The organism is Pseudomonas lini, assembly GCF_001042905.1.
Classification (GTDB): Bacteria; Pseudomonadota; Gammaproteobacteria; order Pseudomonadales; family Pseudomonadaceae; genus Aquipseudomonas; species Aquipseudomonas lini.
This window is the reverse complement of the sequence record NZ_JYLB01000001.1, coordinates 629,473-685,702: the sequence shown is the minus strand read 5'-3', so window position 1 is coordinate 685,702 and position 56,230 is coordinate 629,473. Positions and strand designations below refer to the sequence as shown.

Annotated in this window: 57 protein-coding genes, 2 tRNA genes and 3 pseudogenes (2 of these 62 running past the window's edge); 32 read left to right on the top strand and 30 right to left on the bottom strand. The window is 58.2% G+C overall.

Annotated features, from left to right (window positions below; all coding sequences use genetic code 11):
* The 3 genes from TU81_RS03040 to TU81_RS03030 all read left to right on the top strand — a co-directional run.
* Positions 1-914: the 3' portion of a sugar kinase gene (locus TU81_RS03040; protein WP_048393301.1), read on the top strand. 76 nt of this gene lie to the left of the window's left edge; only the last 914 of its 990 coding nucleotides appear in the window; its start codon lies beyond the left edge, outside the window; the stop codon is at positions 912-914.
* Between the two features lie 101 nt (positions 915-1,015).
* Complete coding sequence (locus tag TU81_RS03035; protein ID WP_048393299.1) at positions 1,016-2,302, top strand: MFS transporter; 1,287 nt, start codon at positions 1,016-1,018, stop codon at positions 2,300-2,302.
* A 21-nt stretch (positions 2,303-2,323) separates the two neighbouring features.
* Positions 2,324-3,301 (top strand): 2-hydroxyacid dehydrogenase, encoded by a 978-nt coding sequence (locus TU81_RS03030; RefSeq protein ID WP_048393650.1) that lies wholly within the window; start codon positions 2,324-2,326, stop codon positions 3,299-3,301.
* A gap of 90 nt (positions 3,302-3,391) precedes the next feature.
* Here the strand turns inward: TU81_RS03030 and TU81_RS03025 are convergent, their stop codons facing one another.
* From TU81_RS03025 to TU81_RS03010, 4 genes are all read right to left on the bottom strand, one after another.
* On the bottom strand, positions 3,392-4,579 hold the full coding sequence (locus TU81_RS03025; protein WP_048393297.1) for a pyridoxal phosphate-dependent aminotransferase: 1,188 nt from the start codon (positions 4,577-4,579) through the stop codon (positions 3,392-3,394).
* A 40-nt stretch (positions 4,580-4,619) separates the two neighbouring features.
* Positions 4,620-6,245 carry a methyl-accepting chemotaxis protein gene (locus tag TU81_RS03020; protein WP_038983209.1) on the bottom strand — a complete coding sequence of 542 codons (1,626 nt, stop codon included), beginning with the start codon at positions 6,243-6,245 and terminating at the stop codon, positions 4,620-4,622.
* A gap of 346 nt (positions 6,246-6,591) precedes the next feature.
* The gene (locus TU81_RS03015; RefSeq protein WP_048393295.1) at positions 6,592-7,734 is read right to left on the bottom strand and encodes a glycerate kinase; all 1,143 of its coding nucleotides are present in this window, start codon (positions 7,732-7,734) and stop codon (positions 6,592-6,594) included.
* 316 nt (positions 7,735-8,050) lie between these two features.
* A complete protein-coding gene (locus tag TU81_RS03010) occupies positions 8,051-9,163 on the bottom strand; it encodes a sugar diacid recognition domain-containing protein (protein ID WP_048393293.1) in 1,113 nt (370 codons plus the stop codon).
* A gap of 169 nt (positions 9,164-9,332) precedes the next feature.
* Here TU81_RS03010 and TU81_RS03005 point away from each other — a divergent pair, with 169 nt between their 5' ends.
* Positions 9,333-10,643 carry an MFS transporter gene (locus TU81_RS03005; protein WP_048393291.1) on the top strand — a complete coding sequence of 437 codons (1,311 nt, stop codon included), beginning with the start codon at positions 9,333-9,335 and terminating at the stop codon, positions 10,641-10,643.
* A 48-nt stretch (positions 10,644-10,691) separates the two neighbouring features.
* Here the strand turns inward: TU81_RS03005 and TU81_RS03000 are convergent, their stop codons facing one another.
* A complete protein-coding gene (locus TU81_RS03000; protein ID WP_048393290.1) occupies positions 10,692-11,045 on the bottom strand; it encodes a DUF6124 family protein in 354 nt (117 codons plus the stop codon).
* Between the two features lie 531 nt (positions 11,046-11,576).
* On the opposite strand from TU81_RS03000, the gene TU81_RS02995 reads away from it, so the two are divergent.
* From TU81_RS02995 to rarD, 4 genes are all read left to right on the top strand, one after another.
* The gene (locus TU81_RS02995; RefSeq protein ID WP_048393288.1) at positions 11,577-13,745 is read left to right on the top strand and encodes a hypothetical protein; all 2,169 of its coding nucleotides are present in this window, start codon (positions 11,577-11,579) and stop codon (positions 13,743-13,745) included.
* Positions 13,746-13,755: 10 nt separating this feature from the next.
* The gene (locus tag TU81_RS02990) at positions 13,756-14,820 is read left to right on the top strand and encodes an NAD(P)/FAD-dependent oxidoreductase (RefSeq protein WP_231983788.1); all 1,065 of its coding nucleotides are present in this window, start codon (positions 13,756-13,758) and stop codon (positions 14,818-14,820) included.
* A gap of 33 nt (positions 14,821-14,853) precedes the next feature.
* Positions 14,854-15,867, top strand: a complete 1,014-nt coding sequence (locus TU81_RS02985; protein ID WP_048393284.1) for an aldo/keto reductase — start codon at positions 14,854-14,856, stop codon at positions 15,865-15,867.
* A 206-nt stretch (positions 15,868-16,073) separates the two neighbouring features.
* A complete protein-coding gene (rarD, locus tag TU81_RS02980; RefSeq protein ID WP_048393281.1) occupies positions 16,074-16,955 on the top strand; it encodes an EamA family transporter RarD in 882 nt (293 codons plus the stop codon).
* 157 nt (positions 16,956-17,112) lie between these two features.
* Here rarD and hppD read toward each other — a convergent pair whose 3' ends face one another.
* Entirely contained in the window at positions 17,113-18,189 is a 1,077-nt protein-coding gene (gene hppD / locus TU81_RS02975; RefSeq protein ID WP_048393280.1) for a 4-hydroxyphenylpyruvate dioxygenase, read from the bottom strand.
* Positions 18,190-18,435: 246 nt separating this feature from the next.
* A complete protein-coding gene (locus tag TU81_RS02970; protein WP_038983200.1) occupies positions 18,436-19,383 on the bottom strand; it encodes a DMT family transporter in 948 nt (315 codons plus the stop codon).
* A 78-nt stretch (positions 19,384-19,461) separates the two neighbouring features.
* Here TU81_RS02970 and TU81_RS02965 point away from each other — a divergent pair, with 78 nt between their 5' ends.
* The 3 genes from TU81_RS02965 (at position 19,462) to TU81_RS02955 (ending at position 22,572) form a co-directional block, all read left to right on the top strand.
* Positions 19,462-20,343 carry a LysR family transcriptional regulator gene (locus tag TU81_RS02965; protein WP_038983199.1) on the top strand — a complete coding sequence of 294 codons (882 nt, stop codon included), beginning with the start codon at positions 19,462-19,464 and terminating at the stop codon, positions 20,341-20,343.
* A 94-nt stretch (positions 20,344-20,437) separates the two neighbouring features.
* Positions 20,438-21,973 carry an EAL domain-containing protein gene (locus TU81_RS02960; protein WP_048393277.1) on the top strand — a complete coding sequence of 512 codons (1,536 nt, stop codon included), beginning with the start codon at positions 20,438-20,440 and terminating at the stop codon, positions 21,971-21,973.
* 233 nt (positions 21,974-22,206) lie between these two features.
* Positions 22,207-22,572, top strand: a complete 366-nt coding sequence (locus TU81_RS02955) for a histone-like nucleoid-structuring protein, MvaT/MvaU family (protein ID WP_008075430.1) — start codon at positions 22,207-22,209, stop codon at positions 22,570-22,572.
* Positions 22,573-22,747: 175 nt separating this feature from the next.
* On the opposite strand, the gene TU81_RS02950 is transcribed toward TU81_RS02955, so the two are convergent.
* Positions 22,748-23,251 (bottom strand): DUF4946 domain-containing protein, encoded by a 504-nt coding sequence (locus TU81_RS02950; protein WP_390176076.1) that lies wholly within the window; start codon positions 23,249-23,251, stop codon positions 22,748-22,750.
* A 165-nt stretch (positions 23,252-23,416) separates the two neighbouring features.
* Here TU81_RS02950 and gloA point away from each other — a divergent pair, with 165 nt between their 5' ends.
* Positions 23,417-23,938, top strand: a complete 522-nt coding sequence (gene gloA / locus TU81_RS02945) for a lactoylglutathione lyase (RefSeq protein WP_048393274.1) — start codon at positions 23,417-23,419, stop codon at positions 23,936-23,938.
* Between the two features lie 176 nt (positions 23,939-24,114).
* Here gloA and ahpF read toward each other — a convergent pair whose 3' ends face one another.
* From ahpF to TU81_RS02930, 3 genes are all read right to left on the bottom strand, one after another.
* Positions 24,115-25,677, bottom strand: a complete 1,563-nt coding sequence (ahpF, locus tag TU81_RS02940; RefSeq protein WP_048393272.1) for an alkyl hydroperoxide reductase subunit F — start codon at positions 25,675-25,677, stop codon at positions 24,115-24,117.
* A 129-nt stretch (positions 25,678-25,806) separates the two neighbouring features.
* The gene (gene ahpC / locus TU81_RS02935) at positions 25,807-26,370 is read right to left on the bottom strand and encodes an alkyl hydroperoxide reductase subunit C (RefSeq protein WP_038983195.1); all 564 of its coding nucleotides are present in this window, start codon (positions 26,368-26,370) and stop codon (positions 25,807-25,809) included.
* Between the two features lie 138 nt (positions 26,371-26,508).
* Positions 26,509-27,447 (bottom strand): site-specific integrase, encoded by a 939-nt coding sequence (locus TU81_RS02930; protein ID WP_038983194.1) that lies wholly within the window; start codon positions 27,445-27,447, stop codon positions 26,509-26,511.
* A gap of 177 nt (positions 27,448-27,624) precedes the next feature.
* Here TU81_RS02930 and TU81_RS02925 point away from each other — a divergent pair, with 177 nt between their 5' ends.
* Entirely contained in the window at positions 27,625-28,644 is a 1,020-nt protein-coding gene (locus TU81_RS02925; RefSeq protein ID WP_038983193.1) for a DNA-binding protein, read from the top strand.
* On the opposite strand, the gene gorA is transcribed toward TU81_RS02925, so the two are convergent.
* From gorA to galU, 3 genes are all read right to left on the bottom strand, one after another.
* Positions 28,641-29,999 (bottom strand): glutathione-disulfide reductase, encoded by a 1,359-nt coding sequence (gene gorA, locus TU81_RS02920; protein WP_048393270.1) that lies wholly within the window; start codon positions 29,997-29,999, stop codon positions 28,641-28,643. The genes TU81_RS02925 and gorA overlap by 4 nt on opposite strands.
* Positions 30,000-30,105: 106 nt before the next feature.
* Complete coding sequence (locus TU81_RS02915) at positions 30,106-31,635, bottom strand: MFS transporter (RefSeq protein ID WP_048393268.1); 1,530 nt, start codon at positions 31,633-31,635, stop codon at positions 30,106-30,108.
* A 367-nt stretch (positions 31,636-32,002) separates the two neighbouring features.
* On the bottom strand, positions 32,003-32,842 hold the full coding sequence (gene galU / locus TU81_RS02910) for a UTP--glucose-1-phosphate uridylyltransferase GalU (RefSeq protein ID WP_010460715.1): 840 nt from the start codon (positions 32,840-32,842) through the stop codon (positions 32,003-32,005).
* Between the two features lie 233 nt (positions 32,843-33,075).
* Here galU and TU81_RS02905 point away from each other — a divergent pair, with 233 nt between their 5' ends.
* On the top strand, positions 33,076-33,288 hold the full coding sequence (locus TU81_RS02905) for a hypothetical protein (protein ID WP_038983191.1): 213 nt from the start codon (positions 33,076-33,078) through the stop codon (positions 33,286-33,288).
* A 125-nt stretch (positions 33,289-33,413) separates the two neighbouring features.
* The gene (locus TU81_RS02900) at positions 33,414-33,695 is read left to right on the top strand and encodes a hypothetical protein (RefSeq protein ID WP_038983723.1); all 282 of its coding nucleotides are present in this window, start codon (positions 33,414-33,416) and stop codon (positions 33,693-33,695) included.
* Positions 33,696-33,872: 177 nt separating this feature from the next.
* Here the strand turns inward: TU81_RS02900 and TU81_RS02895 are convergent, their stop codons facing one another.
* Together TU81_RS02895 and TU81_RS02890 are read right to left on the bottom strand one after the other, a co-directional pair.
* A complete protein-coding gene (locus tag TU81_RS02895; protein ID WP_007935641.1) occupies positions 33,873-34,103 on the bottom strand; it encodes a hypothetical protein in 231 nt (76 codons plus the stop codon).
* Between the two features lie 72 nt (positions 34,104-34,175).
* A complete protein-coding gene (locus tag TU81_RS02890) occupies positions 34,176-34,532 on the bottom strand; it encodes a hypothetical protein (RefSeq protein ID WP_048393263.1) in 357 nt (118 codons plus the stop codon).
* Positions 34,533-34,744: 212 nt separating this feature from the next.
* Here TU81_RS02890 and TU81_RS02885 point away from each other — a divergent pair, with 212 nt between their 5' ends.
* The 5 genes from TU81_RS02885 to ada all read left to right on the top strand — a co-directional run bounded on the left by TU81_RS02885 (position 34,745) and on the right by ada (position 37,915).
* Positions 34,745-35,047 carry a DUF1883 domain-containing protein gene (locus TU81_RS02885; protein WP_038983189.1) on the top strand — a complete coding sequence of 101 codons (303 nt, stop codon included), beginning with the start codon at positions 34,745-34,747 and terminating at the stop codon, positions 35,045-35,047.
* Positions 35,048-35,075: 28 nt separating this feature from the next.
* Positions 35,076-35,246, top strand: coding sequence for a hypothetical protein (locus TU81_RS30405; RefSeq protein ID WP_162232616.1), 171 nt, complete (start codon positions 35,076-35,078; stop codon positions 35,244-35,246).
* 127 nt (positions 35,247-35,373) lie between these two features.
* Complete coding sequence (locus TU81_RS02880; protein WP_048393261.1) at positions 35,374-36,084, top strand: 2OG-Fe(II) oxygenase; 711 nt, start codon at positions 35,374-35,376, stop codon at positions 36,082-36,084.
* Complete coding sequence (alkB, locus tag TU81_RS02875) at positions 36,074-36,754, top strand: DNA oxidative demethylase AlkB (RefSeq protein WP_048393259.1); 681 nt, start codon at positions 36,074-36,076, stop codon at positions 36,752-36,754. The genes TU81_RS02880 and alkB overlap by 11 nt, the downstream gene beginning before the upstream one ends.
* Before the next feature lie 87 nt (positions 36,755-36,841).
* Complete coding sequence (gene ada, locus TU81_RS02870) at positions 36,842-37,915, top strand: bifunctional DNA-binding transcriptional regulator/O6-methylguanine-DNA methyltransferase Ada (RefSeq protein WP_048393648.1); 1,074 nt, start codon at positions 36,842-36,844, stop codon at positions 37,913-37,915.
* Here ada and TU81_RS02865 read toward each other — a convergent pair.
* Both TU81_RS02865 and acuI read right to left on the bottom strand, forming a co-directional pair.
* Positions 37,879-38,367, bottom strand: coding sequence for a GyrI-like domain-containing protein (locus tag TU81_RS02865; protein WP_048393257.1), 489 nt, complete (start codon positions 38,365-38,367; stop codon positions 37,879-37,881). The two genes, ada and TU81_RS02865, sit on opposite strands and share 37 nt — an antisense overlap.
* Before the next feature lie 53 nt (positions 38,368-38,420).
* On the bottom strand, positions 38,421-39,404 hold the full coding sequence (gene acuI, locus TU81_RS02860; protein WP_048393255.1) for an acrylyl-CoA reductase (NADPH): 984 nt from the start codon (positions 39,402-39,404) through the stop codon (positions 38,421-38,423).
* A 160-nt stretch (positions 39,405-39,564) separates the two neighbouring features.
* Between acuI and TU81_RS02855 the strand changes: the two genes are divergently transcribed.
* The 6 genes from TU81_RS02855 (at position 39,565) to TU81_RS02830 (ending at position 44,813) form a co-directional block, all read left to right on the top strand.
* Positions 39,565-40,626, top strand: coding sequence for an NAD(P)H-dependent flavin oxidoreductase (locus TU81_RS02855; RefSeq protein WP_048393254.1), 1,062 nt, complete (start codon positions 39,565-39,567; stop codon positions 40,624-40,626).
* Between the two features lie 223 nt (positions 40,627-40,849).
* A complete protein-coding gene (modA, locus tag TU81_RS02850; RefSeq protein WP_038983183.1) occupies positions 40,850-41,608 on the top strand; it encodes a molybdate ABC transporter substrate-binding protein in 759 nt (252 codons plus the stop codon).
* Complete coding sequence (modB, locus tag TU81_RS02845; RefSeq protein ID WP_048393252.1) at positions 41,609-42,289, top strand: molybdate ABC transporter permease subunit; 681 nt, start codon at positions 41,609-41,611, stop codon at positions 42,287-42,289.
* A 3-nt stretch (positions 42,290-42,292) separates the two neighbouring features.
* Positions 42,293-43,372: a molybdenum ABC transporter ATP-binding protein gene (gene modC, locus TU81_RS02840; RefSeq protein ID WP_048393250.1), complete on the top strand. Its 1,080-nt coding sequence runs from the start codon at positions 42,293-42,295 to the stop codon at positions 43,370-43,372.
* A 76-nt stretch (positions 43,373-43,448) separates the two neighbouring features.
* Entirely contained in the window at positions 43,449-44,486 is a 1,038-nt protein-coding gene (locus TU81_RS02835) for a DNA topoisomerase IB (RefSeq protein ID WP_048393248.1), read from the top strand.
* Between the two features lie 69 nt (positions 44,487-44,555).
* Positions 44,556-44,813 (top strand): hypothetical protein, encoded by a 258-nt coding sequence (locus tag TU81_RS02830; protein WP_038983179.1) that lies wholly within the window; start codon positions 44,556-44,558, stop codon positions 44,811-44,813.
* A gap of 63 nt (positions 44,814-44,876) precedes the next feature.
* Here the strand turns inward: TU81_RS02830 and TU81_RS02825 are convergent, their stop codons facing one another.
* Positions 44,877-45,338 (bottom strand): MarR family winged helix-turn-helix transcriptional regulator, encoded by a 462-nt coding sequence (locus TU81_RS02825; protein WP_231669742.1) that lies wholly within the window; start codon positions 45,336-45,338, stop codon positions 44,877-44,879.
* Positions 45,339-45,346: 8 nt separating this feature from the next.
* Positions 45,347-45,862, bottom strand: a complete 516-nt coding sequence (locus TU81_RS02820; RefSeq protein WP_048393246.1) for an AAA family ATPase — start codon at positions 45,860-45,862, stop codon at positions 45,347-45,349.
* A gap of 282 nt (positions 45,863-46,144) precedes the next feature.
* Here TU81_RS02820 and TU81_RS02815 point away from each other — a divergent pair, with 282 nt between their 5' ends.
* The 3 genes from TU81_RS02815 to TU81_RS02805 all read left to right on the top strand — a co-directional run bounded on the left by TU81_RS02815 (position 46,145) and on the right by TU81_RS02805 (position 47,434).
* Positions 46,145-46,375 (top strand): hypothetical protein, encoded by a 231-nt coding sequence (locus TU81_RS02815; RefSeq protein WP_008012835.1) that lies wholly within the window; start codon positions 46,145-46,147, stop codon positions 46,373-46,375.
* Positions 46,376-46,677: 302 nt separating this feature from the next.
* On the top strand, positions 46,678-46,962 hold the full coding sequence (locus TU81_RS02810) for a hypothetical protein (RefSeq protein WP_048393242.1): 285 nt from the start codon (positions 46,678-46,680) through the stop codon (positions 46,960-46,962).
* A 46-nt stretch (positions 46,963-47,008) separates the two neighbouring features.
* A complete protein-coding gene (locus TU81_RS02805) occupies positions 47,009-47,434 on the top strand; it encodes a hypothetical protein (RefSeq protein WP_048393241.1) in 426 nt (141 codons plus the stop codon).
* Between the two features lie 201 nt (positions 47,435-47,635).
* Here the strand turns inward: TU81_RS02805 and TU81_RS02800 are convergent, their stop codons facing one another.
* A complete protein-coding gene (locus TU81_RS02800; RefSeq protein ID WP_048393239.1) occupies positions 47,636-47,875 on the bottom strand; it encodes a hypothetical protein in 240 nt (79 codons plus the stop codon).
* A gap of 103 nt (positions 47,876-47,978) precedes the next feature.
* On the opposite strand from TU81_RS02800, the pseudogene TU81_RS30635 reads away from it, so the two are divergent.
* Positions 47,979-48,083 (top strand): annotated as a pseudogene (locus tag TU81_RS30635) (site-specific DNA-methyltransferase); the annotation flags it as partial.
* Between the two features lie 46 nt (positions 48,084-48,129).
* Here TU81_RS30635 and TU81_RS02795 read toward each other — a convergent pair.
* The 4 genes from TU81_RS02795 to TU81_RS02780 all read right to left on the bottom strand — a co-directional run bounded on the left by TU81_RS02795 (position 48,130) and on the right by TU81_RS02780 (position 50,347).
* Positions 48,130-48,390 (bottom strand): hypothetical protein, encoded by a 261-nt coding sequence (locus TU81_RS02795; protein ID WP_038983173.1) that lies wholly within the window; start codon positions 48,388-48,390, stop codon positions 48,130-48,132.
* A 410-nt stretch (positions 48,391-48,800) separates the two neighbouring features.
* Positions 48,801-48,887, bottom strand: a tRNA-Leu gene (locus tag TU81_RS02790).
* Positions 48,888-49,081: 194 nt separating this feature from the next.
* Positions 49,082-49,155 (bottom strand) — tRNA-Cys (locus TU81_RS02785).
* Positions 49,156-49,441: 286 nt separating this feature from the next.
* Positions 49,442-50,347 (bottom strand): helix-turn-helix domain-containing protein, encoded by a 906-nt coding sequence (locus TU81_RS02780; protein ID WP_038983168.1) that lies wholly within the window; start codon positions 50,345-50,347, stop codon positions 49,442-49,444.
* 393 nt (positions 50,348-50,740) lie between these two features.
* Between TU81_RS02780 and TU81_RS02775 the strand changes: the two are divergent.
* A pseudogene (locus TU81_RS02775) lies at positions 50,741-50,896 on the top strand (sugar ABC transporter substrate-binding protein); the annotation flags it as partial.
* A gap of 189 nt (positions 50,897-51,085) precedes the next feature.
* Positions 51,086-51,859 (top strand): L-iditol 2-dehydrogenase, encoded by a 774-nt coding sequence (locus TU81_RS02770; protein ID WP_048393236.1) that lies wholly within the window; start codon positions 51,086-51,088, stop codon positions 51,857-51,859.
* A 30-nt stretch (positions 51,860-51,889) separates the two neighbouring features.
* On the opposite strand, the gene TU81_RS31070 is transcribed toward TU81_RS02770, so the two are convergent.
* The 5 genes and pseudogenes from TU81_RS31070 to nirB all read right to left on the bottom strand — a co-directional run.
* Positions 51,890-52,615, bottom strand: a complete 726-nt coding sequence (locus TU81_RS31070) for a methyl-accepting chemotaxis protein (protein WP_390176077.1) — start codon at positions 52,613-52,615, stop codon at positions 51,890-51,892.
* Between the two features lie 132 nt (positions 52,616-52,747).
* Positions 52,748-53,503: pseudogene (locus TU81_RS31065) on the bottom strand (MCP four helix bundle domain-containing protein); the annotation flags it as partial.
* Positions 53,504-53,671: 168 nt separating this feature from the next.
* On the bottom strand, positions 53,672-54,112 hold the full coding sequence (locus TU81_RS02760; protein ID WP_038983164.1) for a CBS domain-containing protein: 441 nt from the start codon (positions 54,110-54,112) through the stop codon (positions 53,672-53,674).
* Positions 54,113-54,143: 31 nt separating this feature from the next.
* Positions 54,144-54,530, bottom strand: a complete 387-nt coding sequence (gene nirD / locus TU81_RS02755) for a nitrite reductase small subunit NirD (protein ID WP_048393232.1) — start codon at positions 54,528-54,530, stop codon at positions 54,144-54,146.
* Positions 54,530-56,230, bottom strand: the 3' portion of a protein-coding gene (gene nirB, locus TU81_RS02750) for a nitrite reductase large subunit NirB (protein ID WP_048393230.1). The gene runs 861 nt beyond the window's last position; 1,701 of the gene's 2,562 nt are visible here — the last part of the coding sequence; its start codon lies off the right edge, out of view — the gene reads right to left on this strand; it ends in the stop codon at positions 54,530-54,532. Before nirB ends, nirD begins: the two co-directional genes overlap by 1 nt.

Here is a 56,230-nt window from a genome sequence, read left to right as displayed (position 1 = left end):
ACGTCGGCCAGTTCCACAAGCGCATTGCCGGGGCCGACAGCAATGTCGCCATTGGCTTGTCGCGGTTGGGTTTTAACGTCGCCTGGCTGAGCCGGGTTGGCGCGGACTCGCTCGGCAGGTTCGTCATCGATACGCTGGAAAAACAAGGCCTGGATTGCAGTCATGTCGAGGTCGACCCGGCGCACCCCACCGGTTTTCAACTCAAGTCTCGCGCCGATGATGGTAGCGATCCGGTTGTCGAGTATTTCCGCCGTGGCTCGGCGGCCAGTCATTTGTCGGTGCAGTCCATTGCGCCGCAACTGCTCAATGCCCGGCACTTGCACGCCACCGGCATTCCCCCGGCCTTGTCGGCATCGGCCCGGGAAATGTCCTTCGAGCTGATGACTCGCATGCGTAATGCCGGGCGCAGCGTGTCGTTCGACCCGAACCTGCGCCCGAGTCTATGGGCCAGCGAGCAACAGATGATCACCGAGATCAACCGCCTCGCCGCCCTCGCCCATTGGGTGCTGCCGGGTTTGAGCGAAGGGCGTTTGCTGACCGGTTTTGAAGACCCCGCTGACATTGCGGCGTTTTACCTCGACCAGGGTGCTGACATTGTGGCGATCAAGCTCGGGCCGCACGGCGCGTATTACCGAACCCGGCGGGATGAAGGTTTCGTTGCTGGCGTGCCGGTGGAGACGGTGGTCGATACGGTAGGTGCCGGTGACGGGTTTGCCGTCGGCCTGATCAGCGCCCTGCTGGAAAACCACAGCGTTGCCCACGCCGTGCAGCGTGCCAACTGGATCGGAAGCCGCGCGGTGCAGAGCCGTGGGGATATGGAGGGGTTGCCCAGCCGAGTCGAAATGTTCGCCGAATTTGAGGACGCCGTTCGCGGGCAAGCCTCGCTCCTACAGGGATCCGCGCAAATCCTGTAGGAGCGAGGCTTGCCCGCGAAGAGGCAATAACAATCACCGCAAAAAACTGATTTAAAACCGATACCTGCTGCGACAAAAACAACAAGCTCAGGAGCATCACTATGAAAACCGCAATACTGGCCACCCGCCGCTGGTGGTACATCATGCCGATCGTTTTCATCACCTACAGCCTGGCGTATCTGGACCGCGCCAACTATGGATTTGCCGCCGCCTCTGGAATGGCTGCGGACCTGATGATCACCCCCGGGCTGTCGTCCCTGCTCGGCGCGCTGTTCTTCCTCGGTTACTTCTTCTTCCAGATCCCTGGCGCGATCTACGCCCAGAAGCACAGCGTGAAGAAACTGATTTTCGTCAGCCTGATCCTCTGGGGTGGCCTGGCGACCTTGACCGGGATCGTCTCCAACGCCTACTGGCTGATCGTGATTCGCTTCATGCTCGGGGTGGTCGAAGCCGCGGTGATGCCGGCGATGCTGGTGTACCTGTGCCACTGGTTCACTCGCGCCGAACGCTCGCGCGCCAACACCTTCCTGATCCTCGGCAACCCGGTGACCATGCTCTGGATGTCTGTGGTCTCGGGCTACCTGATCCAGCATTTCAGCTGGCGCTGGATGTTCATCATCGAAGGACTGCCGGCGGTGCTGTGGGCGTTTATCTGGTGGCGGCTGGCCGATGATCGTCCGGCTCAGGCCAAGTGGCTGAGCGACCAGGAAAAGCAGGACCTGGAAAGTGCCCTGGCCGCTGAACAGGTCGGCATCAAAGCGGTGAAAAACTACGCCGAAGCCTTCCGCTCGCCGAAAGTGATCATCCTTGCGTTGCAGTTTTTCTGCTGGAGCATTGGCGTCTACGGTTTCGTGTTGTGGCTGCCATCGATCCTCAAGGCCGGCGCGCAGATGGACATGATCGAAGCCGGTTGGCTGTCGTCGTTGCCGTACCTCGCCGCAGTGATCGGCATGCTGCTGGTGTCCTGGGGCTCGGACAAACTGCAGAAGCGCAAACGCTTCGTCTGGCCACCGCTGCTGATCGCCTCGATTGCGTTCTATGGCTCCTACGCTTTGGGCGCGGAACATTTCTGGTGGTCCTACACGCTGCTGGTAATTGCCGGCGCCTGCATGTACGCCCCCTACGGGCCGTTTTTCGCCATCGTCCCGGAAATCCTCCCGGCCAACGTCGCCGGTGGCGCCATGGCGTTGATCAACAGCATGGGCGCACTCGGTTCGTTTGGTGGTTCTTATCTGGTGGGTTACCTGAATAGCTCCACCGGATCGCCCGGTGCGTCTTATCTGCTGATGAGCGGCGCCCTGCTGCTGTCGGTGGTGCTGACAATTTTCCTCAAACCCGGCACCAGTGACCGGGTCGCTGTGCCCCGGTCAGTGGCGGCTCATTCTTGATTGGATGTAGAGATGATGACGATGAAAAAGCAGGTTGTGCTGTACAAGAAACTCTCGCCGCTGCTGATGGCTCGTTTGCATGAGCAGACCGAGGTGACGCTGATCGACAACCTCGACGCCGAGGGTCTGGCAAAACTGCGCCAGGCCCTGCCCTGCGCCCACGGGTTGCTCGGCGCCAGTCTGAAACTGGACGCCGGATTATTGGATCTGGCGCCGAATCTGGAAGCCATTGCCAGCGTGTCCGTCGGCGTCGACAACTACGACATCGACTACCTGACCGAACGGCGAATCCTGCTCAGCAACACCCCTGACGTATTGACCGAAACCACCGCCGACACAGGTTTCGCGCTGATCCTGGCCACCGCCCGGCGCGTGGTGGAACTGGCCAACATGGTTCGCGCCGGCCAGTGGAACCGCAACATTGGCCCGGCGCATTTCGGCAGCGATGTGCATGGCAAGACGCTGGGCATCATCGGCATGGGGCGCATTGGTGAGGCGCTGGCGCAGCGCGGGCATTTCGGTTTTGGGATGCCGGTTCTGTATCACAGCCATTCGCCGAAACCGGCGGTGGAACAGCGATTCAACGCGCAATACCGCAGCCTGAGCGAGTTGTTGCAGCAGGCCGATTTCGTTTGCCTGACGTTGCCGCTGACTGCTGAAACCGAAGGGTTGATCGGCGCTGAACAATTCGCCCTGATGCGTCCGGAGACGATCTTCATCAACATTTCCCGGGGCAAGGTGGTAGATGAGCCAGCGCTGATCGAGGCGTTGCAGCAGAAGCGGATTCGCGCGGCGGGGCTGGATGTGTTCGAGCGGGAGCCGCTGGGGCAGGACTCGCCGTTGTTGCAGTTGAACAACGTGGTGGCGACGCCGCACATTGGGTCGGCGACGCATGAGACGCGGGAGGCGATGGCCCGGTGTGCGGTGGATAATCTGTTGGCGGCGTTGGCTGGGGAGCGGCCGGCGAATCTGGTGAATGTTGGGGCCTGGAAAGGCTGAAGATCAAAAGATCGCAGCCTTCGGCAGCTCCTACAGGGTTTCTCATTCCAGGGTAGGAGCTGCCGAAGGCTGCGATCTTTTCGCGTTTCTTCAGGCCCGCCGCACCTGCAACAAATCCGCCGCACACGACGCAATCCGCTGGCACGCATCCGCCAGCCTCACCTGATCCACCACCAGGCCAATGCGAATATGCCCCGCCGCGCTAGGCCCGAAGGCTTCACCGGCCAGCACCGACACGCCATACACTTCAAGCAGCCGCTCGGCAAAATCTTGAGCACCGAGCCCGGTCTGGCGCACATCGACCATCACGAACATTCCGCCATCGGGTTTGATCGGCCGGATGCCCGGGCAACTGCTCAACCTCGCGCACACCAGATCGCGACGCTGGCGATATTCCTCGCGCATCAGCGCCACTTCCGGCAAGTCCTTATCGAGCGCTACTTGCGCGGCGTTCTGGACGAAATCCGGAAGGCCGAACAGCATGCACAACGACAGATGCATCACGTGGTCGGCCAGCGCTTTGGGGCCGATCATCCAGCCTACTCGCCAGCCGGTCATGGCATGGGATTTGGACAAACTGTTGAGGGTCGCGGTGCGCTCGGCCATGCCCGGCAGACTGGCCGGGCTGATGTGCTCGCCCTCATACAACAGATCGCTGTAGACCTCGTCGCTGATCAGCCAGAGGTCATGCCGCACGCACAGCGCCGCCAGCGCCTTCCAGCTTTTTAACGACAGACTGGCACCGGAGGGATTGTTCGGGCTGTTGAGCAAAATGACGCGGGTTTTCGGGGTGATCAGCGCCGCAACATCTGCCGGTTCGACCCGAAAGCCGTTCTCCGGACACACCGCCACCGGCACCACGCTGGCGCCACAGGCGCCGAACACACCTTCATAGGTCACGTACATCGGTTCGGCGACGATCACTTCGTCGCCAGGATCGAGCAGGCATTGGGCAACCGAATACACCGCGCACTGCGCACCGGGCAGCACGATCACATGGTCGGCATCCACCTCCTGACCGCTGCGCCGCTGATGACGGCTGGCGATGCTGCTGCGCAGTGTGCGGGTACCGCGTACATCCGAGTAATGGGTGTCGCCAGCCAACAGGCTGTCGATGGCGGCGTGGACGATGGGCAGCGGCGTGTCGAAATCCGGATCGCCGATCGACAGCAACAGCACGTCGACGCCCTGCTCACGCAATTCCAGCGCTCGATCGTGAATCTTCCAGGCTGCCGCTCCGTCACCGGCGATTCGTTGGGTCAAGGCTGAATAGCGCATGTACTTCTCCTAACGCGCGAGTTCCAGTTTCAACCCTATCTCAAATCACGAAACGCGCCACCATCGCGTTCAAATCAACCGCCAATCGCGACAATTCGTGGGTGGCGGCACTGGTCTGGTTGGCACCGGCGGCGGACTGAGTGGCCAGGTCGCGAATGTTCACCAGATTGCGGTCGACTTCACGGGACACCTGAGCCTGTTCTTCCGAGGCGCTGGCGATCACCAGGTTACGTTCGTTGATCAATTGAATCGATTGAGTGATCTGCTCCAGTGCGACACCCGCAGCGCGGGCCATTTCCAGGGTGCTTTGGGTGCGCTGATTGCTTTGCTGCATCGACGAGACCGCTTCGCCGGTGCCGTTCTGGATGCCGGCGACCATTTTCTCGATTTCCTGGGTCGATTGCGCGGTGCGATGAGCCAGCGCCCGAACCTCATCCGCCACCACCGCAAAGCCACGTCCGGCTTCACCGGCACGGGCGGCTTCGATCGCGGCGTTGAGGGCCAGCAGGTTGGTCTGTTCGGCAATGGCACGGATCACGTCCAGCACTTTACCGATGTCGCGGCCCTGAGCCGCCAGGCCTTCGATCATCAACGCCGTGTTTTGCACGTCGTGGGTCATGGTCTGGATCGCGTCGACGGTTTCCACCACTCGGTCACGACCTTCACGAGCGGCCTGAGTCGACTGGTTCGACGCTTCGGAGGTCGACACCGCGTTGCGCGCCACTTCTTCCACGGCGGCAGTCATTTCGTTGACGGCCGTGGCCGCCTGTTCGATTTCGTTGTTTTGCTGTTGCAGGCCACGGGACGCTTCTTGGGTCACGGTGCTGAGCTCTTCGGCGGCGGCGCCCAGTTGCGTCGCGGAGCCAGCGATCTGTTCGATGGTTTTGCGCAGGTTGGCCTGCATGGCGGACAAGGCACCGAGCAAACGCGCCGGTTCGTCGTTGCCGTCGACTTCGATGACCTTGCTCAGGTTGCCGCCGGCAATGGTTTCGGCCGCGAGCACCGCACGGTTCAGCGGCGTGAGGATGCTGCGGGTCAACAGCCAGGCCAGCAGCACGGTCAGCATCGAAGCCATCACCGCCACCGTCACGATGCCGATAAAGGCTTCGCTGTAGTGCTCGCCCGCCTTGGCCGACGCGGTTTTGGCATCGACGGCGTTGAGCGCTACCAGTTTGTTCAGTTGCTCGCCCATCTGATCGGTGCCTTCCTTGATCCGAGTATTGATCAGGGTGCGCATCTCATCGAGTTTGTTCTGTCGCGACAGCTCCAGCATCTGGCTCTGGGCCTGCATGTAGTTGTCGAGGGTTGTCGCAAAGGTTTTGTACAGCGCGGCTTCTTCAGGGCTGGCCGGCAAGGCGGCATAGCTTGTTTGGGCAGTGCGCACCTTGTCGACGAGCACACCGATGCGGGTTTGGGCTTCCTGCAACGCCGCCGGATCACGGTTGACCAGTACGCGGAATGAGAGAATCCGCAGACGCAGGACATTTTCCGTCATGTTTCCCAGAAACCCGATGCTGGGCAACTGCGTTGCTTCCATGTCAACAGAGGCCTGGCGGATGACCGTCATGCGGTTCACGGCAAACACACCCAGCACGATCACCAGCAAGGCAATGAAGGCGAAACCCAGGAAAGCTCGAGGCGCGATTTTCAGATTACGCAATGACATAGGATGATCTCGGTAATTGAGGCGGCGAGCATCCTTGCGGTGATCACTGTTCGGGCGGGCGATGGCGCGCGCACCTTGCAGTTTGGCGCCACTGTTGTAGTTGGTTTGTGTGCGCCTATACGTTGTATCGGCCGGGGTTGAGGTTTTTTGCAGGGGGTTGGAGAAATATTTTCAAGGGAGGCAGGAGTGTTTCAGCGGTGAAACACTCGTTAGCTAAAGCGCAGAACCTGTGGGAGCGGGCTTGCTCGCGAAGGCGGCGGCACAGTCAACAATGATGTTGCCTGACACACCGCTTTCGCGAGCAAGCCCGCTCCCACATGGATTGCGTTTAACTGACTGGCATTGGTCAGGCCTTGCGGGCCGCCACCCGCCACACCCGCGCAATATCACGGGCGCGCTCACGCAACAATCGCGGCGCCTCGGCACAAGCCTGCTCCAATGTCATCGGTCCGCTGGCCAAGGCAAAGGCCGCATCGATGCCATGCTCGTACAGCGCCTGATACCCCTCGCCCAAGGTACCGGCGATGACGATGACCGGCACGCCGTGCTGCCGTGCAATGCGCGCCACGCCAAACGGGGTTTTGCCGCGCAACGTCTGGGCATCGAAACGACCTTCACCCGTAATCACCAGGTCGGCGCCTTTGACCGCCTCGGCCAAACCCACCAGTTCAGCGACCACTTCCACCCCGGCCTGGAACTGAGCACCGAGAAACGCCTTGGCGGCAAACCCCAATCCACCCGCCGCGCCGCTGCCCGGTTCGTCGCGCACGTCTTTGTCCAAGGCTTGCGCGCAGAGTTCGGCAAAGTGCCCGAGGGCTTGGTCCAGTTGCTCGACTTGTTCGGGCGACGCGCCTTTCTGCGGGCCGAAAATCGCTGAGGCCCCCTGAGGGCCGCACAGCGGGTTATTAACGTCGGCGGCGATGTCGAAGCGCACCTTGGCCAGGCGCGGATCGATCCCACTCAGATCGAGACGGGTCAATTGCGCCAGGGCCAGACCGCCCGGCACCAGAGTTTGACCCTGAGCGTCCAGCAGTTTCACGCCCAAAGCCTGCATTGCTCCGGCGCCGCCGTCGTTGGTGGCGCTGCCGCCAATCGCCAGGATCACCCGTTGCGCGCCGGCATCCAGCGCGGCGCGGATCAATTCACCGGTGCCGTAAGTGCTGCTGGTGCAGGCATCGCGCAGGTTCGGCGGAACCAGTTGCAGGCCACTGGCCTCGGCCATTTCGATGATTGCGGTGTGATTCTGTGGCAACCAGCCCCAGGCGGCATCGACCGTGGCGCCCAGCGGTCCGCGAACATGGGTACGACGCAGTTCGCCGTCGCACGCGGCCAGAATCGACTCGACCGTGCCTTCCCCACCGTCAGCCATCGGGCACTTGAGCAAGTGTGCGTCCGGCCAGACTTCCGCCAACCCCAACGCGATGGCGTCGGCCACACCTTGGGCACTCAGGCTGTCCTTGAACGAATCGGGGGCGATGACGATTTTCATGCGAATTCTCCAGTTCCAATGCGTCCATGCTGCCAGCCGCCATGCACAATAACGCCGGTCCGCTGCACAAGCGGGCATGTGGATTATTGTTCATTTTCACAAAATCCACTGCGCGCGCACCTATCGATTCCCCCGCACGACCCCGCGATCGGCTGACACATACGATCCCCGTAGGAGCTGCCGAAGGCTGCGATCTTTTGATCTTGATTTTCAGCGAGCCCGAGAAGAGCAAGATCAAAAGATCGCAGCCTTCGGCAGCTCCTACGGGGATTCGTGCGTATCCGTCGGTTTGGCGCAGGAGTTGGGTTCGTGTGTATCAATCGGTTTGGGGAAGGAGCTGGACCCCGAGGTAAAGCGCGAGCATTCCGTCCAGCTTTAGCGGGTCGACGCCGCTGAGTTCGGCGATCCGCTCCATGCGATAACGCAAACTGTTGCGATGGATACCCAAGGCATCGGCGCAGGCTTGGCTCTGGCCGTCGTGTTCGCACCAACTGCGCAGCGTCGCCAGCAATTGGCCGTTGCCATCCTTGGCGATGACTTTGCGTAGCGGGCGCAGCAGTTCATCCAGCGCATCGTCATTGCGGTGCCGCCAGAGCATCACCGGCAATCGATAACGGTTCAGCGTCAGCAAGCGCGAGTGCGGCAACACATCACGCCCGTAGGCCAGCAAATCACCGACCCGACGATAGCAACGGCGCAAGCCCGACAATCCATCGGCCTGCCCGCCCACGGCAATGCGCAAAATATTCCAGCCGAGGCCATCGAGCTTCTCCAGCAGTCGCTCGTTCTCGATCGCGGGTGTTGCCGGTCGGCACCACAGCAACGATGACTTGGCCGAGCTCACGCACCAACTGTCCGGATAACGCGACATCAACCAGGCGCTGAGCGCTTCGACGGTCTGGCCCGGGCCGTGTTCCATGCCCAACTCGAACAGATACGGCACTCGCGTCAATTGCGGTTTGAGCCCCAGTTGCTGCGCTTCGTCCAGTAACCGCGGCGAATCCCCCGCCTCGCTGAGCAACAGCGCCAACAGATCATCGCAACGCTGGCGCCGCCATTGCTGCTCGGCCTGCTGATTGCGCTGGCCCACCAGCATCTCGGCGGTCATTCGCACCAGTTCGGCGTAAGTGCGCAATTGTTCAGGCTCGCCGGTGATGCCCAGCACACCAATCAAACGCTGATCGAGCAACAGCGGCAGGTTGATCCCCGGTTGCACGCCTTTGAGATGAATCGCAGTCTGCGCGTCGATCTCGACCACGCGCCCGTTGGCCAACACCAGTTGCGCGCCTTCGTGACGGGTGTTGATGCGCTCCGGTTCGCCGCTGCCGAGAATCAATCCCTGACTGTCCATGACATTGACGTTGTACGGCAGGATGGCCATCGCCCGGTCGACGATGTCCTGGGCCAGGTCGTGATCGAGTTCGAACATTGCGCGGTTCCTTGAAAACGTGATGGAACGGGTTGTTCACCCGCACAGGCCTTGGTCGTAAACCCTGTGCTCAGGCACAAAGACAACCACCCAAGGGGTGGCCGAGACTCACTGGGCGATCAACGTTACCCTTGCGTCGCAAAAAATCATAATAAAGAGAGAGCCCGCCATGTCACAGAGCGCCGCAGCTACCCTGGCCACCGTTGACGACAAAAAAGCCGTCTACAAACGCATTACCCTGCGTTTGATCCCCTTCATCTTCATCTGCTACCTGTTCAATTACCTCGACCGGGTGAATGTCGGGTTTGCCAAACTGCAGATGCTCGACGCACTGAAATTCAGCGAAACCGTGTACGGCCTCGGCGCCGGGATTTTCTTCATCGGCTACGTACTCTGCGGCGTACCGAGCAACCTGGCCCTGACCAAATTCGGCCCGCGACGCTGGATCGCGCTGATGATGATCACCTGGGGCACGTTGTCGACTTGCCTGCTGTTCGTCACCACACCGACCGAGTTCTACACCCTGCGCCTGTTTACCGGTGCCGCCGAAGCCGGGTTCTTTCCGGGTGTGGTGCTCTACCTTTCACAGTGGTTCCCGACGTTCCGTCGTGGCCGCATCATGGCGTTGTTCATGTCGGCGATCCCGGTGTCCGGCCTGCTCGGCAGCCCGTTTTCCGGCTGGATTCTCACTCACTTTGCCGCAGGCCAGGGCGGTCTCGCCGGCTGGCAGTGGATGTTCCTGCTGCAAGGTATTCCGACCGTTATCCTCGGCGCCCTCGCCTACTTCCTGCTCAGCGACAGCTACGCCAACGCCAAGTGGATGACCCCTTACGAGCGCTCGGTGCTTGAGGCCGATCATGCTGAAGACCTGGCCAGCAAACCGAAAACCGCTACTGATTCGCTGCTGGCGGTGTTCAAGAACCCGGCGATCTGGGCTTTCGGCCTGATTTATTTCTGCATCCAGAGCGGTGTTTACGCGATCAACTTCTGGTTGCCGTCGATCATCAAGAATCTGGGTTTCAGCGATAACCTGGTGATTGGTTGGCTCAGTGCGATTCCGTACCTGCTGGCGGCGGTGTTCATGTTGATGGTCGGCCGCTCGGCGGACCTGCGCAAAGAACGCCGCTGGCACTTGGTGGTGCCGATGTTGATGGGCGCGGTGGGTCTGCTGATTGCGGTGAACTTCGCCGCCAACCCGGCCATCGCCATCCTCGGCCTGACCATCGCCACCATGGGCGCCCTCACCGGCCTGCCGATGTTCTGGCCGGTGCCGACCGCAATGCTTAGCGCGGGTGCGGCTGCCGGTGGGTTGGCGTTGATTAACTCCATGGGGCAGATGGCGGGTTTTCTTAGTCCGTATCTGGTGGGTTGGGTCAAGGACAGCACCGGGTCGACCGATGCGGCGCTTTACCTGCTGGCAGGTGTGATTGTTTGTGGGAGTTTGCTGGCGTTGCGCATGACGCGGACGTTGCGGGTTTAAAAGGGCTAGATGATCGTTCCCACGCAGAGCGTGGGAACGATCACAGCGCTAGCCCTGCGGATCGAGGTTATCCAGCACTCGATTGACCGCTAGCTCTCCGTTCATCACGACCTGTTGAATCCCGAGCATCGTGCTGCAATAGGGTTCGCCCACCAATGCGGCGAAATCACTGAGCATCATGCTCGCCGATTTCATGGATTCGCAGGCGTGGGCCAGCAGGCTTTCCGAATCGACACCCGGTGCGACGATAAACATTTTGCTGGGTTTGCGGGCAGGTTCTTTGGGGGGCTTGAGGTAATGATCGAGGGCGCGGTCTGCGGCGTCGTGGAGTTTTTTTGAATCGAGGGATTCGTAGGGGGATGTCGGATCTGATTCCGGTGGATTGGGTGTTGGTTTGAACATAGATGAAACTCCTTACGCCATAAAAGAAGGAGCCATCACCCTCGCTACCAAACGAAGGGTGGCGGCCATGCGCAGGTTGGTAGACCGGGACGTAAGGAAACCGGCGCGCCCGAAAGCGCCCTGTGCATGACCACCATAAAGCAGAGTCGAATAAACGCTGCGAATCATGATGCTTATGCACCTTACGTCACCCGGGGCTACCAAACCCCATCGCTGTTTTTCAGCGACAGGGAAAACGATACAGCCCGGGCTCAAGGCGCACTAGCCGGCGGATTCTGGCGTAGTCGTAGGCAACGGCGCAAGGATGTGTAGCCTGAGTGAGTATCTGGAGGTGTCGATTAAACATCTCCGTTTAATCCTTAAAAAACGCTGCTTCGGCACCTTGCTCAATCACGCAGTATTACTCTTGCGCGTTCAACTTACTGAACTAAGCTGATCCATTACATCGCAAAGCTGTATCGGACCGGCTCGTTTACCTGCCTTCAAGCCCCGAGTTTGTGTAATCAAAATGCACGACAACAGGGGCCCACCATGAGTTTGCTCGAAGCCGTCGAAGGTGTCTGTGCACGCTTGGCGACCGATGAGGGTTGGCACGCACTTCTATTACGACATGCACTCGATATCAAGGCCCGTCCGTTAGAAGCCGAGTTGAAAAGAACATTGACGGTGGACCGAACCGCTAAAGGCTTCGAAGATTTCTCTTTAAGCGGGCAACGTGGCATTGAAGCCAGAAACCCGTCTCGCAGTCTTTTATTCCATGCACTCGCCTCACCCAATGTCATCACCGACCCGAATGGCAAGGCGTTAGAGCTGTACCCGACCGCGGCCGAAATAGAAACGGTTTTAGATTATGTTTACGGCGTAGAACCGCCGTCTCTGACGGGTCTTCAACAACAGGCCGGGGAAGGAACAGCGCTGGCCATTGTTGTTTTTGCCGCTGAATACCGAACGAAACCAGATACGGTTCATCGAAAACATGCCGACCTGTGTTTCTCGCGTACAGGTATTGCTCGCACAGGTACCGCACCCGCCGTTTACGACCCGATGCGACGTGGTTTCCTGCCGTGGATGAAAAACGATCCGCAAGCGATCTGCGTAACGCCGGCGCGCTATTACCCTTACATCGCGATGCAGAAAAAAGGCGATGAACATTCGTTCGGGCCGCAGTCGTTTCAAACCAACGATGACACACAGGATTTCTGGGTTCCCCTGCACAAACTGTTTGACGGCCCTGAATGCATTGCCGGCCTGGAGTTGGCAGTGGACATGGCGTTCTATCAAATCAATGAAAAACTCCGCCGATTTCACCTTAGGTTTCCCGACTCCGGCTGGCAGGAACCAGACATTTCAAAACCACCGTTTGTCATCACCGATGATCTTGTTGAGTGGGCGAACGAACAGGCATACGGAAAAGGCCTGTTGACCCCCGTGCCCAAGACGAGGCTGGTGGAAAAAGCCACGTATGAAGGTAAGGACGTGTTCTTTTCCATTCCGCAAAACCCCAATTTTCGTGGATACATCATTAATCGACGCTATAAGCGGCGTGACGATGGATCGATCCATGATTTGAATTCAGAGCCTGACGTCGTGCAGATCGTTAAAGACGGCGGCTATCAAGCCTTGCACTTTATCGACTTCACCGCCGAAGGTTGGGTTCGTGCCGCTTGCCCGCAACTGGAGACTGCCGGGATAAGCAATGCCGTGGCTTACTCACTGGTTGCCGCTCCTGATTTTTACCCTGAATACACTCAGCGCCAACTGCTGGAGTGGAGCAACCTTCAGGAATTTCCCCAGCCTTTTTTTGGCCAAAGCCTGAGAGTGCTTTCAAACACGCGAGCGGCTGGTAATCCCGACTTGCGGGGTGGACACTTCCAGCTCGAAGATAAAGGAATCACCGCCATTATCTCGCACCCTCTGAATGAAGCGGAGTCAGCCAGCGCTGATGCCGCGCCTGCACAACGGCAGACTTGGCTAGCGGACGCCGCGGCGGGAAGCTTGAGTCCGGGCTGGGAAATCAGTGGCCCCGGAGGTGGCGGGCCGCGCCCCCAGTCCTTATGCGCTTACGAACTAGGCAGCCCCTTCACTGAAGATGTCCGGATTTGCGCTTCGATAGGCGGCTATTGGCCCTCCGTGTCGCCAGATAACTCAAGAGCTTTTGAACCCACTGCCAGCTGGGTTCCGATCATACCGTTAACGGATGAGGAAAGCGGCTCATGGGATGGCGTTAACGGCCCGCAACTGATTGAAGCTGGCGACGGTAAGCGGGTCGTGGAATACACCAACTACGCGTTCACCGACTATACGAAAAACGCCCTCGCCGGCTTGCTATCGGTACACCGCCCGGCACAAACCACTGCCGAGGATTACCAGGCGCGTATCTTGTCCATGCACAACGCCTTCAAGTCTCTAGGCGCTGTTACACGAGCGGAAAAAGCACAGTGGTCCGTGTTGTCTTTCATGAAAATCACACGCCCCAATGTCGAACTGGAACAGGCCGAGTCAGAGACAGGGACTTGTTTGCAAGCGTCTGTTCATTTCTATCGAATCTATAAAAATGATAGAGCGACCACGACGACACCGGCGGACGACTTCACCAAGCGTCATGCCGAAATCCTTGAAATGGTTGATCTGTTTGTCAGCCCGACATTGCTCCTGATAAAGCGCGAGCAAGGTTCATGGCAGGCTACAGAGCTTGAGTAAGCATGATGTTGTGATCGTCGGTGCCGGCCCGGCAGGCAGCGCCGCCGCGATTTTCTGCGCACAACATGGTTTGCGCGTGGCGTTACTTGAACAATCAGCCGTTTGCCGTGATCGGCCCGGTGAAACCCTGCCTCCCGGAATCGAACCGTTGCTGCAACAACTGGGTATAGCCCATGAGATTTTGCAGGGGAGTTTTATTCGGCATACCGGAAACTGGGTGCAATGGGGTACAGAACGTCATTTCAATGCTTTCGGTGGCGAGCCCGATAATCCATGGCGTGGCTTTCAAATCCCCCGGCGCCTGTTCGACAGTCTGTTACTCAGCCAGGCTCAGGCATCAGGTGTATCCGTCGTGCGACCTTGCCGCGCCAAAAAGGTCATCCGCAAAGACGACTCCGTGATCGGGGTAGAAACAGACAAAGGTGTTTTCCCTTGCTCGTACATGATTGACGCCAGCGGCGGCAATGGCTGGCTTGCGCGGCAATTGGCATTGGAACGTCTGGCGTTTTCACCGCGATTGCTCGCGATGTATGGTTATGCCCGGGGTACATCTGCTGTGTGTGATGAGACGCCCCATATCATTGCGGATAAAGATGGCTGGTACTGGATCGCGCAAATCGGCGCCGATTCGTACACCTGGACTCGCTTGAACTTCGACAGTCGTCAACCGACGAACAGACAACCACCGTCAGCGTTCGAGCACCTGCATGACTTCTCTAAAATACGAGGTGTGGATGTCACCTGGCGAGCCTGTCGCCATTGCGCCGGGGCCGGTTACTTCATGGTCGGCGATGCGGCCTCTGTAATTGATCCAGGAGCCTCTCATGGCGTGCTCAAGGCAATCATGTCCGGGATGATGGCCGCTCACGCGGTCGTCAACCTCCTGGATCACCCCGCCCACCATCGCACGATCCAACAGCAGTACCGACATTGGCTGAACAGTTGGTTTGTGCGTGACATGGAAAAAATGCGTGAGCTGTACGCAGCCCATCAGGCGCCACCCCGTTGGTTGGCTGTCAGCCATGGACCTGCGTTGATAATTCAGATTGATACATGCAGCGCTTATGGTATTTGATTGACCCTTTCCCACCGGTAAAAGGATTTCATCATGAGCTATCGCACGCTGGGTCATTCGGGTTTACAGGTGTCGACCCTCACATTGGGCACCATGATGTTTGGCGAACAGACCAGCACCGAAGATTCCCTGCGAATCATCGACAAGGCCTGGGACCAGGGCATCAACTTCATCGACACCGCGGACGTGTACACCAACGGCCGCTCCGAAGAGATCGTCGGCGAAGCGATTGCCGGCAACCGCCACGAATGGGTTCTCGCCACCAAAGTCGGTTTCGGCCCGGTGGACGGCGTACCGAACCGCAGCGGCCTCAGCCGCAAGCACCTGTTCAACGGCATCGATGCCAGCCTGACGCGGTTGGGCACCGATTATCTGGACATCTATTACCTGCACCGCGAAGACCACGACACACCGCTGGAAGTCACGGTGTCGGCCATCGGCGATTTGATTCGCCAGGGCAAGGTTCGCTACTGGGGCCTGTCGAACTACCGTGGCTGGCGCATCGCTGAAGTGATTCGTGTGGCCGACAAACTCGGTGTCGACAGGCCGGTCATCAGCCAGCCGCTGTACAACATCGTCAACCGTCAGGCGGAAACCGAGCAGATCACCTCCGCGCAAAACTATGGACTCGGCGTGGTGCCTTACAGTCCGCTGGCACGCGGTGTGCTCAGCGGCAAGTACGCGCCGGACGTGAAACCGGACGCCAACAGCCGCGCCGGCCGTCAGGACAAGCGCATCCTGGAAACCGAATGGCGGGTTGAGTCGCTGCGCATTGCCCAGCAGATCCAGGAATACACCCAGGGCCGTGGCGTGGGCATCGTCGAGTTCGCGATTGCCTGGGTGCTGAACAATGGCGCCGTGACTTCTGCCATCGTCGGGCCTCGTACTGAGCAACAATGGGATGCATACACCAAGGCGCTGGCGGTGAAGATCACGACTGAGGATGAGGCGTTTATTGATTCGCTGGTGACGCCGGGGCATGCGTCGACACCGGGGTTCAATGACGTGAGCCACTTTGTGTCAGGTCGTAAACCGCGCACGGCTTGAGATTTATCGCGAGCAGGCTCGCTCCCACAGGTTTTGTTCCTGTCTGCTGACTATGCTTTGGCTCAGACCCTGTGGGAGCTGGCTTGCCTGCGATAGCGATGCAACATTCAACCACAATGTTGGAAATATTGATCATGCGGCCAATATTCAGCACAAAAACCACGTATCCTGCGCGGCCCGTTTGACCGTCAACCCGCGAGGGCAGTTTGTCTAAAGGTATCGCTCTATCGGTTTCGGCCTCAGTGCTGTTTGCCGTCATGTATTACTACACCTCGTTGCTCTCCCCCTTGAGCGGCGTGGAGATCTTCGGCTGGCGGATGCTGCTGACCGCGCCGTGCATGACTGTGTTCATGGTGGTGTCCGGCGAATGGAAGCGCGTGGTCGAGCTTGTTCGGCGGCTGGCTGGCAAGCCGAAGCTGATTGTCGGGCTGATTGGCTCTGCAGTGCTGCTGGGCCTGCAACTCTGGTTGTTCATGTGGGCACCGCTCAACGGCTATAGCCTCGATGTATCGCTGGGGTATTTTCTGTTGCCGCTGTCGATGGTCCTGACCGGGCGAATCGCCTATGGCGAGCGTCTTTCCTATCTGCAGAAAATAGCCGTGTTCTTCGCCAGCCTCGGCGTGCTCAACGAGCTGTATCAGGTCGGTGGTTTTTCCTGGGCGACCTTGCTGGTGGTGGTTGGCTATCCGATCTATTTCATCCTGCGCAAGCGCCTGGCCACGGACAACCTTGGCGGGCTGTGGCTGGACATGGCGTTGATGCTGCCGGTGGCGTTCTGGTTCGTGCAGGGCGGTGAACAAGGTTTTGGCGTGTTTGATCAACATCCGTGGCTGTCGCTGTTGATCCCGCTGCTCGGGGTGATCAGCGCTTCGGCGCTGGTGGTCTACATCATTGCCAGCCGACTGCTGCCGTTCAGCCTGTTCGGGTTGTTGAGTTACGTTGAGCCGGTGCTGTTGCTCGGCGTGGCGTTACTGCTGGGGGAAAGTATCAAGGCCGGCGAATGGCTGACCTATATTCCGATCTGGTTGGCGGTGCTGGTGTTGGTGTTTGAAGGGTTCAAGCATTTGATGCGTCATCGACGTCCATAACGCAAAAGATCGCAGCCTTCGGCAGCTCCTACATTAACCGTGCTCGCCGCGATATTTGCGGATGAACACGCACCTGTAGGAGCTGCCGAAGGCTGCGATCTTTTGATCTAAAAAAAAGCCCGGTCAACAACCGGGCTTTTTTCACGCTTGAAACGGGTTAATCAGTGGAGAGCACACCCCGACGAACCTGATCACGTTCGATCGATTCGAACAGCGCCTTGAAGTTGCCTTCGCCGAAACCATCGTCGCCTTTACGCTGGATGAATTCGAAGAACACCGGGCCCATCAGGGTTTCCGAGAAGATCTGCAGCAGCAGACGCTTGTCGCCCGACTCGGACGAACCGTCCAGCAAAATGCCCCGCGCTTGCAATTCGTTGACCGGCTCGCCGTGGTTCGGCAAACGGCCTTCGAGCATTTCGTAGTAGGTGTCTGGCGGCGGCGTCATGAAGCGCATGCCGATGCTTTTCAAGTGATCCCAGGTCTTGATCAGGTCATCGCTGAGGAAGGCCACGTGCTGGATGCCCTCACCGTTGAACTGCATCAGGAACTCTTCGATCTGCCCGGCGCCCTTGGAGGACTCTTCGTTCAGCGGGATACGAATCATGCCGTCTGGCGCGGTCATGGCCTTGGAAGTCAGGCCGGTGTATTCGCCTTTGATGTCGAAGTAACGGATTTCGCGGAAGTTGAACAGCTTCTCGTAGAAGTTGGCCCAGTAGGCCATGCGACCGCGATACACGTTGTGGGTCAGGTGATCAATGATCTTCAGGCCGGCACCGACCGGGTTGCGATCCACGCCTTCGATGAATACGAAGTCGATATCGTAGATCGAACTGCCTTCGCCGAAACGGTCGATCAGGTACAGCGGCGCGCCGCCGATGCCTTTGATCGCTGGCAGATGCAGTTCCATCGGACCGGTTTCGATGTGGATCGGTTGGGCACCGAGTTCCAGGGCACGCTTGTAGGCCTTTTGCGAATCCTTGACGCGGAACGCCATGCCGCATACCGACGGGCCATGCTCGGCCGCGAAGTACGACGCCACGCTGTTCGGTTCATTGTTGAGGATCAGGTTGATCGCGCCCTGGCGATACAGGTGCACGTCTTTGGAACGGTGCGTCGCGACCTTACTGAAGCCTATGATCTCGAAGATCGGCTCCAGGGTGTTAGGGGTCGGCGATGCGAATTCGATGAACTCAAAGCCCATCAGGCCCATTGGGTTTTCGTATAAATCTGCCATTTTGGCGCCTCATCATTTCTTATCAATTAACGGATCGTTAGTTGCTAGCAATGCTGAGACCGGCGGGTGGCGCGCAGGAGATGCCCCGCACGCTGCGGGCGAGGAAGTCACCGTAGATCAATTGAAACCCAAATATCTTCATTGTCGACCCAAGGCTATTACGGGCGAGGCTTCTGCTGCCAGAAGACGATTATTCTTATATGCGTAACCCGATTCTACACAGCGTAAATCAGTTGTCCATCCTTCTTATAAAATCCCCCTTTTCGCAGCCTGTGCAAGCGGTTTGTTGCACAGAAAAATCCCCGCCAGGATCAGCCCGCCGCCCAGGCACATCACCAGGGTCAATTGCTCGCCCAGCAACAACGCGCCAAACAGAACGGCGGTCAGCGGGTTCAAGGCGATGAACACACCCGAACGCGTCGCACCGATTTTGCGGATACCGTCGTAATAACCAATATAGGCCAATGCCGACCCCAGTACGCCCAGGTACATCAGGCTCAACCATTGTTGCGTGCCGAGTTCGACCAGCGCCGCGACACTCAGCTCACCACGCACGGCAGTGGTCACCCAGAGCATCAGCGTGCCCAGCAAAATCGAGTACGTCACCGTCTGCACCGGCCCCAGCGTTTGATTCAGGCCTTTGGAGAACAGCGAATAAATGCCCCAGCCGAGCACGCAGCCGAAGATCAACAGATCGCCGATCCAGGCATCTGTACCACCGGCCAGCAATTGCGGATTGCGACTGACGATCACCAGACTGGCGCCGGCAATGCAGATCGCGATACCGGCCACTTTCGCCCCGCTCAGTCGCTCCTTGAACAACAGCCACGACGCCAGGCCGATCACCGCCGGGTTCAACGCCACGATCAACGACGCCCGTGACGCGTTGATGTAATGCAGCCCATAAAAGAAGCACAGGTTGTAGAAGAAGATCCCGAAAAACCCCAGCAGCGTCAGTTGCAGCCATTGTCTAGGGCTGGGACGCACCAAAGGCACGCGCGCCAGCAACAAAAACAGCAGCAACGCCACGCTCGCCAGCAAGAACCGCAGGCTCGCGGCCAATAACGGACTGAGGCTGTCAGCCAGAAATCGCCCGGCGACGAACGTCCCGCCCCAGATCATGGTGACAGCCGCCAGTTTCAGATAAACCGGTACATCCGAGGAATTCGCCAGGGTCTGTTCACACGTAGTCATAAGTCTCCACCATCAGAAATCAGGCACATGGCGTATCATTCAACTAATCCACGATCATCGTAAAATGAGTAAACACTCATGACCCTGACTCAACTCGAGATTTTCTCGCTGGTGGCCGAACTGCGCGGCTTCACGGCGGCGGCCCATCGTTTGGAGATTTCCCAATCCGCGGTATCCCACGCGCTCAAGTCGCTGGAACAGGAATTGGGCGTCGAACTGCTGCGTCGGCATCAGTCCCAGGTCGAGCTGAGTGACATCGGCCAGCAGCTATTACTGCGCGCGCGGGCGATGCTCGGGCTGGCCAACACGTTGCGCCAGGAGGCGGCCGATGCTCGCGGAATGAAACGCGGAACCTTGCGCATTGGCTCGTTCGGTCCGACTTCATCGATCAAACTGTTGCCGAAGATCCTTCAACATTACCGCGCCGCCCACCCGGGCATCGAGGTTCACATCGACGAAGGGCCGGATCGCCAGGTGATCCAGTGGCTGGAAGAACGGCGTATCGACATCGGCTTCGTGGTGTTGCCCCAGGAACGTTTCGATACTTTTAGGCTGATCGAAGATCAGATGGTCGCGCTGCTACCTGCCGACCATGCGCTGGCCGGTCGCGACAGCTTGAGTTTGAGCGATTTATGCCACGAGCCTTTTGTGCTGACCGAAGCCGGCTCTTCGGAACTGGTGTCGCGCCTATTTAGTGCGGCGCGGTTGACGCCGAACATCCGTTATCGCTGCTCGCAATTGATCAGCACGCTGGACACCGTCGGCCGTGGCGATGCCCTGACCGTTGTCGCCGAAGGCTCTTTGCCTGACGACAACGACAACCGCTACGTGAAAAAACCGCTGTCGCCACCGGTCAGCCGACAGGTCGGGCTGGCGGTGCTCGATCAGCGTCAGTCATCACCTGCGACGCTGGCCTTTATCAAACTGGCCTCAAGTCTGAATGATCGTCAGGCGGCATAAGTGCCGTCGGCCATCTATCATGGCTGAACGCTTTAAGGAGGCGCGTCGCCCTGCCAGCCTTTGAGAGCCCTCTTTTATCGCGATGGATTTGCGAATGCCACTGAACGTCAAAAGCCGCCGTAAACGTGGCACCCGGATCGTTTTCACTGTTTTGAGCGGATTGCTTCCGGTGTTGCTGGGAGTCGCCATTCTCTATCTGCAGGCTGAACGTACCCTCAAGCAAAGTACTGAATTGACTGGCGAAGAAGCCATTCGCCAATTCGAGTTGATGCTCGACAACACCGCCCAAGCGGCGCAAGAGCTATTGCCGCTGGCCGGCCAAAACTGCAATGACGTCAAACTGGCCTTGCGCGAACAGGTCACCCGACGGCCCTTTGTGCGCTCGACCAACCTTGTGTGGAACAACAACCTCTATTGCAGTTCGTTATTCGGTGACTATCAGGAAAAGGTCAATCCCGGCGACTACACACATGGCAAGTTATGGCTTATGAACGGTAATCCTGTCACGCCTGAGACCGCATTACTGGTGTATCGGCTCAGTGAAGGAAGCCAGGGCGCATTGACCACCCTGAACGGTTATCACCTGAGTCACGTGCTACGCCTGATCGGTCGAAAAACACAATTGATGCTGCGAGTCGGCCCTTATTGGTTGTCCGCCGACGGCAAGGTTCACGGCGATGCCCTGCCCATCTTGCCAGTCGCGCAAAATACGCTGACGTCTGCGCGCTATGCCTTTACGGTGACCGCCGGTTTTTCCGAAGGAGAAACCTGGCGTTACATGCGCAATGAGTACCCGCCATTGTTCAGTCTGCTGTTGTTTTTCGGTGTGGTCTCAAGCTCGATCGGCCATGTCCTGCAGAAGCGCTCGACATCGCCCAGCCGTGAAATGCAGCGGGCGCTGGAGGCAGCAGAGTTCATTCCGTATTTTCAGCCCGTGGTGCATGGCGACAATAAGCAGTGGTCCGGCGCCGAAGTATTGATGCGCTGGAAACATCCCAAGGAAGGCTTGGTGCGCCCTGATCTGTTCATCCCGTTTGCCGAACACTCCGGGTTGATCGTGCCGATGACTCGCTCCTTGATGCGACAGACCTCCGCATTGCTGGCACCCTTGTCGGCATCGTTCAACGGGCCATTTCACATTGGCATCAACATCACCGCCAGTCACTGCCGGGATCTTGAGCTGGTTGAGGACTGCCGTGAATTCCTCAGCGCTTTCGCACCGGGCAGCGTCGACCTGGTGCTGGAGTTGACCGAACGCGAACTCATCGAGCCGACACCCATCACCTTGCAATTGTTCGAGCAACTTCACGGGTTGGGCGTGATGATCGCGATCGATGACTTTGGCACCGGTCACTCAAGCCTGGGTTATTTGCGTCAGTTCAATGTGGACTTCCTGAAAATCGACCAGAGTTTCGTCGCAATGATTGGCGTCGACGCCCTCTCCCGACACATTCTGGACAGCATCATCGAACTCTCGGCCAAACTCGATCTGGGTATCGTCGCCGAAGGCGTGGAAACCGTAGAACAAAGTGACTATTTGACGGCCCACGGCGTGAACTACCTGCAGGGTTATCTGTTTGGCCGGCCGATGCCCGGCGCAGATTTCATTAGAGCATTAAGTGATCATTAACTAACCACTTTAAGCACCGAGATCATGATGATACGCACCAAATTGAATCAAAAGACTACTCTTGTTACATGAAGAAAAAGTCAGGATTTACTCTTGGCCAATTAACTACTACAATTTTTCATACCTGTGCAGAACTGGCAGGTGAGCCATTATCACCGAGTCGCTTCAAGGCTCTTGGCTTATAGCTTTGTTTGCGGTTGGTATCAGCCAAACACACTATTGGAGTAAAGATATTGTCCAGACTCGCTGAATTCCGTGCAGCTGAAAAGGCCCTTCAAGAACAGCTCAAGCAGTTGGAATCGCTGAAGAACGATGCCGGGCTCAAGAAAGAAATCGAATTCGAAGAAAAGCTCCAGGGGCTGATGAAAACCTACGGCAAGAGCTTGCGCGACATCATCGCCATCCTCGATCCGAACCCGGCGAAATCCGGCCTGCAGCAGGCAGCAGCACCTAAAACCCGCCGCGCTCGCGTGGTCAAGGTCTATCAGAACCCGCACACCGGTGAACTGATTGAAACCAAGGGCGGCAACCACCGCGGCCTGAAAGCCTGGAAGGAACAATACGGTGCCGCCACCGTTGATTCCTGGCTGCGTGGCTAAGCACTCGCGATCATAAAAAAGCCCTGCCAATGCAGGGCTTTTTCATGGATAGCGTCTAAATGCAACGATAGTCGCCGATCAATTCGTTACATATCGTCCAACTTTATGCTTAATCCCTTTGGCTATCTAAAAAATGCCGAACACGCTGAAATCTACTGATACGCAAACCCTCAAACTAAAGTTTCAAGCTATTTCGAGCAGCTGCTATGTCGTCCTGACTTGCCTTATAAACCTCTGCCTGCCCCGCATAGGAAAGAACATAGGCCTTATCGGCGTCTACCGCAGCAACCAATGTTTGAGACAGCACATGTCGACCATTCTGCGTAATCGTGCAGGTAGTTTCCAGCGCCGATAGCCGGCTCAAGGTAGTCGGGTGAATTTTAGTGCAAACGCTCTGATACCCACTCTGAAAAAAGTCCTTTTGCACCGACTTGCGCATTTCCAGCAGCACGCCTTCCAGGTTCACCTGGTGACCGGTTTCCACTTGCGTCATGGTCAACTCCATCACCATCACCGGCGTACCCTCCTGATCGTTTTTTACCGCGCGTTGCCGGGAAACCTGCGGCTTGGCCTCCTCTTGCGGAACGACCTCGACGGTCCATCCGCTTGGCCAGGTCACGACCGGAGCCTCTGCATAAGCGGGGGTAACACCTGAAAGCAGCCACATCAGGACGAACATCGATTGACAGAATCGGGTCATTGCAATGAACACTCACGAATTGAGCCGTAAAGTCTGAGCCTCACCCGGCTGTCAGGCAAGCCTGCGGTTTGGGTTTGGCGATGCTGGGGCCCTTGCGTATCATTGAAAGTATTCTTAGCCCCGCTTAATTTCCCGGAGGGCCTCATGAGCCTGCACGAACTCAATACATTTCCCGGTGTAACCGCCCAACCCGACATCGCCACCCAGAAATTTGTTTTCAACCACACCATGTTGCGGGTCAAGGACATCACCCAGTCGCTGGATTTCTACACTCGTGTCCTGGGTTTTTCGCTGGTGGAAAAACGCGATTTCCCGGAAGCCGAGTTCAGCCTGTATTTCCTGGCGCTGGTCGATAAAAACCAGATCCCGGCCGATGCCGCGGCTCGCACCGAGTGGATGAAATCGATCCCCGGCATTCTCGAACTGACTCACAACCACGGCACCGAGAACGACGCGGATTTCGCCTATCACAATGGCAACACCGACCCTCGCGGCTTCGGCCATATCTGCATTTCGGTGCCAGATATTCGCGCGGCATGCGAACGCTTCGAAGCGCTGGGCTGCGATTTCCAGAAACGCTTGAACGACGGTCGCATGAAGAGCCTGGCCTTCATCAAGGACCCGGATGGTTACTGGGTCGAGATCATTCAGCCTGCACCGATGTAAGCCCCACCGCAGATCCCCTGTGGGAGCGGGCTTGCTCGCGAAGGCGGACTGTCAGCCAGCATCACCGGTGAATGACACACCGCTTTCGCGAGCAAGCCCGCTCCCACATTGGGAATGTGCAAGACACAAAAAACCCCATGATCGCTCATGGGGTTTTGTGTTTTCAGCGTCGGCGCTTATGCAGGCGCCGATGTGCGGATCAGGTGATCGAATGCGCTCAGGGAAGCCTTGGCGCCCTCGCCTACCGCAATCACAATCTGCTTGTACGGCACTGTGGTCACGTCACCGGCTGCGAACACGCCAGGCATCGACGTTTCACCACGAGCATCGACGATGATCTCGCCGCGCGGCGACAGCTCGATGGTGCCTTTGAGCCAATCGGTGTTAGGCAGCAGACCGATCTGCACGAAGATCCCTTCCAGCTCGACAGTGCGCAACTCGTCCGACTGACGATCCTTGTAGCGCAGGCCGTTGACCTTTTGGTCATCGCCGGTCACTTCAGTGGTTTGCGCACTGGTGATCACGGTGACGTTTGGCAGGCTGTGCAACTTGCGCTGCAACACCGCGTCGGCACGCAGTTGTACGTCGAATTCCAGCAGGGTCACGTGGGACACGATACCGGCCAGGTCGATGGCCGCTTCGACGCCGGAGTTACCGCCGCCGATCACCGCCACACGCTTGCCTTTGAACAGTGGACCGTCACAGTGCGGGCAGTACGCCACGCCCTTGTTGCGGTATTGCTGCTCACCGGGAACGTTCATTTCACGCCACCTTGCACCGGTCGCCAAAATTACGGTCTTGGCTTTCAAAGAGGCGCCGCTGGTGAAATGGATTTCGTGCAGTTCGCCATTTTTTCCCGGCACCAGCTTGTCGGCGCGTTGCAGGTTCATGATGTCCACGTCGTACTGCTTGACGTGTTCTTCCAGTGCCACAGCCAGTTTCGGCCCTTCGGTTTCCTGCACGGAGATGAAGTTCTCGATGGCCATGGTGTCGAGCACCTGACCACCAAAACGTTCAGCCGCCACACCGGTGCGAATGCCTTTACGAGCAGCGTAGATCGCCGCCGAAGCACCGGCCGGGCCACCGCCGACGACCAATACGTCAAAAGCTTCTTTGGCGCTGATTTTCTCGGCCTGACGCTCGATGCCGCTGGTGTCGATCTTGGCGAGAATCTCTTCCAGACCCATGCGGCCCTGGCCGAAGTTGATGCCGTTCAGGTAAATGCTTGGCACGGCCATGATCTGGCGCTCGTCGACTTCAGCCTGAAACAGCGCGCCGTCGATGGCGACGTGGCGGATGTTCGGGTTCAGCACAGCCATCAGGTTCAATGCCTGGACCACGTCCGGGCAGTTCTGGCAGGACAGCGAGAAGTAAGTCTCGAAGCTGAACTCGCCTTTGAGCGAACGAATCTGTTCGATCACTTCAACACTGGCTTTCGAAGGGTGGCCGCCGACTTGCAGCAAGGCCAGCACCAGGGATGTGAATTCGTGGCCCATTGGGATACCGGCGAAACGCAGGCTGATATCGGCCCCTGGGCGGTTGATCGAGAACGATGGTTTACGCGCATCGTTACCGTTGTCGAGCAACGTAATCTGGTTGGAAAGACTGGCAACGTCTTTGAGTAATGCGAGCATTTCCTGGGATTTCGCACCGTCGTCGAGGGAGGCAACGATCTCGATCGGCTGGGTGACCCGTTCCAGGTACGATTTCAACTGGGCTTTAAGATTGGCGTCCAACATACGGGCGATTTCCTTTTTAATCATAAGACATAAAAAAACGCCCGAGCGAATCTCGCCCGGGCGTTTTTGAGGGCGGTGCAGCTTACTTAGGAGGTGCGGAGTGCCGCCCTGATGAAGCGCGTCACAGACTTAGATCTTGCCGACCAGGTCCAGAGACGGAGCGAGAGTGGCCTCGCCTTCTTTCCACTTGGCTGGGCAAACCTGGCCTGGGTGAGCAGCAACGTACTGGGCAGCCTTGATTTTGCGCAGCAGCTCGGAAGCGTCACGACCTACACCGCCGTCGTTGAGTTCAACGATTTTGATCTGGCCTTCAGGGTTGATCACGAAGGTGCCACGGTCAGCCAGACCTGCTTCTTCGATCAGCACGTCGAAGTTGCGGGAGATAGCGTGAGTCGGGTCGCCGATCATGGTGTACTGGATTTTGCCGATCGCTGGCGAAGTGTTGTGCCAGGCAGCGTGGGCAAAGTGGGTATCGGTGGAAACGCTGTAGATTTCGACGCCCAGCTTCTGGAACTCGGCGTAGTTGTCAGCCAGGTCTTCCAGTTCGGTCGGGCAGACGAAGGTGAAGTCAGCTGGGTAGAAGAACACGACAGACCACTTGCCTTTCAGGTCAGCGTCCGACACTTTTACGAAGTCGCCATTTTTAAAGGCGTCAGCTTTGAACGGTTTAACTTGGCTGTTGATGATAGGCATCGATGACTCTCCGTCAGGGGTTAAGAAGTTGATGAGGTGAATCCTACCCAGTCGATCGCCGGTTGGCTCATTGGCAAACCTGATGCTGCTGATTGGTTTTCGCTATTAGCCGACAGTATTAATAGAAGAAAACGTGATCTACGGCGCCAACGGCTTTTCAGCGATACGGGTCATCCCGAGAAACGGGCTGGCTTCAACATAGCGCATGGCCGACTTCATATCCTTCCAGCCCACGTAATTCATCAACGACTTCAAATCCCAACCGCTCTGATGGGCCCAGGTGGCAAAGCCACGACGCAAGGAGTGACTGGTGTAGTGCTCGGCCGCAATGCCGGCGCGCTCCAGGGCTTGGCGCAACAACGGGATCACGCTATTGGCGTGCAAGCCCTCCTCGCTCAAATGGCCCCAGCGGTCGATACCCCGGAACACCGGCCCGCGGACCAACGCTGCTTCAGTGATCCATTCGATGTAGGCCTGCACCGGGCACAGGCGCTGTAAGGCCGGCGTCTGGTAAGTCTGGCCGAGGTTCTCGCGGTCGCTCTTGCTGCGAGGCAGGTAGAGGGTGATGCCTGAGCCGGCGCTGGCCCGCACATGTTCAATCTGCACGCGGCACAACTCATCGCTACGGAAACCGCGCCAAAAGCCCAGCAGGATCAGCGCCGTGTCGCGCCGTGCCCGCAGCAATCCCGGTTGATCACCCTGCGCCTTGGCGGTTTGCGCTTCTTGCTCCAGCCAGGCAACCACTTGTTCCAGATGCTGAAGCTGCAACGGCTCCGCCTGTTTCTCCTGCGCCGGATGCAGCGCGCGAATGCCCTTGAACACTTTGCGTACAACGGGCGCCTTGGTGGGATCGGCGAAACCCTGACTGTTGTGCCATTGCGCCAACGCGGACAAGCGCAACTTCAAGGTATTGATCGACAGCACACCTGCGTGAGCCACGAGATAGCGCGCCACGCTATCGCCGGTCGCCGGCAAGAACCCGCCCCAACTGACTTCGAAATGCTCGATGGCCGCACGATAGCTGCGACGGGTGTTGTCGCGCGTGGCGGCTTGCAGGTAGCGATCCAGATCAGTCATGGGCTCAGCTCTCGAAAACGTACCGCTCTGGCGGGCGAAACCCGGATTACAGCGCATCACACGGGGTAATACCAGTATATCCCGCATGATAAATCACAGAATTTAAACTCTATTCATATCATGGTACATTGCGCATATTAGTGGTACGTACCACAGTATCAAATCGTAGGAGAACACATGGCACGTGGCGGCGTAAACAAGGCACTGGTGCAGGCGGCACGCTCGGCAATCCTCGCCCGGGGCGAACACCCGAGCATTGATGCGGTGCGGATCGAGATGGGCAATACCGGTTCAAAAACCACAATCCATCGCTATATGAAGGAGCTCGATGACGGCGCCGAGCCCGAGCAAGCGCCTTCCGAACCTATCGATGATGAGCTCACAAGTCTGGTGTCGCGCCTGGCGCAACGCCTGAAAGAACAGGCGCAAGAACCCATCGACCAGGCGCGCGCACAGTTCGAGCAACAACGAAAAGAGCTGGAAACCCAGTTGCACGAGGCCCGCGAGGCCAATACCGAATTGCACCAGCAATACGAAATTCAAAGCCTGGCGCTGACTCAGGAATCGGCAGAACTGCAAGACACCCGCTCCATGCTGCAAAGCGAGCAAACCCGCAACGCCGGACTGAATCAGGCGTTGGCAGATTTCGAATTACGTTTGCAGGACAAGGACGAGCAGATCCGCTCACTGGAAGAAAAGCACCTGCATGCCCGCGAGGCACTGGAACACTACCGCAACGCCGTCAAAGACCAGCGCGAGCAGGAACAGCGCCGCCACGAAGGTCAGGTGCAGCAGATTCAGATGGAGTTGCGTCAGGCGCAGCAAAGCGCACTGGTACGCCAGGATGAAATCACCCAATTGCATCGCGACAACGAGCGCTTGTTGACGGAAAACCGCGGAACGCTGCGCGAGTTGAGCCTGTCGCAAGAGCAACTCAAGCACACCAACAGCCGACAGGATCAGCTGCTGGAACAGGTCAACCGTATCGACAGCGAGCGCACCCTCCTCCAGGAACGCTTGCGCATTGCCATGCTGGAAAGCCAGTCACTCAAGCAGAACATCGATGAACAGTCGCACATCAACAAAGCGCTGGAAGTTGAACTGATCAAGTTGCAGGCAAGCCTCGATGAAAGTGCGCGCCTGGCCGCTGCCGTTGCGACAGAGCCAGACGCATCAGCCTCGCATAAGGACGATTAACCCGCGACTGGCGTACGCATAGTGACGAACTCTTCGGCGGCCGTCGGATGCACGCCGATGGTTTCGTCGAAATCACGCTTGGTCGCGCCCGCCTTCAGCGCAATCGCCAATCCTTGCACGATCTCGCCGGCCTCTGGACCGACCATGTGGCAGCCCAAGACTTTGTCAGTCTTGGCGTCCACCACAAGCTTCATCAAGGTGCGTTCCTGGCATTCGGTCAGGGTCAGCTTCATTGGCCGGAAACGGCTTTCGAAGATCACCACATCGTGCCCGGCCTCTCGCGCCTCTTCCTCGGTCAGGCCGACAGTGCCAATGTTCGGCAAGCTGAAGACGGCGGTCGGGATCATCTTGTAATCCACCGGGCGATATTGCTCGGGCTTGAACAAGCGTCGCGCCACGGCCATGCCTTCGGCCAGAGCGACCGGCGTGAGCTGTACTCGCCCGATCACATCGCCTAGGGCCAGGATCGATGGCTCTGCGGTTTGATACTGCTCATCGACTTCGACAAACCCTTTCTTGTCGAGTTTGACGCCGGTGTTTTCCAGCCCCAGGTTGTCGAGCATCGGACGCCGACCGGTGGCGTAGAACACGCAGTCTGCCTCCAGCTTACGACCGTCTTTGAGCGTGGCTGTCAGGCTGCCATCGGCTTGCTTGTCGATGCGCTCGATGTCGGCATTGAATTGCAGGTCCATGCCGCGTTTGGTCAGCTCTTCCTGCAAATGTTTGCGCACCGCGCCATCAAAGCCGCGTAGGAACAGATCACCGCGATACAGCAGCGTGGTCTCGGCACCCAGCCCGTGGAAAATCCCGGCAAACTCCACCGCAATGTAACCACCACCAACCACCAGAACGCGCTTTGGCAGCTCTTTAAGGAAGAACGCCTGGTTGGAACTGATCGCGTGCTCGTGCCCCGGAATCTCCGGGATCTGCGGCCAGCCACCGGTAGCAATCAGGATATTTTTGGCGGTGTAGCGTTTGCCATCGAACTCGATGGTATGCGGATCGACGATTTTCGCGTGCCCCTCATGCAAGGTCACGCCGCTGTTGACCAGCAGATTGCGATAGATGCCGTTCAGGCGATTGATCTCGCGATCCTTGTTGGCGATCAGCGTCGCCCAGTCGAACTTCGCCTCACCCGGGGTCCAGCCAAAACCTTGCGACTGCTCGAAGTCTTCGGCGAAGTGCGCGCCGTAGACCAGCAATTTTTTCGGCACGCAGCCGACGTTCACGCACGTACCGCCCAGATAGCGGCTCTCGGCCACGGCGACTTTCGCGCCAAAACCGGCCGCAAACCGCGCAGCCCGCACACCACCGGAACCGGCACCAATCACATAAAGGTCAAAATCGTAGGCCATTTCTATCTCCTTGGCAGGTCACCAGCATACCTGCGGGCGGCCGTGGATCAAGCTTTGCGCTGAAATGCTCGGGCCGTGCGATGCGCGGCCCAACCTCCGCTTTCGATCAATGGCCCTTTGCAGATTGCGTTTTTGGTGTCCGCAGAGTGCGCCAAGCAATCAAAATCGCCATGAGTGCCAAGCCGAACGTCACCCACGAAACCAAACTAATCCCACCTTCGAATGCCCTTCCCGCCTGCGTCATCAATTCTCTTGCTTGATCACCCGACAAGTCTGCCGCCACATGATGGGCGCCAGATAGCGTTTCACTCGCCAGAATCATCTGCACTTCGGTCAGAAACCCCGGAAGCTGCAATGCACCGCGATAGTGGGCAGTGACGAGACCGCCGAGCACTGTCGTCCCCAAAACTACGCCCACTTCATAGGCCGTTTCGCTAATGGCCGACGCGGCGCCAGCCTTTGCTGGTGGTGCGGCTGACAAAATCACATCATTGGACACCGTCGCGATCGCGCCCACGCCAATGTTCAGCAAGGCAAAAGACACCACTAGAACGGTCAGGCTACTTCCCATGCTGGCGACCAGCAAAAACGCCGTTCCAGCAAACGCCATCAAAATCGGTATCAGCACATGCACCTGTAATCGCTGTGCAACAGGCACGACCGCCATTCCCACTACAATCGCCATGATCTGACCTGGGACCAACGCGAGGCTAGCACTCAAGGGCGACATCTGAAGAACGATCTGCAGGAACTGAGTGGTAAAGAATACGAAACCGACGAGAAACGCGAGACTCATCAAATTAATCGCGACAGAGCCGCTAAAGGTGCCACTGCGGAACAAACTCAGGTCCATCAACGGCACTGGCAGACGTAACTGTCGACGCACAAACATCCTGCCTGCAACTGCGCCTACTGCAAATGTTGTCAGCGCCATCCAGTCGATACCATTACTGGCGCTGTGTTTAATGCCATAAACAATGGCACCAAGGGCTACCATCGATTGCAGGATGCTTATCGGATCCAACGGTCCTGAAGCATCTCGCTCGGATTCGGGCAACAACAATGGCCCCAATACCAGCAGTGGCACCAACACGGGCACCGCCAACAGGAAAATCGACCCCCAACTGAAAAACTCCAGCAATACCCCGCCCACCAAAGGACCGAGTGCCGAGCCGACCGTCAACGTCGTTGCCCAGATCGCGACTGCTAGCCTGCGTTCTTCTCGATCCTCGAACACCGAACGTATCAACGCCAACGTTGAGGGCATCAGCATTGCACCGAAAACGCCCATACAAGCTCGCCCGGCAATCAGTTGCGTGGCGGTATCGGAATACGCGGTTAGCACCGACACAATGGCAAAACCCAAAGACCCGGCCAGCAACAACTTACGATGACCGATTCGATCTCCCAGACTGCCCATCGACACCAGCAATCCCGCCAAGACCAGCGAATAAGCATCGATCATCCACAACTGCTGGCTAGCGCTTGGACGCAGGGCCTCGGCAATTTTTGGTAGCGCGAATCCAAGCACCGTATTATCAACTGTCACCAGCAACACAGGCAGCATCAGCACGCTTAGGCCTAACCAACGTTTTGATCTCGCTCCGCGGTGTGTCGCCTCACTTATTAATGCCATGGGTAAAACTCCTTACTGCACACAAAAAAATTCACGGGACATTTTTCAATGCGCCCGTGAAACGTTTCCTACGCGCTTCCTTGGCGAGGATTTAATCAGTTCAGCAATGAAAAAACGTGCTCAAACGACTGCCCAATATATTTGAAACTCTCCGTAGGCTGCTTCTGAATTCGCCGTAATCCTGATCTGTACGATCAGCCTCACCGACTCGACAGACATTTAAGTGTTGATCGGCGTAGAGCCTTTTTTCCTGTCACCCACACAAAAGCAAACGCCCCGAACAAGTCGGGGCGTTTGCTTGGGCCTTCACCCGTGTGTTTTCACACAGTCTGAAGGTGGCTTTTCAATACAAGCAGCTCAGGCGCTATCAGTAAGCCTTGCCAGTCTTGTAGAAGTTCTCGAAGCAGAAGTTGGTCGCGTCGATGTAGCCTTCGGCGCCACCGCAGTCGAAACGCTTGCCTTTGAACTTGTAGGCCATGACGCAGCCGTTTTGTGCCTGCTTCATCAGGGCGTCGGTGATCTGGATTTCGCCGCCCTTGCCTGGCTCGGTTTGTTCGATCAGGTCGAAGATGTCCGGGGTCAGGATGTAACGGCCGATGATCGCCAGGTTCGACGGCGCATCTTCAGGCTTTGGTTTTTCAACCATGCTGTGAACGCGGTAGATGTCGTCGCGGATCATCTCACCGGCAATCACGCCGTACTTGTGAGTTTCTTGCGGATCGACTTCCTGAATGGCAACGATCGAGCAGCGGAACTGCTTGTACAGCTTGACCATCTGGGTCAGTACGCCGTCGCCTTCCAGGTTTACGCACAAGTCATCCGCCAGTACCACGGCGAACGGTTCGTCGCCGATCAGCGGACGGCCAGTCAGAATCGCGTGGCCCAGGCCTTTCATTTCGGTCTGGCGAGTGTAGGAGAAGGAGCAGTTGTCGAGCAGCTTGCGGATACCGACCAGGTATTTCTCTTTGTCGGTGCCCTTGATCTGGTTTTCCAGCTCGTAGCTGATGTCGAAGTGGTCTTCCAGGGCGCGCTTACCGCGACCGGTGACGATGGAGATTTCGGTCAACCCGGCGTCCAGTGCTTCTTCGACGCCGTACTGGATCAGTGGCTTGTTTACCACCGGCAGCATTTCTTTGGGCATGGCTTTAGTCGCTGGCAGGAAGCGAGTACCGTAACCGGCTGCTGGGAACAAGCATTTCTTGATCATATAAGTCCTTGAAAGGGCTGTGTGTTCGAGTTTCGGCGCAGTCTAATCAGGCGGCGGGCACCTTACAATGCCCCGCGCTGGCTAACCGATGCCATCATAGAGAAATAAACCGGCGAATAGTTCAATCGCCTTCCGGTTCGACGGTTCGAGCGGTCCCACTCTACGCCCATGAGCGCCGTTTGCGTGCATTTGACGTATCATGGCCGCCTTGATCCCGCCAACGAGGCAGTTATATGTCGGCAGCACAAAACGCAAACGGTTATTCGGTCAGCCAGGACGAGGACGGTCAGTGGTGGATAGTCAATTACCACGGCGAACAGGTCGCCGGCCCATTGCCCAGCAAGGCGATGGCGGTGGAAGTGGCTGCGGTGTTCCAGGACGACCGCTCTGCCCCGGCCGCGCCCCGTGAAGCAGCGCCAGTCCGGAGCCCCCGCCGCAAGAAATGACCAGGACCGGCCCCGGCAAATGCCGTTCGAGCATTGAACGGGGACTCGGTGATGGGTTTATCTGTACCGAAATGGCCATTCGCTATACCCTCGCGCCAGCCCTTCCCTTCCCGATGACTGATTTCATGAAAACGATACTGGCGCTGTTTGCAGTTCTGGCCTTGGCGGGCTGTGCCTCGGCTGAAAAAACCTACCTGGACAATGGTGAACAGGGGCTGACCATCGATTGCTCCGGCGAGGCCAATTCCTGGGCCACCTGCTACGAAAAAGCCGATGCCTCTTGCGCCGGCACCGGCTATCGGATTGTCGGTACCGATGGCACACCTTCGCCTGAGGAAAGCGACAAGACCTTGGGCGTCGACGTCGGCAACTACAAAAATCGCAGCGTGGTGGTGGTCTGCAAGTAGGGCTCCCAATGCCGGTAAGTTAAGACACTTGAGCTACGCAAATCCTGTGGGAGCGAGGCTTGCCCGCGAAGAACGATGACGCGTAATACCTGAAAAACCGCGGTGCATTCTTCGCGGGCAAGCCTCGCTCCCACAGATTCTGTGTCTTAACTTACCGGCATTAGAGCTCCCCCTGCCCTACATATGGATTTCGGCGAATTTGATCCCGAGCCCGCGCACGGTCTCGATCAAATCGTCGAGGCGGCTGAAGGACTCGACTTCATCGTTGTCATCCACCAGGAAAAAACTGCGCCCGGCGCTTTTCTTGAAAAACACGATCCACTCCCCCGGATTTGCCGGGTTCTGAATCACGTGGGTGGCAGAGATATGACCCTCTGCATGGCGCTCCCGCACCTGCTCTCGCTTCATGCTTGACTCCAGAAATGACAATGCCGTCAAAGCGCGACTTTGACGGCATCGATGCTGACCGGGGGTAGTTTATCAGCCGGATATGCACGCGGTGGCGGCATTGCGCACATCCCATGGGCGCAAAGGCACATTGGAGATGCGTTCATGCAGCTTGATGCTGCTGCCGCCGGAGCGGTCTTCAATTTCAAATACCGCTGCCGGCCCCGAGGAGAACTTCTGCGGCACGATAACCCGCACGCCTTCCTTGTGCGGCTCGACTTGCAGCGCTCCACGGCTTTCGGCCAGTTTCTGGACCAGGCACTGCGCGTACTCATGGGGTTTCTTGCCTGAAATCACGCTCATAGTGGGCAGCGACTCATTGATGTCCGAGACACTCGCACATCCACCCACTGCCAATGCCAACGGCACGACCAGAACACCCCACTTCATACAAAACCTCCGATAAAGACCCTCCGACAGCACAAATACTGTTTTTCTCCGAGGCTCATTGCTTTTATCGCTCATAGAATTCCGAATAACTGTTTTTAATTGTCAAAGCGCACCCCGACAGCCGGATAATAACCTGTTCGGGCTGATAAACTGCGCTAATCGCCCATGCTATCGTTTTGATTTTGTAGAAAAAGCCCTTCTGGAGGCGCCTCATGAAATTTATCCACCAGCGCGAGCACCTCAACGAAGACGACATCGTCGTCATTCAGTGCTCCCAAATGTGCAACATCCGCTTGATGAACGACGCCAACTTCCGCAGCTTCAAGAATGGCGGCCGTCACACTTACCACGGTGGCGCATTCGACACCTTCCCGGCCCGCATCACTGCGCCGAGCACTGGTTTCTGGAACATCACCATCGACATGGTCACCCGTCGGCCGATCAGCGTGACCCGCAAGCCGAGCCTGACGCACTCGATCAAGATCATCCGCCGCTCCAGCTCGAAACTGAGCTGAGCCCACACGAAAACAGGCAGGTATGACCGTGGCCCAGACGACCAAATACGTCATCAAATACAAACTCAACGGCGAGCGCCGCTTTGAATTCGCCCAGCTGGAGAACGGCACGGAAGAAGAAGCCAAGGCTGCACTCGACGTCATTCATGGCCAGACTGAAGATGTCATCAGCGAGATCAGCGTGAGCAAAGCGTTGTAAAGCGATCTGGAGCGACAACATGGACGTCTGCTCCCCTTTCGAATTCGACCGCAAGCGCCGGAGTGTCCACTCCCGCAACGCTCACTAAACTGGCCGCCTCGACCTTTTGGTCAAGGAGTCAGACCCCTTGTTTACCGACCCGATTCACAATGATGCCCTCGACTGGAACGCGCTGCAGCAGCAACTCGACCAGGATGGCTACGCCGTTATCAGGTCGTTTTTAAGCCCTGAGACCTGCGATGAAATAAGCGCCCTGTACGACCGGCCCGAACCCTTTCGCTCGAAAGTGGTGATGGCTCGCCACGGTTTTGGCCGTGGTGAATACAAGTACTTCAAGTACCCGCTGCCAGATCCGGTGGCCCGGTTGCGTAGCGCGCTCTACCCTCGACTGGTTCCAATCGCCAATCGCTGGCACGAATGCATGGACCTGCCGACCCGCTTCCCCGAATCGCACGAAGCATTTTTGCAACGCTGCCATGCCGCCGGTCAGGAACGTCCAACACCTTTGTTGCTGCAATACGGCCCGCAGGACTACAACTGTTTGCATCAGGATCTGTACGGCGAACACGTCTTCCCGCTGCAAGTGGCGATTCTTCTGTCAGAACCGGGAGAAGACTTCACCGGCGGTGAATTTGTGCTGACCGAACAACGCCCACGGATGCAGTCACGCCCGCAAGTCATCGGCCTGAAGAAAGGCGACGCGTTGATTTTTGCCGTGAATCAGCGCCCGGTAAAAGGCGTTCGCGGCTATTACCGGGTGACCATGCGTCACGGGGTGAGTCGCCTGCACAGTGGAAAACGGCATACCCTTGGAATCATCTTTCACGATGCGTTATGACCCCATGAGCCCGATCACCCTCGATTTGTTTGCCGATGCCGAACCCGAGCAACAACCCAGGCGCGAGCAAATCGGCGAACAATCCTACGTGCTTAGAGGCTTCGCCCTGCCGTGGTTCGACCGGTTGCTGCCGGCGCTGGAGGCGGTTCTGGCAGCCGCGCCCTTTCGGCAGATGGTCACACCCGGGGGGTTTACCATGTCGGTGGCACTGAGCAGTTGCGGCACCTGGGGCTGGACCACCGATCGCAGCGGTTACAAGTACACCCGCAACGATCCGCAAACCGGCCTGCCCTGGCCTGAAATGCCCGAGGTGTTTTTCGAGTTGGCGCAAGCGGCGGCGCGAGAGGCAGGGTTTATGGATTTCGTACCGGATTCCTGCTTGATTAACCGCTATGTCCCTGGTGCCAGGATGTCGTTGCATCAGGACAAAGACGAAGGTTCCTACGCGGCACCCATTGTGTCGGTGTCCTTGGGGTTGCCGGCCACATTCCTGTTCGGCGGCTTCGAACGCAGCGCCAAAAGCCAACGTGTGCCGCTGATGCACGGCGATATTGTGGTCTGGGGCGGCGTGGACCGTTTGCGTTATCACGGCGTATTGCCGATCAAGGAGGGTTATCACCCTCAGCTGGGCGAACAACGGATCAACTTCACCTTTCGTACCGCTGGATGAAACCGTTGAATTCGACCGCAAGACCCGGAGTGTGGCGTCTCTGTCGGCTGGTTAATCTGCATGAAACGGGTCAACGGACATGAAGCCATGACAACTCATTCGAAAAATATCGCCACCGAAAACGATCCTCGCTGGGCCGCCGTGGTCGCGCGTGATCCCCGCGCCGACGGGCAGTTTGTGTATGCGGTGAAAACCACCGGCATCTACTGCCGCCCCAGCAGCCTGGCACGCTTGCCGAAACCGCAGAATGTAGAATTCTTCGACACCGCCGAGCAAGCTCAGGCGGCAGGTTATCGTCCCAGCAAACGGGCCGCGAAGGATCAAAGCGACGTCGCCGCACAGCACGCCACGACCGTGGCCGCCGCTTGCCGTCACATCGAGTCCGCCGAGACGTTGCCGGCATTGAATGAACTGGCGGACGCGGCCGGCCTGAGCAGTTTCCACTTCCATCGTGTGTTCAAGTCCATCACCGGCCTGACGCCAAAGGGTTACGCCACGGCCCATCGCTCACGCAAGGTGCGCGAACGCCTGGCGGACGGCGGCACGGTCACCGACGCGCTGTATGACGCCGGATTCAACTCCAACAGCCGTTTCTATGAGGCGGCGGATCAAGTGCTGGGCATGAAGCCCGGCGATTACCGTGCGGCCGGGCAGAACAACGACATTCGTTTTGCCGTTGGCCAATGTTCCCTCGGGGCGATTCTGGTGGCGCAAAGTGAGCGCGGCGTCTGCGCGATTCTGTTGGGGGACGACCCGCATCAATTGGTCTGTGATCTGCAGGACAAGTTTCGCCGCGCCAACCTGATTGGCGCCGATCATGAGTTCGAGCAGTTGATCGCTAAAGTGGTGGGTTTTATCGAAGCCCCGGCGCTCGGCCTGGACTTGCCGCTGGACGTACGCGGCACGGCGTTTCAGGAACGGGTGTGGCAAGCGCTGCGGGAGATTCCCGCCGGCAGCACCGCCAGTTATGCCGATATCGCTCAGCGCATCGGCGCACCGAAAGCCGTGCGCGCCGTGGCCCAGGCCTGTGGCGCGAACAGCCTGGCAGTAGCGATCCCTTGCCATCGCGTGGTGCGCAGCGACGGCAACCTGTCGGGCTATCGCTGGGGCGTGGAGCGCAAGCGTCAGTTGCTGGAACGCGAAAACGCGGCTGAGTCCTGAATGCCGATATAGACCGCCACGGTCTCCGGGCCGGTGTAGACCTCGAAGTCCGTGGCGAACTTGCGGCGAACCTGCGGGTTATCCTCGAAGTAAGCCCAGATCAGGCCCCACGTCTGAATGACGCTGTCGGGCATCGGCCCTTTGGCGCTGAACACCAGGTAATCGCCACCCTCAATTTGAATCTGCGCAAAGTCCTCGGAGGGCGCGGTAACCGCCGCACCCGCGGTCACATCGAAGTGGCCCGAAGCGTCGGACTCGTAGCTGGAATAGACGCCGTACATAAACGAATCCGGCTGTTTGTGGGCGATCTTGTCGAAAACGTCCTCAACGAAAAATCGTTCCCACATAGGGCCGATACGCGCGGTATCTGGCTGCTGTTCTGCGACATTGAGGGTTCGCACCTGCAAACCCGAGACGCTAAAGGGCAGCACTTCACGTAGCTTTACATCCATTGTCGCTATTTCCTTGTTTCTACAGTGTGTCTGTTTGATTGGCGCCAAGACGATCAACGATTGACGTCGACCACCACCCGGCCGCGCAACTGGCCGGCTAGCAGGCGCTGCGCTGCGTCGATGGCTTCGCTCAAGCCGATTTCGTGACTGATCAGTGGCAGCAAGGCGAAGTCCAGATCCTTGGTCAGGCGATTCCAGGCCAGTATCCGCTTGGCTTTGGGCTGGGTCACGCTGTTGATGCCGGCCAGGGTCACACCGCGCAAAATGAACGGCGCGACGGAGGCAGGGAAGTCCATGCCTTGTGCCAGACCGCAGGCGGCGACGGTGCCGTTGGCCCGAGTGCTTGCGCAAGCGTTGGCCAGCGTGTGGCTGCCGACCGAGTCGATCACCGCCGCCCAACGCTCCTTGGCCAACGGTTTGCCCGGCTCCGACAACGTGGCGCGATCGATGATTTCGCTGGCGCCCAATTGCTTGAGATATTCGTGCTCAGAGGTGCGGCCAGTTGACGCCACCACGCTATAGCCGAGTTTGCTCAGCAGCGCGATGGCGAAACTGCCGACGCCACCGTTGGCGCCCGTCACCAGCACTTCGCCTTGACCGGGATTCACGCCGTTGTGCTCCAGCGCCAGGATGCTCAGCATCGCCGTGTAACCGGCCGTGCCGATGGCCATTGCTTGCGCTGCGGTGAACGCTTTGGGCAGCGGGATCAGCCAGTCGCCATTCAGGCGAGCTTTCTGCGCCAATCCGCCCCAATGTCCTTCACCCACACCCCAGCCATTGAGCAGGACTTGATCACCGACCTTGTAGTCCGGATGACCGCTGACTTCGACAGTGCCTGCCAGATCGATCCCCGGCACCATCGGGAATTTGCGCACCACCGGGCTGCTGCCGGTGATCGCCAGGCCATCCTTGAAGTTCAACGTGCTGTACGCCACGCGCACGGTCACATCGCCTTCAGGCAATTGATCGTCGTTGATCTCTTGCAAGGTGGCCCGGTAACCGCTGTCGTCCTTGTCGATCAAAATGCCTTTGAACATCACTGCCTCCCGATGGAATCACTCAGTTGTCGTGCTGTTGAAATAGCACATGAAAACACATCGCCGTAGCCGACTTTAAGCCAATCCTCAAACTCGACTGGCCTTGTGTCAGTCATTACTGATACAAATTCGCTTCTACCGACGTCGGAGAACACTGCACATGAGTCAATGGCCAGACACCCGCATTCTTGACCTGCTCGGGATCGAACAGCCGATTATCCAGGGCCCCTTGGCCGGCGCGACGACGTCGGCCATGGTGATTGCGGTGAGCAACGCTGGCGGCCTGGGCTCGATGCCCGCCGCGATGCTGAGCATCGAGCAGTTGCGTGAGGAGCTGAAAACGATTCGCCAACACACCCAGCGCCCGTTCAACGTCAACTTCTTCTGCCATCAACCTCCGCCGCCCGATGAGCAGCGCGCCCAGGACTGGAAGAACCTGCTGGAACCGTACTATCGGGAATTGGGGGTCGATTTCGACGCGCCGACGCCGGTGTCCAATCGCGCACCGTTCGATAATGCGGCCTGCGAAGTGCTCGAAGAGTTTCGTCCTGAAGTGGTGAGTTTTCACTTCGGCCTGCCGGAAAAGTCGCTGCTGGATCGGGTAAAAGCCACCGGGGCGAAAGTTCTTTCCTCGGCGACTACCGTCGAAGAAGCCATCTGGCTGGAGCAGCACGGTTGCGACGCGATCATCGCCATGGGTTACGAGGCCGGCGGCCACCGGGGGATGTTCCTCAGTGATGACCTGAGTAGCCAAGTGGGGACCTTTGCCCTGGTGCCACAGATCGTCGATGCGGTGAAAGTGCCGGTCATTGCGGCGGGCGGGATTGGAGATGCACGGGGCGTCGCGGCGGCTTTTGTGCTGGGCGCTTCGGCGGTCCAGGTGGGCACGGCTTATCTGTTCACGCCGGAGGCCAAGGTCAGCGCGTCTCACCAAAAGGCGTTGCGCACGGCCAAGGAAAGCGAGACGGCGGTTACCAACATTTTCACCGGACGCCCGGCGCGGGGGATTCTTAATCGGGTGATGCGTGAGCTGGGGCCGATGAGCGCCAAAGCGCCGGTGTTCCCCCTGGCGGGCGGTGCGTTGATGCCATTGCGAGCGAAAGCAGAGGCGGATTTCAGCAGCCTTTGGGCCGGTCAGGCGTTCACGCTGGGCGTTGAAATGACCTCGGCAGCGCTGACTCGGCGTTTGGCGGATGAAGCGTTGGCCAAATTGACTCACTAGACACAAAACCTGTGGGAGCGGGCTTGCTCGCGAAGACGACGGCACAGTCAACATTGATGTCGCCTGACACACCGCCTTCGCGAGCAAGCCCGCTCCCACAGGTTCCGCACTTAGCAGCACTCAATGCCAACCCGCTCTCTGCACCCGACAAGTTCCGTTTACAGGCGATTCGCTATATATTCCGCTATATAGCGTTTCATCTCGCCTACCACGGAGCCGTTTCATGATCATTCGTGCCTCACGTATTGCCCCCGCGTGCCTGTTCACCGTGTTCGTTTTCGGCTCCGCCCAGGCGGATGAAGTCCAGGTCGCCGTTGCTGCCAACTTCACTGCGCCGATCCAGGCCATCGCGGCCGATTTCGAGAAAGACACCGGGCACAAACTGGTCACCTCCTTTGGCGCAACCGGCCAGTTCTATACCCAGATCAAGAACGGCGCGCCGTTCGAAGTGTTCCTCTCGGCAGACGACACCACTCCGCAAAAACTCGAGGCCGACGGCGACACGGTCAAAGGCTCGCGCTTCACTTACGCAATCGGCACCCTGGCGCTGTGGTCGGCCAAGGACGGTTACGTCGACGCCAAGGGCAAGGTGCTGAGCGACAATCAGTATCAGCATTTGTCCATCGCCAACCCGAAAGCCGCCCCATATGGCCTGGCCGCCACTCAGGCACTGGCCAAGCAGGGCCTGACCGACAAGGTTAAAGACAAACTCGTCGAAGGCCAGAACATCACCCAGGCCTACCAATTCGTCTCCACTGGCAACGCCGAACTCGGTTTTGTGGCCTTGTCGCAGATCTACAAAGACGGCAAAGTCACCAGCGGTTCAGCCTGGATCGTCCCGGCCGATCTGCATGACCCGATCAAACAAGACGCGGTGATCCTCAATAAGGGCAAGGACAACCCGGCCGCCAAGGCACTGGTTGACTACCTCAAAGGTCCGAAAGCCGCCGCTGTTATCAAATCCTACGGTTACCAACTCTAAATGACGCTATCGAGTGCCGATTATTCCGCCATCTGGCTGACTCTCAAACTGGCGTCCCTGACGACCGTGATCCTGTTGATCATCGGCACTCCGATTGCGTTATGGCTGTCGCGCACCCGGTCCTGGCTGCGCGGCCCGATCGGGGCGATCGTCGCCCTGCCCCTGGTGCTGCCGCCCACGGTGATCGGCTTTTACTTGTTGCTGGCGCTCGGCCCGAACGGCTGGATCGGTCAGTTCACCCAATCGCTGGGCCTTGGCACCCTGACCTTCAGTTTTGCGGGGCTGGTGATCGGCTCGGTGCTGTACTCGATGCCGTTCGTGGTCCAGCCGCTGCAGAATGCTTTTTCCGCCATCGGCACTCGACCATTGGAAGTGGCTGCCACCTTGCGCGCCAATCCCTGGGACACGTTCTTCAGTGTAATTCTGCCGCTGGCTCGCCCCGGTTTCATCACCGCGGCCATTCTCGGTTTCGCCCACACCGTCGGCGAGTTCGGCGTGGTGCTGATGATCGGCGGCAACATTCCCGACAAGACCCGCGTGGTCTCGGTGCAGATCTACGATCACGTCGAAGCCATGGAATACGCCCAGGCCCATTGGCTGGCCGGGGCGATGCTGGTGTTCTCGTTTGTGGTATTGCTGGCGCTCTACTCCAGCCGTAAAACCAAAGCGGTCTGGAGCTGATCGATGATTCATACGCGCTTGAAACTGAATTATTCGGGATTCGCCCTGGATGTGGACCTACAACTGCCCGGCCGCGGAGTGACGGCGCTTTACGGCCATTCGGGTTCGGGCAAAACCACCTGCCTGCGCTGCATCGCCGGCCTGGAGCGGGCCGAACAGAGTTTTATTCAGGTGAATGATGAAGTCTGGCAGGACAGCGACAAGGGGATTTTCGTCCCGCCGCATAAGCGCGCCTTGGGTTATGTCTTCCAGGAAGCCAGCCTGTTCCCGCATTTATCGGTGCGGGCCAATCTGGAGTTCGGCCTCAGGCGCATCCCTCGCCAACAGCGCCGGGTCGACATGGCGCATGCCACTGAGTTGCTGGGGATCGGCCATTTGCTGGACCGCGATCCGCAGAACCTTTCTGGCGGCGAGCGCCAGCGGATCGGCATCGCTCGCGCCCTGCTCACCAGCCCGAAATTATTGCTGATGGATGAGCCGCTGGCGGCGCTCGATACCCAGCGGAAAAACGAAATCCTGCCGTACCTGCAACGGCTGCACGATGAGCTGGACATCCCCGTGCTGTACGTCAGCCATTCTCAGGATGAAGTCGCGCGGCTCGCCGACCACCTCGTCCTGCTCAGCGACGGCAAGGCTTTGGCCAGCGGCGCCATCGGCGAAACCCTGGCCCGGCTCGATTTGCCACTGGCGCTGGGCGACGACGCCGGCGTGGTGATCGAAGGACACGTCAGCGCCTATGACGCCGATTATCAGTTGTTGACCTTGCAGCTGCCCGACACGGACTTGAGCATTCGGGTCGCCCATTCGCCGATGGCTGAAGGCCAGGCACTGCGCTGCAAGGTCCAGGCGCGGGATGTCAGCCTGAGCCTGCAAGGCGTCGAGCAAAGCAGCATTCTCAATCGCCTGCCGGTCACGGTGATCAGTGAAATCGGCGCCGATAACGCCGCTCACGTACTGATCCGCCTGAACGCGGCCGGTACACCGCTGTTGGCGCGGATCACCCGCTATTCCCGGGATCAGTTAGGCGTGCACCCCGGACAGCAACTCTGGGCGCAAATCAAAGCGGTGGCGGTGCTGGCATAAAATCTGTCGGCACCCCGGCAACGGTACGCGGTCAATGGCTTAACGACCCATGATTCGTCGCCCAGGATTGCCCATCATGCCAGATACCGCGTTGCCCGATGTTCTGCCGCCCGACCTGCATTACGTCGATGACAGCCAGCCCGGCATCACCCGCAAGCTCCTGCGCGGCAAGTTTTGCTACTTCGACCCGGCGGGTCAGCGCATTACCGATCCGGATGAAATCAAACGCCTCAATACACTCGCGGTGCCGCCCGCCTACACCGATGTATGGATTTGCCCCGACCCGCGCGGCCATCTGCAAGCCACCGGCCGCGACGCTCGCGGCCGCAAGCAATACCGTTATCACCCGCGCTGGCGGGAAGTGCGCGATGCCGACAAATACTCGCGCTTGCGGGACTTCGGCCAGGCCCTGCCGAAACTGCGTAAACAGCTTGAAACTCTGTTGGCCGCGCCCGGCTTCAGCCGCGACAAGGTCATGGCCACGGTGATTACCTTGCTCGATGCGACGCTGATCCGGGTCGGCAACACGCAATACGCCCGGGACAATCGCTCCTATGGCCTGACGACCTTGCGCAGCCGTCATGTCGAGGTCAACGGCAGCGCGATTCTGTTCCAGTTTCGTGGCAAGAGCGGCATCGAGCACCAGATCACCGTCAAAGACCGGCGCCTGGCGCGAATTATCAAACGTTGCCTGGAGATTCCTGGGCAAAACCTCTTTCAGTATCTGGACGAAAACGGCGAACGGCATACCATCAGCTCCTCCGACGTCAACGCCTACTTGCAGACGCTGACCGGCGCCGATTTCACCGCCAAGGACTACCGCACCTGGGCCGGCAGTGCACTGGCGTTGGCGGTGCTGCGCGAGTTGCAGTGGGAATCGGAAGCCGACGCGAAGCGGCATGTGGTGGAAATGGTCAAGAACGTCGCCCGGCAGTTGGGCAATACCCCGGCGGTTTGCCGCAAGTGCTACATCCATCCGGCGGTCGTCGATGGTTTCATGCGGGGCGCATTATCTGAACTACCGCGATCGAGGGGACGTAAAAGACTCAGGGCCGAAGAAGTCGCGCTGGCTGTGCTTCTGGATAAACTTATCGAGACGGCCGAAACACCGTAAGACCTCTTCCATGCGAACTAAACCGACGAACTGACCTGCCCTTTTTTTGCGTGATTGCAAAGGGCTTCTATGCTTGATCTGAATACGAATAGCTTCGGTGACGCCATGGAAGACATTTTCGTTGTGAAACGCTGCAACAAGATCATTATTCATGGTCGCCGGGCTGGAGAACCCGATCACCCACCCCCCGACGCTGCCGTCTGGTATCGCATCGCCGATACCCGCACTCGCGGCTTCATCGGTGACGGCTTCGATCTTGAAGAGGACGCCGCGCGCGAATGTCGGCGGCTTAACGCGGTCAGCTCGCCGAAGTCCCGGCAGGCCTGAAGCCGGTTCGTTTCATTTTCGGCGCCCGCATAATTCGAAATGACTGCCCCAATCCTGGCGCTTCTAACTATTGGACGAGTTCATCCCTGCCAGTCGCCCGAGTAGTGCTGATGCCGCCTCGATCTGTTCTGATGCAACCCATTCGGTTGCATCTTGTGCAACAGTGCGGACCGACGTAACTGCATGGCCCAAGAGCTGGCGCCCCGAATCTGTGAGTGTTGCGTAGCCCACTCGTGCATCCCTCGGGTCAGGCTGTCGTGATACCAGGCCCAATTTTTCCAGGGGAAGCAAGCTGCGAGTGACACCGGAGGCGGTCAAGCCCAGGCGCTCAGCCAAGTCCACTCGACGCAGCCTGCCACCCGGCGCGCGTTCAAGGTAATAAAGGGTCATGAAATCGGCAAAACTGAGCCCGTGCAAGCCGGACAACACGTTATCAAGGCGCCGCGTCAAATTGGCATAGGCGCGCGACAATCTGATGCAAAACTCAAGTCCTGCGTCCGCACTGCCATTGTCATCTGTATTCACGACTCTGCTCATTCTTGCGGTGCTCGCACAAGGTGCGAGTCCGACAGTTCACTGTCGGTCGGATACTCAAAGCAGGACTCCATAGCCCCAAACATCCCCGGTGTCACATCGAACGAATAAGTTTCCCCCTTCTCCGCGTTCCTGCGAAGCACACGTTGTCTGCGAATTGGCAGTGGGGCGTCGACAAAGTGGAAAAGCACCACATGCCCCGCTTGTTCAACCTTCGACTTGATCGAATCCCGATCCGTTTTTTGAAGCAAGCCAAGCTCCAGAATGACATCTGTTCCGGTGCCAAGTATTTGTTGTGCGACTGACCAGACCTGGACCTGGCATCTGGCCACGCGAGGCATGACCCACGACATGTCCATTCGTTCAGGCACGTCAGCCCCGAACATCGCCTGCATCCACTCGTCAATGGCGAAGCGAACACCGTTGACCTCTGTGGCAAGTGTGCGGGCAAAGGTTGATTTTCCTGCAGCAATCGGTCCGTAAATGAGGTGAGCGGTTCGCTGATCGTTATTCATGGTGGCTTCTGGTTATTAGATGATTAATGCTTGAGCACACAACCATAGCACATGCATCTTGCAATAAAGTCATGAGGATTGTTCAGTTCAACCGGAAGACGAGATGCGCACCGTTACGGCTGCCCGCAACACCTTGCGTACGATTCTTGCGAATTCTGCGGGCTTCTTATCTGGGTCTATACTCAGAGGAGCTGAAGGATCAGCGACCCATCGGCAGAAAGCTCGCTCCTCGCGGGCTTTTTGTTGCCCTTTACCCGATTTCTTTGAACGGAGGTGTATGTCATGTCCGAGAAAGAGTCCATCACCACCCTGCTTACCCTGCTTGATTCCCGTCAGGCGCGCCTTGCCGCTGCATGCAAGGAAATCGCCGATTGGGTTGATAATCAAGGGGGGCATCCGACAGCCCTCAGGATTCGCGATCGTCTGAATGACATCGAGAAAGACACGCCGCAGATTCGCAGCGCGCTCTCTTCACTCAAACCTGTCGAGCCGCCGCTGCCTCGTTTCAGATGAGTCGACCAAGATACTCAAACCAGGGATTGAGCCCGAGTCAGGACGCCTGATCGGTGATCATCATCGTCACCAGGCTTACACCTGTCTGCGCTACACACCCACCCGGCCAAATTTGCCGGGATTTTTTGTTTGTGTCTTTTCCCATTTCACACGGCCTTCACAACTCATCCCCTACAGTGCATCCACTCCTTTCAAGAAATCCCCTGGCCCGCCCGCATGCGGGCCTTTTTTTGCCTGCTATATAACGAACGAACGCCCTCGCCCGTCTGTCGAACGATTACATATCGAGAAGGAGATACCCCATGGTCACTCACTTCAAAGTCGGCGGGCACCTGGCCTGCGGACACAAAGGCAGCAACCTGACTTCAAGCAGCGTACTGACCCGCGTGAAATGCAGAAGCTGCCGCAACACCGATGCGTTCAAAGAAGCACGCAAAGACGAACGCAACGCTGCACGTCGGGCCGCACGCAAGGCCAAAGCCACCCACACCGCCAATGACTGGCGCGCAGCCTGGACCCAGCGGCTGATCGAAATGCCCGGTTTGCAAAGACTGCCACGCGGTTTCACCGGCCAGCCATTCGTGTAGCTGACTCCTGATCCCCATACGGGGCGCTATAGGAGAGGAAATACCGATGAACAGACTTCTTCTGCTTCTGATCGTCTGCCTGTGCCCGACGTGGGCGATGGCGCAAGGGTGCGACGTCAAAACCCGATCGCAAAGCCCTTCAGTTCCCGTGATCGAAACACATTCCTGCTATGAGTACGAAGGCATGCCCGTGGACTCTATAGATTGGTCCTGCAGCAATGAGAGCAAGGAAATGCTGACCAGCACCAAGAAAAAAGTCGCACAGTGCGGCGATCGCTATCGGGCCACCTGCTTGGGCACATTGACTCCTGAGGCGCTGGCCAACCCTCAATCCATCAGCAAGGACAAGAACAGCAAACCGCTGAACATCCCCGACAATGCCCAAGTCATCACGTATTACTACAGCATCGAGAACCTGCCGCAGGCCAAGATCGATTGCGAAACCGGTGGTGGGAAATGGACGGAGAAGTAGTGTTTGATGTGGATCTGTAGCAGCTGCCGAAGGCTGCGTTCGGCTGCGAAGCAGTCGTAGAATCAGAAATTGCGGTGCGTCAGGCAGACAGTGTCAGCCGGACTCACCACTGCTGCGAAGCTGGCGGCACGCTGACGCTGCGCGGACTTCCCCGCCAGCTCACCGATCAGCTCACGCGCGCAGCTAACCCCTCTCTTATTGCTACAGACGTTTCTGTTCAATGAGTGCTTGAGCTATTTTGTCCAACTCTTCATGGGCTGCAAGCTCGTCAGTCCAGCGCCCTGCCACCTCTTGGTAGTACTCGACCGCTTTGGGGCTATCACCCTCTGGCTGAATAGGGCCGAGAAACGCCACCTGCGGCGGACCATCCTTTTGCGGGCCGAACGTGATCCACACTTTTGGGTCGCCCTCTGGATAACCATACGAATCCCAATAAGCCATATCGACTCTCCTCAATCCGGCCTCACGCCGGTCCATCAACCAATAGCTCACAAATACACTTCATGCCAGCCGGCGAGGCCCGGCGCCTGACTGGAAACCAATTATGATCCTTTCCCACCAGATACTGGTTGGCGATTGCATCGAGATGATGCGGACGCTGCCTGACCAATCAGTGCAGTGCTGCGTGACCAGCCCGCCATACTCCGGGCCGAGTTATTCGGCGATGAGTGACACTACCCTGTCGGCGAGCTTTTTCAGGCGTTCTCCACAATCAGTCGATGCTTTGTAGTCTCTACACGCGTAATCGCAGGCACTTGGCCCTGCCGAGAGTGGATCATCAAATATTGCTGGGTGCGCTCAGTATCAAAGACCTGATTTGCTGCCTCCATCTCCTCAATCAACTGCCGATTGACTGAGTAATAGCCACAACTCGCACATTTAAACTCATCAAAACTGCCTACTGGATAAGCCTTCTCGGCGGTATCTCCACATACGACGCAGACAGTGATGCTCATACGCACCTCCGTTGAATGATCTATCAACTGTAGCTGATCCCGAAAGCGCGGAGAGTATGCAGGTGCGAACTGGCGGGTGCATCCGGCCGCCAAGTCGTTCCGTGATGCACATGACCACCACTCATGCCGGCGGCAGCCAGACGCTAGCAGCAATCATCTGACGCCGATGCTGGCCTGCGTGACGAAAATGGACTTGACCTATTTAATCGGCCAGCGAGTAACGGTGGCCATGTTGTGCAAGAGGTTTGATATGGCCAGGGAGGCCGCTGGAGTGACAGAGCAGTACATACGCAACCGCAAGGGCAAAAAAGTTTCGCCAACCAAGTGAGTTGCGGACCAACTCCACAATAGCGGACCAGAAACAAACAAGGGTTTGCATTAGCTTTCGCCCGCAAACCCTTGATTTTAGATGGTGCCCGAAGCCGGAATCGAACCGGCACGCCCTTACGAGCGGGGGATTTTAAGTCCCATGCGTCTACCAGTTTCGCCATTCGGGCGGTAGCGCGGTAAAGCGGTCTGAAGACTGACCAATAACGATCTGGCAGTTCTGACGCTTGTGCAACAGAGGGGGAAATATATACATCCCGCTCCGGTGAAGCAAGTTCGCAAAGATCCTTTTCAAGACTAAATCTTGCAGGACTGCGAAATAAAAAAGCTCCGTAGATCATGGATCTACGGAGCTCGTTTAAAGTGGAGGCCGAAGTCGGAATCGAACCGGCGTAGGTGGATTTGCAATCCACTGCATAACCATTTTGCTATTCGGCCTCAAACATCTGATGTCAGTAGCACGACACCAAACGTGTAAACTCGTATCTGGAAACAAGATTCTAATCTAGCTTCCAACCCTTTGAAATCTAAGGGGTTTTCGTCTTCCCTAAGCAGGAATGGACGCAATTCTGGACTGGTTCGAAAGGCATGTCAAGAACTGGAGGAAAATAATTCAAGGTCCGTCCCGTCAACTTTAAAAGATCGCAGCCTTCGGCAGCTCCTACATGGGTCGCGTACATCCGTAGGAGCTGCCGAAGGCTGCGATCTTTTGATCTTGTGCCCTTTAATGACTGACCGCCACCACCCGTTGCAACCGCTGTCGATACTGACTGGGCGTCTCCTGCATTTCATGCCGAAAGTGTCGATTGAAATTCGACAGGTTGGCATATCCCACTTCAAAGCAGATATCCGCAACGCTGAAACTGCTTTGCACCAGCAAACGGCAAGCGCGCTGGACGCGCAGTTTGCGCGTCAGGTCGACGAAGGTATGGCCAGTGGCGCGTTTGAAGAATTTGGAGAAGGCCGGTTCATTCATGTCCAGGCGCTGGGCGATGACGGACATCCGCAGCTCATCCGCGAGGTCGTTGAGGATGTAGTCGAAGACAATGCTCATGCGCTGGGCCGTCAATGCGTCGAGCATCGGCGCATATTGCAGGCTGGCGAGCGTCTGTCTTTCACTTTCGGGGGCCGATGCCAGTAACTGCAGCAACGACAGGAACAGGCACAATCGCTGCAATCCTTCGCACTGGCCCATGTCTTCCAGCAGTCGGGCCGCTTTCTTGCGGGTAACGCCATGAAACTGAATGCCTTGGGCCGCTTGGCGAAACAGGCTTTGCAACTCGCTGAGTTCAGGAACCTTGTCGCGCAGTTGCATCAGCATCTGACCATCGAATTGCAACACGACGTCGCGGCCGGCAATCACCTCCCCTTTGCCCAGGTCGCTGATCCAGTCGTGAGGCAGGCCGGGACCGATCAGGGCGACATGGCCGGCCTCGAACAAGCCGATGTAGTCACCGGCCAACAGCCGTCCGCTGCCTTCGCGGATCAGGTGGATCTCGAATTCCGGATGATGGTTCCAGCGCGCAAGGTCGAAGGGATAGTCATGCTCATACCAACGAAAGCTGTGCTGGGGCTCGTTCAGAATGACTTCAAGCGCTGGTGGCTTGTCTGCGGTTACGTGATGGTTCATCACCCTGGCGATTCCATTTTCGTTGGTTTTATCAAAGCTACCGCGAAGTCCGGGACGAGTCGAAGCTGATTCGAAACTCTACGGCGCTGTTATCAGATTCCCCCTAAACAGGTAGCACGCCTAGCGCGCTGGATGGCGGGCACTGATACTTTTTTTCCATGGTCCTGCGTGGTTAAAAAAGTATCAGTGCCGCGTATGCCGTTCATTTGTTCACCGCTTGGGTTGCTGTAATCCTGTGGTCATCCCGTTGCGGCGATGACTCGCACCGAGGACTACAACAACAATAAGAGCTTCTGCCGCCCAAGGCGCAGAGCGGAGAACACGATGAAGATCATTCCAAGCGCGTTTTTTCTGTCCGCCGGCCTGTCCTCTGCCCTGCTCTGCCAGGCGGCCGAAACGGCGACCATTCCTGAGTTCCAGGCCATCGGCACTTCGGTCGGCAAGCTGCTGTCTGCGGCGCTCACCGGGCAGATGCCGGTTGAGCAGGCTCTGGCCTCGGCCCAGCAAACTACCGAACGCGAGATGAAGCGCGCTGGTTATCCCAAGTAGCAACGACTTGATGCAATTCCTGTGGGAGCGGGCTTGCCCGCGAAGAGGCCGGCACATTCAACATTGATGTCGTCTGACACGCCGCCTTCGCGGGCAAGCCCGCTCCCACAGGGTTCTTCGCAGACTAACGACCGATTTTAATGCCCTCAACGAGGGCGTCTCTCTAGCACTAATGAATGGATGGAAAAAATGAAACGTCTGGAAGGAAAAAGCGCCCTTATCACCGGTTCTGCCAGAGGTATCGGGAGAACGTTCGCGCAAGCCTATATCCGCGAAGGCGCTACGGTCGCGATCGCAGACATCAACCTGGAACGCGCGCAAGCCACCGCTGCCGAGCTGGGGCCGAATGCCTATGCGGTCGAAATGGACGTGACCGATCAGCAATCGATAGACAGTGCAATTGCCGCGGTCGTCGCGAAAACGGGCAAGCTCGATATCCTGATCAACAACGCGGCACTGTTTGATCTCGCGCCGATTGCGGAGATTTCTCGCGACAGCTACGAGCGGCTGTTCTCGATCAACGTGTCCGGCACCCTGTTCACGCTGCAGGCCGCGGCCAAACAGATGATCCGCCAGGGCCACGGCGGCAAAATCATCAATATGGCCAGTCAGGCCGGTCGACGCGGTGAAGCGCTTGTCGCGGTGTATTGCGCGACCAAAGCGGCGGTAATCAGCCTCACGCAATCGGCCGGTCTCAATCTCATTCCCCACAAGATCAACGTGAACGCCATCGCGCCGGGCGTGGTGGACGGCGAGCATTGGGATGGCGTCGATGCGCTGTTCGCCAAATATGAAAACCGGCCGCTCGGGGAAAAGAAAAAACTGGCGGGTCAGGAAGTCCCGTTCGGACGCATGGGCACGGCAGACGATCTTGTCGGCATGGCGATCTTCCTGGCATCAAACGAGAGCGAGTACATCGTGGCACAGACTTATAACGTCGATGGCGGCAACTGGATGAGCTGACTGGCCCAAGGAACAGGGCCAGCCAATGCCTCAAAGACGAAACCGATCCACCGATTGCGAGAGCTGGCCTGCCAGGGTGGACAGCTCATCGGTGGTCGAGGCGGTCTGGTTGATGACCTTGCTGTTGCCTTCGGACATGCCAGCAATCATTTCCACCTGGTGCGCAATTTCGTTGCTGGCCAGGCTCTGCTCACCGATGGTGCGGCTGATGTCATTGACCAGCTCAGTGGTGCTGAGCGTGGCCTGGAGGATTTCGCGGATGGCACGCTCGACGTCGGCGGTCACCGCCATGCCTTTGTCGACCTGCGCGACGCCCGCCTCCATGCTGGTGACCGCCTCACGGGTGCTTTGCTGGATGCGCGCGACCATGGCGGCGATTTCCTGGGTGGAGGCGCTGGTGCGGCCCGCCAGGCTGCGCACCTCATCGGCCACCACGGCAAAACCACGGCCCTGCTCACCGGCGCGAGCCGCCTCGATGGCGGCGTTGAGCGCCAGCAGGTTGGTTTGATCGGCGATGCCCTTGATCACCTGAATGATGCTGAAAATCCCCTCGGACTCTTTGTCCAGAGTGCGAATCACCTGGGCCGATTGCTGCGCCGAACGTGCAATACCGTCCATGTCGCTGACCACCTGATGGATCACCCGACCGCCGTCCTTGGCCAGCTCCTCGGCCTGATTGGCCATATCCAGTGCGCGCTCGGCATGCCGGGTGATTTCTTCGATGCTCGCGGTCATCTCACTGGCGGCCGCGGCCATGGTGCTGGCGGCGACGCTTTGCTGCTGACTGCTGCCCGCGACCTGATGGCAGCCGCTGCTCAGTTGCTGGCTCATGCCGCTCACGCCATGGGCGTTGCTGCGAACCACCTCGATCATGCCGCGCAGGTCGCGTTGCATGGTCGCCAGGCTGCGAATCAAGGTGCTGGCTTCGTCCTTGCGGGTGGGCTCGACAATAGGTTCGCTCAAATTGCCATGGGCGATGCTCTCGGCAATGCGACTGGCGATCTGCAACGGCCCCATGATGCTCAGGATGACCCAGCGCCCTTGGGCGAGCAGCAATAACAAACTGGCAATGAGGACGGTGCCGAGGGTGAAGTTGGCACTGCTGATAGCTTGCGCAGTGCCCGCGCTGGTCTGTTGGGTGCTGGTTTCGATCAGCTCGCTGAGAGCGCCCATCTGGTCTTCCAGTTGGCTGAACGCGGTATTGAACGTGCCGAGTTGCTGCTGTGCGGTATCCGGATTTTCCAGCGCCAGCGCGACAATGCGTTCGGCGGCACTGATGTACGTATCAAGGCTGGGCTTGATCTTGTCCAGTGCTGCCTTGAGGGTGGCGTTGACCGGCAGCTTGAGGTTGTCGCCGAGCATCTCCCGAAAATGCGCCGCATGCTCATCGAGGGAGCTGCGCACTTCTGCTTTGCTGCTGTCGCTTTTGCCCAAGCCGACCAACATTGCCGAAAACACATCCGCGCGTAGCGCATCGTGCATCATGTCGGCTTCGAGGTGGTTGCGCAGCGCGGTCATGCTGACCTCGTTGTCACTCACCGCTTCAGCCATCCGGGTATTTCCCAGATAGCTGACCAGGCTCACGATCAGGGCGGTGAGCAAACTGGTGCCGATCAACAAAAACAAACGCAACTTTATGGACATTCGATGATTCCCCTGGCGGCATCTGCATGGTCGGCTGACTTGCTTTGCTCTTGGGGTTATCGACTGTTCCAACCGGTTACTTAGGCTTATTTCCGTTTGAGCCGTTTTTTACGACCTGTGGTATGCCCTTATCGCGTTTTGATTTTGTGATTCGGCGACGCAGCGTGCTCAGTGCCCGCGAATGTAGTGCTCCAGTTGCCGAATCAAATCGGCCTGCTCGACGATGGCTTCCTTGACCAGATCACCGATCGACAACAGTCCGATCAGCTCACCGCTCTCCAGCACGGGCAGATGGCGCAAATGACTGTCGGTCATGACCGCCATGCAGCGCTCGATGCTCTGCTGACTGTCGGCGGTCACCACCGGCGCGCTCATGATCTCGCGCACCGGCGTACCGACCGAAGAACGGCCCTGTAGCACCACCTTGCGCGCATAGTCGCGCTCGCTGATGACGCCGACCACCTGCCCGTCTTCGATGACGGGCAACGCGCCGACGTTCTTCTCGGCCATCATTTTCAGGGCGTCGAGGACCATCTCATCCGGTGCGATGCTATGCACCTGCTGGTTTTGCACGATTTTCAGTTTGAGCAACTGTGCGGCTGTCTTCATCAACGTTCTCCGATACGGTTCAGGGCGGCAATCAAGCCGCCGCGACTTCCACGACGCCGGCGTTCAGGCGCACCGGCCATACCCGAAGGCGCTGTTCCGGATACTCCAGACAACTGCCGTCTTCAAGACGGAAATGCTGTTTGTAGATCGGCGAGGCCACCACCAGATCACCCTTGAGGCTGCCGATCAGTCCACGGCCGATAACGTTCGCGCCGGATTGCGGATCATGGTTGTCGATGGCGTAGAGGGTGCGACCTACGGCCTGTGGCAGGTAGAACAGCGCCACCTGCGCGCCGTCGAGCCAGACGACGACGCCGGAGTTGCTGACCAGATCCTGCTGGCGGCACACCGCTTGCCAGGCCTGAGCATTGGCCGCGGTTGCAGGGGCTTCGACACGCTGGGTAGTGGACTGGCTCATCAGGCATTCTCCTCGGTGACAGGGATAAGGTTGAGTTCGGCGGCCATGATCGGCCGGCGCTGACCGCGTTCCTGAACAAAGTGGATGTCCGGGTCCGGGCGTTGATCGTTGACGAAGGTGCGGAAGCGCTTGAGTTTTTCCGGGTCTTTAAGGACGTTGGCCCATTCGCACTCGTAGCGGTTGACCACCAATTGCATCTGCGATTCGAGTTCCGCGCCGAGGCCCAGGCTGTCGTTGATGACCACGTCCTTGAGGTAATCCAGGCCGCCCTCCAGGCTTTCGCGCCAGACCGAGGTGCGCTGCAATTTGTCGGCGGTGCGGATGTAGAACATCAGGAACCGGTCGATGTAACGGATCAGGGTTTCATCGTCCAGGTCCGTGGCGAACAGCTCAGCATGACGCGGACGCATGCCGCCGTTACCGGCCACGTAGAGGTTCCAGCCGTTTTCGGTGGCGATCACGCCCACGTCCTTGCTCTGCGCCTCGGCACATTCACGGGTGCAGCCAGAGACCGCGAATTTGAGCTTGTGCGGCGAGCGCAGGCCTTTGTAGCGATCCTCGAGGGTCAGGGCCATTTTCACGCTGTCCTGCACGCCATAACGGCACCAGGTGCTGCCCACGCAAGACTTCACCGTGCGGGTCGATTTGCCATAGGCGTGCCCGGTTTCGAAACCGGCCTCAATCAGCTCGGACCAGATGTCCGGCAACTGGTGCAACTGCGCGCCGAACAGGTCAATCCGCTGGCCGCCAGTGATTTTGGTGTAGAGGTCATATTTCTTCGCCACCACGCCAATCGCGATCAGCTTGTCGGCCGTGATCTCGCCGCCGGCGATGCGCGGCACCACCGAATAGGTGCCGTTTTTCTGCATGTTGGCCATGAAGGTGTCGTTGGTGTCCTGCAACGGCACCAGCGAGGCGTCCATGATCGGCTGGTTCCAGCACGAAGCGAGGATCGAGCCCACCGCCGGTTTGCACACGTCGCAACCGGTGTGACCGCGACCGTGCTTGGCCAACAGTTCTTCGAAGGTGATCACCCCTTCTACCCGCACCAGCGCATAAAGCTCCTGACGGGTGTAGGCGAAGTGTTCGCACAGGCTCTTGTCGACACTGACGCCACGGGCAATCAGTTCATGCTCGAACACTTGCTTGAGCAGCCCCGCGCAACCGCCGCAACCGGTGCAAGCCTTGGTCTGTGACTTGAGCAGGCCCAAGTCGGTGCAGCCACCGTCGATGGCCGAGCAGATCGAGCCCTTGGTGACGTTATGGCACGAACACACTGTTGCTGCCTCAGGCAACGCGCCCGGGCCCAGGGTTGGCGCACCGGTGGACGATGGCAGAATCAGGCTGGCAGGTTCCGACGGCAAGGCAATGCCGTTCTGCATGTATTGCAGCAAGGTGTCGTAGTAGCTGTTGTCGCCGACCAGTACCGCGCCGAGCACGCGTTTGCTGTCCGCATCCACCACCAGGCGGCGGTAGCTGGCCGTCGCTTCATCGATGAACTGATAGCTGCGCGCACCCGGCGTCTGGGCGTGAGCATCGCCGATGGAGCCGACGTCGACGCCGAGCAGTTTAAGCTTGGTCGACATGTCGGCGCCCTGGAACGGCTCCGCCACTTGGTTGCACAGCAGCGACGCGACGCCACGGGCCATTTGATAACCCGGGGCGACCAGACCGAAGAGGCTGCCATTCCAGGCGGCGCA

Bases quoted from the DNA above. Each gene is read 5' to 3' on its own strand.
- TU81_RS02900 (WP_038983723.1), top strand. From the start codon at position 33,414: ATGAAAACGATACTGGCGCTGTTTGCAGTTCTGGCCTTGGCGGGCTGT.
- TU81_RS02950 (WP_390176076.1), bottom strand. From the start codon at position 23,251: ATGTTCGTCCTGATGTGGCTGCTTTCAGGTGTTACCCCCGCTTATGCA.
- TU81_RS03030 (WP_048393650.1), top strand. From the start codon at position 2,324: ATGAAAAAGCAGGTTGTGCTGTACAAGAAACTCTCGCCGCTGCTGATG.
- TU81_RS02855 (WP_048393254.1), top strand. From the start codon at position 39,565: ATGAGTCAATGGCCAGACACCCGCATTCTTGACCTGCTCGGGATCGAA.
- TU81_RS02770 (WP_048393236.1), top strand. From the start codon at position 51,086: ATGAAACGTCTGGAAGGAAAAAGCGCCCTTATCACCGGTTCTGCCAGA.
- galU (WP_010460715.1), bottom strand. From the start codon at position 32,842: ATGATCAAGAAATGCTTGTTCCCAGCAGCCGGTTACGGTACTCGCTTC.
- TU81_RS02915 (WP_048393268.1), bottom strand. From the start codon at position 31,635: ATGGCATTAATAAGTGAGGCGACACACCGCGGAGCGAGATCAAAACGT.
- gorA (WP_048393270.1), bottom strand. From the start codon at position 29,999: ATGGCCTACGATTTTGACCTTTATGTGATTGGTGCCGGTTCCGGTGGT.
- TU81_RS03020 (WP_038983209.1), bottom strand. From the start codon at position 6,245: ATGTCATTGCGTAATCTGAAAATCGCGCCTCGAGCTTTCCTGGGTTTC.
- TU81_RS02965 (WP_038983199.1), top strand. From the start codon at position 19,462: ATGACCCTGACTCAACTCGAGATTTTCTCGCTGGTGGCCGAACTGCGC.
- TU81_RS02960 (WP_048393277.1), top strand. From the start codon at position 20,438: ATGCCACTGAACGTCAAAAGCCGCCGTAAACGTGGCACCCGGATCGTT.
- TU81_RS02810 (WP_048393242.1), top strand. From the start codon at position 46,678: ATGGTCACTCACTTCAAAGTCGGCGGGCACCTGGCCTGCGGACACAAA.
- TU81_RS02985 (WP_048393284.1), top strand. From the start codon at position 14,854: ATGAGCTATCGCACGCTGGGTCATTCGGGTTTACAGGTGTCGACCCTC.
- TU81_RS02815 (WP_008012835.1), top strand. From the start codon at position 46,145: ATGTCCGAGAAAGAGTCCATCACCACCCTGCTTACCCTGCTTGATTCC.
- modB (WP_048393252.1), top strand. From the start codon at position 41,609: ATGACGCTATCGAGTGCCGATTATTCCGCCATCTGGCTGACTCTCAAA.
- TU81_RS03015 (WP_048393295.1), bottom strand. From the start codon at position 7,734: ATGAAAATCGTCATCGCCCCCGATTCGTTCAAGGACAGCCTGAGTGCC.
- hppD (WP_048393280.1), bottom strand. From the start codon at position 18,189: ATGGCAGATTTATACGAAAACCCAATGGGCCTGATGGGCTTTGAGTTC.
- TU81_RS03010 (WP_048393293.1), bottom strand. From the start codon at position 9,163: ATGTTCGAACTCGATCACGACCTGGCCCAGGACATCGTCGACCGGGCG.
- TU81_RS02885 (WP_038983189.1), top strand. From the start codon at position 34,745: ATGAAATTTATCCACCAGCGCGAGCACCTCAACGAAGACGACATCGTC.
- TU81_RS02795 (WP_038983173.1), bottom strand. From the start codon at position 48,390: ATGAGCATCACTGTCTGCGTCGTATGTGGAGATACCGCCGAGAAGGCT.
- TU81_RS02805 (WP_048393241.1), top strand. From the start codon at position 47,009: ATGAACAGACTTCTTCTGCTTCTGATCGTCTGCCTGTGCCCGACGTGG.
- ahpF (WP_048393272.1), bottom strand. From the start codon at position 25,677: ATGTTGGACGCCAATCTTAAAGCCCAGTTGAAATCGTACCTGGAACGG.
- TU81_RS02865 (WP_048393257.1), bottom strand. From the start codon at position 38,367: ATGGATGTAAAGCTACGTGAAGTGCTGCCCTTTAGCGTCTCGGGTTTG.
- TU81_RS02820 (WP_048393246.1), bottom strand. From the start codon at position 45,862: ATGAATAACGATCAGCGAACCGCTCACCTCATTTACGGACCGATTGCT.
- TU81_RS02970 (WP_038983200.1), bottom strand. From the start codon at position 19,383: ATGACTACGTGTGAACAGACCCTGGCGAATTCCTCGGATGTACCGGTT.
- TU81_RS03035 (WP_048393299.1), top strand. From the start codon at position 1,016: ATGAAAACCGCAATACTGGCCACCCGCCGCTGGTGGTACATCATGCCG.
- nirD (WP_048393232.1), bottom strand. From the start codon at position 54,530: ATGAGCCAGTCCACTACCCAGCGTGTCGAAGCCCCTGCAACCGCGGCC.
- ada (WP_048393648.1), top strand. From the start codon at position 36,842: ATGACAACTCATTCGAAAAATATCGCCACCGAAAACGATCCTCGCTGG.
- alkB (WP_048393259.1), top strand. From the start codon at position 36,074: ATGCGTTATGACCCCATGAGCCCGATCACCCTCGATTTGTTTGCCGAT.
- TU81_RS02830 (WP_038983179.1), top strand. From the start codon at position 44,556: ATGCTTGATCTGAATACGAATAGCTTCGGTGACGCCATGGAAGACATT.
- TU81_RS02905 (WP_038983191.1), top strand. From the start codon at position 33,076: ATGTCGGCAGCACAAAACGCAAACGGTTATTCGGTCAGCCAGGACGAG.
- TU81_RS02760 (WP_038983164.1), bottom strand. From the start codon at position 54,112: ATGAAGACAGCCGCACAGTTGCTCAAACTGAAAATCGTGCAAAACCAG.
- TU81_RS02890 (WP_048393263.1), bottom strand. From the start codon at position 34,532: ATGAAGTGGGGTGTTCTGGTCGTGCCGTTGGCATTGGCAGTGGGTGGA.
- modA (WP_038983183.1), top strand. From the start codon at position 40,850: ATGATCATTCGTGCCTCACGTATTGCCCCCGCGTGCCTGTTCACCGTG.
- TU81_RS03000 (WP_048393290.1), bottom strand. From the start codon at position 11,045: ATGTTCAAACCAACACCCAATCCACCGGAATCAGATCCGACATCCCCC.
- TU81_RS02995 (WP_048393288.1), top strand. From the start codon at position 11,577: ATGAGTTTGCTCGAAGCCGTCGAAGGTGTCTGTGCACGCTTGGCGACC.
- TU81_RS02925 (WP_038983193.1), top strand. From the start codon at position 27,625: ATGGCACGTGGCGGCGTAAACAAGGCACTGGTGCAGGCGGCACGCTCG.
- TU81_RS02835 (WP_048393248.1), top strand. From the start codon at position 43,449: ATGCCAGATACCGCGTTGCCCGATGTTCTGCCGCCCGACCTGCATTAC.
- TU81_RS31070 (WP_390176077.1), bottom strand. From the start codon at position 52,615: ATGGCCGCGGCCGCCAGTGAGATGACCGCGAGCATCGAAGAAATCACC.
- gloA (WP_048393274.1), top strand. From the start codon at position 23,417: ATGAGCCTGCACGAACTCAATACATTTCCCGGTGTAACCGCCCAACCC.
- ahpC (WP_038983195.1), bottom strand. From the start codon at position 26,370: ATGCCTATCATCAACAGCCAAGTTAAACCGTTCAAAGCTGACGCCTTT.
- TU81_RS03005 (WP_048393291.1), top strand. From the start codon at position 9,333: ATGTCACAGAGCGCCGCAGCTACCCTGGCCACCGTTGACGACAAAAAA.
- TU81_RS02780 (WP_038983168.1), bottom strand. From the start codon at position 50,347: ATGAACCATCACGTAACCGCAGACAAGCCACCAGCGCTTGAAGTCATT.
- TU81_RS02895 (WP_007935641.1), bottom strand. From the start codon at position 34,103: ATGAAGCGAGAGCAGGTGCGGGAGCGCCATGCAGAGGGTCATATCTCT.
- acuI (WP_048393255.1), bottom strand. From the start codon at position 39,404: ATGTTCAAAGGCATTTTGATCGACAAGGACGACAGCGGTTACCGGGCC.
- TU81_RS03025 (WP_048393297.1), bottom strand. From the start codon at position 4,579: ATGCGCTATTCAGCCTTGACCCAACGAATCGCCGGTGACGGAGCGGCA.
- modC (WP_048393250.1), top strand. From the start codon at position 42,293: ATGATTCATACGCGCTTGAAACTGAATTATTCGGGATTCGCCCTGGAT.
- TU81_RS02800 (WP_048393239.1), bottom strand. From the start codon at position 47,875: ATGGCTTATTGGGATTCGTATGGTTATCCAGAGGGCGACCCAAAAGTG.
- TU81_RS02930 (WP_038983194.1), bottom strand. From the start codon at position 27,447: ATGACTGATCTGGATCGCTACCTGCAAGCCGCCACGCGCGACAACACC.